Raw genomic sequence first — 44897 nt, 5'->3', positions numbered from 1 at the left:
CAGCTGGATAGAGTACCTGACTACGAATCAGGTGGTCGGAGGTTCGAATCCTCCCGGGCGCGCCAGATTGCGACCCGCCCTCGGCCGAGGGCGGGTTTTCTATTTCTGCTGGCCGAATCGGCACTCGCTCGCGTGTCGGTTCTGCGATCGTTTGAGGCGCCGTCGCGATGCGACGAGCGCCTCTTTTTTGTTTCCGTTTCAGAGTCGCTCCACCCGCGGCCCTCTTGCTCAAGCCGGCGACAGCGCTCGGGCGGCACCTTGGCGTGGCCACGCCGCCGGCGAGGCGTCGTCGGTGAGCCCGACCAGCAGGCTGTCGAGGGTAGTGCAGCGCTTGAGCGTGGCGAAGCGGCGCGCCGCCTCGGTGTCTCGCTGGCGCATGTGGTTGAGCCACTGCTTGACTAGCGCGCTGACGGTGCGCGCCGGAAGTGTGCTACGCTGCTCTGCAGCAAAATCGGCCAGGATGGCGGCCCGCGACGCCCAGGGCGTGGCGGGGAGCCGCGCCCCGGTGCGCTGCCAGTGGCGGATGCGAGCCGCCAGCCAGGGGTCGGCCAGGGCGCCGCGGCCGAGCATGACGTCGCGGCAGCCCGAGAGCGTGCGCGCTTTCCAGTAGTCTTCCAGCGTCCAGATATCGCCGTTGGCCACCACCGGGATGTGCAAGTGCTGGCGGATGCGCCCGATCCACTCCCAGTGGGCCGGCGGTCGGTAGCCCTCGTCGCGGGTGCGGGCGTGCACCACCAGCTGGGTGGCGCCGCCGCGCTCGGCAGCGCGGGCGCAGGCCAGCGCCAGGCGGCGGTCGGCGAAGCCCAGTCGCACCTTGGCAGTCACCGGGATGGTGTCTCCCACGGCCGCGGCGACCGCTGCCACGGCGGCCTCCACGCGGTGGGGATCGCGCAGCAGCGAGGCGCCACCGTCATGGCGATTGACGGTCTTGGCGGGGCAGCCAAAATTGAGATCGAGACTGGTGGCGCCTAGGCTCAGCGCCTGCTTGGCATTGGCCGCCAGTGCGGCCGGGTCGGCGCCCAGCAGCTGCAGGTGCACGGGCACGCCAGCGGGCGTGGTGACCCTGGGACGGTCGAGCTCGGGACAGTGGCGGTGAAAGACGCGCGCCGGCAGGCAAGCGTCGACGACGCGCACGAACTCGGTGACGGTCCAGTCGAACCCCGGCTCGCGGGTGAGCAGGTCACGGGTCACCGCGTCGATGACCCCCTCCATGGGGGCTAGGCCCACGCGACCGGCCTCTTGTAGTAAATTAACAACGGCGTCTTCCACCATGGCGCGCTTGCAATCTCTCGTCAGTGTGGCAGTTTATATGGCCGGATTTTTGGAACTGTCCGCCTGATGGCTTCTGATAGCCGCCATTTCGGGCAGATTGCTGGAGAAACCTTATGCAGGATACTCAGCTGCTGCAGGACGGTCTGGCCCTGATGGGGGTCGGCATGGGCTTCGTTTTTGTTTTTCTTACCATCCTGGTGCTGCTCACGACCCTGATGTCGCTGATCGTTCGCCGTGTGGGTCCCAAGCCTGCCGCCGTGCCGTCCGCCGACCGCCCCGCCGCCACGCCCGCCCGCAGCGACGATACCGAGCTGATGGCCGTGATCAGCACCGCCGTGCACCGCTATCGCCGCCATCGTCGCTGAGACACCCCGACTTCACAACATGCCACTGCAAAGGGTCATCATCATGAGTGAGACCAAACGCCCGCTCGGTATCACCGACGTGGTGCTGCGCGACGCCCACCAGTCGCTGTTCGCCACCCGCCTGCGCCTCGACGACATGCTGCCCATCGCCGAGAAGCTCGACCGTGTCGGCTTCTGGTCGCTGGAATCCTGGGGTGGGGCCACCTTCGACGCCTGTATCCGCTATCTCGGCGAGGATCCGTGGGAGCGGATACGGGCGTTGAAGGCGGCCATGCCCAACACCCCGCAGCAGATGCTGCTGCGGGGCCAGAATCTGCTCGGCTACCGCCACTACGCCGACGACGTGGTCGACCGGTTCGTCGAGCGCGCCAAGACCAACGGAGTCGACGTCTTTCGCGTGTTCGACGCCATGAACGACCCGCGCAACCTGGAGCGCGCCATCCGCGCGGTGCGTGAGGTCGAGAGCCACGCCCAGGGCACGCTCTCCTACACGGTGAGCCCGGTGCACACCCTGGACGGCTGGGTCGACCTGGGCAAGACGATCGCCGACATGGGCGCCGACTCGCTCGCCATCAAGGACATGGCCGGCCTGCTCACCCCCTATGACGCCTTCGAGCTGATCGGCCGCCTCAAGAAGGCGCTGGACATCCCCATCCACATGCAGTGCCACGCCACCACGGGGCTCTCCACCGCGACTTACCTCAAGGCCGTGGAGGCCGGCATCGACAACGTCGACACCGCCATCTCGTCGATGTCCATGACCTACGGCCACAGCCCCACCGAGTCGCTGGTGGCCATCCTCAAGGGCACCGAGCGCGACACCGGGCTCGACCTCGAGCTGCTCGAGGAGATCGCCGCCTACTTCCGCGAGGTGCGCAAGAAGTACGCCGCCTTCGAGGGCTCGCTCAAGGGCATTGACTCGCGCATCCTGGTCGCCCAGGTGCCGGGTGGCATGCTCACCAACATGGAGGGCCAGCTCAAGGAGCAGGGCGCCGGCGACAAGCTCGACGACGTTCTCACCGAGATCCCCAAGGTGCGCGAGGACCTGGGTTACATCCCGCTGGTCACCCCCACCTCGCAGATCGTCGGCACCCAGGCGGTGATGAACGTGATGATGGGCGAACGCTACGGCTCCATCTCCAAGGAAGTCCAGGCGCTGCTCAAGGGCGAGTACGGGGCGGCGCCGGCGCCCTTCAACAAGGAGCTCCAGCAGCGGGTGCTGGCGGGCGGCGAGCCGGTCACCGGCCGCCCGGCCGACCGCCTCGCGCCCGAGATGGACAAGCTGGCCGCGGAGCTCACGGAGAAGGCCAAGGCCGAGGGCATCCGCCTCGCCGAGGGCGAGCGCGAGATCGACGACGTCCTGACCTATGCGCTCTTCCCGCAGATCGGGCTCAAGTTCCTCAAGAACCGCGACAACCCCGATGCCTTCGAGCCCGCCCCCCAGGCGCCGGGCGAGGACGCGGCCGGTGCCAATCTGCCGGCGAAGGCCGACGACAAGGCCCCGGCAGCACCGGCCAGTGCGCCCGCCGGCCCCGAGACCTACACCGTCACCGTCAACGGCAAGCAGTACGTGGTGGAGGTCGCCGAGGGCGGCGAAATCGGCCAGGTCCAGCAGCAGGGCGATGCGGCGCCGGCGCCCAGCGGCGAAGCGTCGCCCGGCGAAACCATCACCGCGCCGCTCGCCGGCAACATCTTCAAGGTCAACGTACGCCCGGGCGACACGGTCCAGGCCGGCGACGTGGTGATCATCCTCGAGGCCATGAAGATGGAAACCGAGGTGCGCGCGGCCAGCGCCGGCACCGTCTCCGCCGTCAACGTCAGCGAAGGCGACAGCGTGTCCGTCGGCGACGTGCTGATCGCGCTCTAAGGGCCCGTCATGGAAAAGCTCTTGACCCTCTGGTACGGCTCGGGCCTCTACAACCTGACCCTGGGCCAGGCGGTGATGATCGCGGTGGGCTTGCTGCTGCTCTACCTCGCCATCGCCAAGAAGTTCGAACCGCTGCTGCTGGTGCCCATCGGCTTCGGCGGCATTCTCGCCAACATTCCCCAGGCAGGGCTTGCCCTCTCGGCGCTGGAGCAGGCCATCGAGGTGGCCAACCCGGCCGTGCTCTCCCAGATCGCGCCGACGCTGGGCGTGACACTGGATCCGCTGGCCAGCACCGACGCCTGGCGTGAAGCGCTCAAGGTGGTGGCCGGCGACGGGGCCTCACCGGACGAGCTGCGCGCCGCGCACGACGTCGCGGCCTCGGTCGGCTACGGCAACGGGCTGCTCTACAACTTCTACGCCGTGGCCATCGGCTCGGGCATCGCCCCGCTGCTGATCTTCATGGGCGTGGGGGCGATGACCGACTTCGGCCCGCTGCTTGCCAATCCGCGCACGCTCTTCCTGGGCGCGGCGGCGCAGTTCGGCATCTTCGCCACCCTGCTCGGGGCAGTGGGCCTGTCGGCCATGGGCTGGATGGACTTCACGCTCAACCAGGCGGCGGCCATCGGCATCATCGGCGGCGCCGACGGCCCCACCTCGATCTACGTGTCGAGCGTGCTGGCCCCGGAGCTGCTGGGGGCCATCGCCGTGGCGGCCTACGCCTACATGGCGCTGGTGCCGCTGATCCAGCCGCCGATCATGCGGGCGTTGACCTCCAAGCGCGAGCGCGAGATCGTCATGACCCAGCTGCGCCCGGTCTCCAAGCTGGAGAAGATCGTCTTCCCGATCCTCATCCTGATGCTGGTGGCCTTCTTCCTGCCCGATGCGGCGCCGCTGCTGGGGATGTTCTGCTTCGGCAATCTGATGCGCGAGTGCGGGGTGGTGGAGCGCCTCTCCGACACCGCCCAGAACGCTCTGATCAACATCGTCACCATCGTGCTCGGCCTGGCGGTGGGCTCCAAGCTGATGGCCGAGAACTTCCTGACCCTGGAAACGCTGGGCATCCTGGCACTGGGTATCGTCGCCTTCGGCATCGGCACCGCCGCCGGGGTGCTGATGGCCAAGCTGATGAATGCGGTGAGCAAGATGCCCATCAACCCGCTGATCGGGTCGGCCGGCGTCTCCGCGGTGCCCATGGCGGCGCGGGTCTCCAACAAGGTGGGGCTGGAGGCCAACCCCCACAACTTCCTGCTGATGCACGCCATGGGGCCCAACGTGGCCGGGGTGGTGGGCTCGGCGGTGGCCGCCGGGGTGATGATCAAGTACCTGGGCTGAACCGCCGCCGCAGCCACGCAGGACGGCGCCCCCACGGGGCGCCGTCCCGTGTTGGGCGATGGGTCGGCTACCAGGCCAGCACGGCGGCGTCGGTGCGCGGTTCGGTGCCGCCACACAGCACGCCGCTGGACGGGTCGCGCAAGATCACCTGGCCGCGGCCGAAGCTCAGCGAGTCGGCTCGCTTGACGACACGGTGGCCGCGGCGGGCGAGGGCCTGGGCCAGGTGGTCGGGAAAGTGCGGCTCCACCTCGAGGGTGCGCCCGGCGGTCCACTTCCAGCGCGGCCGGTCCAGCGCTGCCTGGGGGTTCAAGCGGTCGTCGAGCAGGCTGGTGACCACCTGGACATGTCCCTGGGGCTGCATGAAGCCACCCATCACCCCGAAGGAGCCTAGGGCCTCGCCGCCCCGGGTGAGAAAGCCCGGGATGATCGTATGGTAGGGGCGCTTGCCGGGCGACAGGGCATTGGCGTGCCTGGCGTCGAGCGAGAACGAGCGACCGCGGTTGTGCAGGGCGATGCCGGTGCCGGGGATCACGACGCCGGACCCGAAGCCCTCGAAGTTGCTCTGGATCAGCGACACCATGTTGCCCTCGCCATCGGCGGTGGCGAGGTAGACGGTGCCGCCGGTGACGGGATTGCCGGGCGCCGGGTCGAGGGCCCGCTCCCCGATCAACGCGGCGCGGGCCGCGAGGTAGTCGTCGGCCAACAGCTGTTCGACGCTCGGCCCCATCTCCTTCGGGTCGGTCAAGTAGTGCAGGCCGTCCACGTAGGCGAGCTTGGTGGCCTCGATGCGCCGGTGCAGCGTCGCCACCGGGTCGCGGCCCTCTTCGCCCAGCCGCTCGAGCAGGCCCAGAGCTTGCAGGGCGATCAGGCCGCTGCCGTTGGGCGGCAGTTCCCAGATATCGTGATCGCGGAAGCGCGTGCTGATGGGGGTGACCCACTCGGGCCGGAAGGCGGCCAGGTCCTCGCCGCGCAGCAGGCCGTCGTGGTCGCGGAAGAAGGCGTCGATGCGCTCGGCGAGCCGGCCGGCATAGAAGTCACGCGCGCCGCTCTCGGCAATGGCGGTGAGGCTGGCGGCATGGTCCGGCGCTACCCAGCGTTCGCCCGGCCGCGGCGCGCGCCCCTGGGGGGCGAAAGTCTGCAGCCAGGGGGCGAAGGCGGCGTCGTCGTAGGCGCCGAAGCGCTCCCAGGCCGCCTTCCACAGCTGGCTGACCACCGGCGACACCGGAAAGCCCTCCTCCGCCAGGGCGATGGCCGGTGCCAGCAGCTCGGCGAAGGGCAGGCGCCCGAAGCGCTCGCTGAGTGCCGCCCAGGCTGCCGGGGCGCCCGGCACGGTGACAGGCAGCAGGCCATGCGCCGGCATGCGCTCATGGCCCCGGGCACGCACGGCGTCGAGGGTGGCCGCCTGGGGTGCGGGCCCGCTGGCGTTGAGGCCGTGCAGCGCGCCGTCCAGCCAGACGATGGCGAAAAGGTCGCCGCCCAGGCCGTTGGCGGTCGGTTCCACCACCGTCAGCGCGGCCGCCGTGGCGATGGCGGCGTCCACGGCGTTGCCGCCGCGCTGCAGGACCTGCAGGCCGGCCTGGGCGCCGAGCGGCTGCGAGGTGGCGACCATGCCGCGCTGGCCGTAGGTCACCATGCGCCGCGACGGGAAGGGATAGTAGTGGGGGTCGAAAGCGTCGTGGGGGGCGAACATGGAGCCGCTCCGGTTCAGGGGATGTCCAGCCGCTGCACCCGCCCGCGCAGACGGGCCTCCAGGGTGGCCAGGTCGAGCTCGGCCCCGCGCGGCCAGCCGACGGTGAGGACCACGCCGTCGGCGCGGTAGTCGGCGGCCGTCACCGGGACGTCGTGCTGCGCGAGCCAGGCACGCGCTTCTGCCTCGCCGGCGAAGTCGACGCGCAGCGTCACGACCATGCGCTCGGTGACCTCGCGGCGGGGCAGGGTCGCCAGTGCCTGGGCGACGGCCTGGGCGTAGGCGCGGGCCAGACCGCCGGTGCCGAGCTTGGTGCCGCCGAAGTAGCGGGTCACCACGCAGCCTACCTGGCCGAGCCCGGCGCCCTCCAGTACCTGGAACATGGGACGCCCGGCGGTGCCGCCCGGCTCGCCGTCGTCGGCGAAGCCGATGGCCATCTGCTCGCCGGGCGGGCCGGCGATGTAGGCGCTGCAGTGGTGGCTGGCGTTGGGGTGGGCACGGCGTGCCTCAGCGAGCAGCGCCTCGAAGGCGGCCGCGTCCGGGGCATGGCACACCCAGGCAAGAAAGCGGCTCTTCTCGACCTCCAGCTCGTGCTCGTGCCATGCGCCGGGCGACAGGTCGGGCACCGGGTAGCGCATCAGTGGGTCGTCTCCGGGCGACGCACCACGCCCATCACCATGCCCAGCACCTGGATGTCGCTGTTCTTCAGGTAGATGGGCGGCATGGCGTCGTTGGCAGGCTGCAGGCGGACGCCCGAGCGCTCGATGTAGAGCGTCTTGAGGGTGACCTCCTGCTGGTTGATCAGCACCACCGCGGTCTCGCCGTTCTCGGCGCTTTCGCGACGCTCGATGATGATGACGTCGCCGTCGAAGATGTTGCAGTCGACCATGGAGTCGCCGCGCACGCGCAGGGCGTAGGTATTGTGGCGCACCATGCTGGCCGGTGCCGCGATGGTGTCGTGGGTGGCGCAGGCCTCGACCGGCAGGCCGGCAGCGACATCGCCGAGCAGCGGGATCTCGACCAGATCGGCCGGGGTGACCTCGAGTTCGGACCAGGCGTGGGCCAGCGGCAGGTTGGGACGGCGCTGCAGGTAGCGGGCAGTGACCTCGGGCATGTGACGCTCCCCCTTTCAGGCCTGTGGAAATGTACAGGGTATAGGCACTATATCAGCCGCGCCTCGGCTGGCAAGTTCCCCGCCATTCAACGCGCCTTGACCTGTGGCAAGAGAGGGTCGGCGAGGCGGCTGGGCGACTAGTCGTGCCGGGCCTTTCCGTGTAGAGTTGCCGGCGAATTTTGCCATTCCTGGAGAGTGCCTTGAGCCTGCGTCTGCAAGCGCGCAACCTGGCCTGTGAACGCGATGATCGCTGGCTGTTTCATGGCCTCGATCTGGACATCCGGGCCGGCGAGATCGTCCGCGTGGAGGGGCCCAACGGCAGCGGCAAGACGACGCTGCTCAAGATTCTCTCCGGGCAGCTTGCCGACTACGAGGGCGAGCTCTTCTGGGGCGATCAGCCCATGCGCCGGGCCCGCGAGGCCTTTCTCTCCAGCCTGCTCTACCTGGGGCACGCGCCCGGCGTCAAGGCGGCGTTGACCCCGCTGGAGAACCTCGCCTGGTACCAGGCGCTGGCCGGTCAGTCCCGCGACGAATCGTCGCGCCTGGCGGCCCTGGAGGCGGTCGGCCTGGCCGGCTTCGAGGATATCCCGGCCGGGCAGCTCTCCGCCGGCCAGCAGCGTCGGGTGGCGCTCGCCCGCCTGTCGCTGATCCCGCGACCGCTGTGGGTGCTCGACGAACCCTTCACCGCCATCGACCGCGACGGGGTGAGTGCCCTGGAGCAGCGCCTGGTGGCCCATGCCCGTCGGGGCGGCTGCGTGCTGGTGACCACTCACCATGAGCTGACCCCCTGCGATGAGCTGCGCCGCATTCGCCTGGGCGCGGGAGGCTGCGATGCAGGTCACTGAGCGTCTGGCGACAGAAGCGGCCATGAAGACCATGGGTACGGAACCTCAGGGCGGCCTCGGAGTCGCATTCTGGGCCACGCTGAAGCGCGATCTGGTCCTGCTGTTGCGGCGTCGCAGCGAGGTGATGAACCCGTTGGTCTTCTTCGCCATCGTCATCACCCTGTTTCCCATCGGCATCTCGCCGGACCCCGAGCTTCTGGCGGCCATCGCCCCGGGGCTTCTGTGGGTGGCGGCGCTGCTCGCCGCGCTGCTGTCGCTGGACAGCCTGTTCAGGGCCGACTATGACGACGGCTCCCTCGAGCAGCTGCTGCTCACGCCGCAGCCGCTGGCCCTGCTGGCCCTGGCCAAGGTAGCCGTCCACTGGCTGCTCACCGGGTTGCCGCTGGCACTCATGGCGCCGCTGCTGGGCATCATGCTGGCGCTGCCGGCGGGCAGCTATGCCGTGCTGGCGCTGTCGCTGGCACTGGGCTCGGCGAGCCTGAGCCTGATCGGCGCCATCGGCGCGGCCCTGACGGTGGGGCTGTCGCGCGGCGGGGTGCTGCTCTCGCTGCTGGTGCTGCCGCTCTACATTCCGGTGCTGATCTTCGGCGCCGGCGCCGTGCAGGCCGCCATCCTGGGTGACGGGATCACGGCGCATCTGGCAATCCTGGGTGCCCTGCTGGCAGTGGCACTGATCTTCGCGCCCTGGGCGATCGCCGCATCGCTGCGCATCAGTATCAACGGTTGAGGGGTGAACGAGGCATGTGGGCCTTCATTCATAAGCTGGGGTCTCCCAAGTGGTTCTACGGCATCAGCGCGCGGCTGCAACCCTGGTTCTGGGTGCTGGCGCTGGTATTGATCGCCGTCGGCACCGTCTGGGGGCTGGCCTTCGCGCCGGCCGACTATCAGCAGGGCAACAGTTTCCGCATCATCTACGTCCACGTGCCGGCGGCCTTCCTGGCCCAGTCGATCTTCGTCACCATGGCGGTGGCGGGGATGATCTTCATGGTGTGGAAGATCAAGATCGCCGACATGGCGGCGGCCATGATGGCCCCGCTGGGCGCCGCCATGACCTTCATCGCGCTCTTCTCCGGGGCGGTGTGGGGCGTGCCCACCTGGGGAACCTGGTGGATGTGGGATGCCCGCCTGACCTCGATGCTGATCCTGCTGTTCCTGTACCTCGGCGTCATCGCCCTGCGCGGCGCCTTCGCCAGCCGCGACAGCGCCTCCCGCGCCGCCTCGGTGCTGGCCATGGTGGGCGTGATCAACATCCCCATCATCAAGTACTCGGTGGACTGGTGGTACACCCTGCACCAGCCCGCCTCCTTCACCCTCACCGAGCGGCCGGCCATGCCCACGGAGATGTGGGTGCCGCTGCTGATCATGGTGGTGGGGTTCTACTGCTTCTTCATCGCCGTGACCCTGCTGCGCACGCGCAGCGAGATCCTGCGGCGCGAAGCCAACAAGCGCTGGGTCCGCGAACTCGCGGGGGAGACGAGCTGATGGCATTCGATACCTTCCAGGAGTTTCTCGCCATGGGCGGCCATGCGCCCTACGTGTGGGCCGCCTGGGCGGTCACCCTGGCGCTGCTGGTGGGCAGTGGGCTGCATGCCCGCGTCGAGCATCGCCGCACGCTACGCCACCTCGCACGCCGGGTGCGCCGCGAGCGTCGCCTGACCGGCAGCGCGGCAACGATTCAACATGACGGGGATGGGCACACCAATGACTCCCAAACGCAAGCGTAAACTGACCATCATCCTGGGGCTGATCTCCCTGGCCGCGGTCGCCGTGGGGCTGACACTCTACGCGCTGCGCGCCAACATCAACCTCTTCTTCAGTCCCATCGAGATCGCCGCCGGCGACGCCCCCTTCGAGCGCCAGATTCGCGCTGGCGGCATGGTCAAGGAGGGCACGGTGCACCGCAACCCCGACAGCCTGGACGTCGAATTCGTGGTCACCGACTACGTCGAGGACCTGGAAGTCCACTACAGCGGCATCCTGCCCGACCTGTTCCGCGAGGGGCAGGGCGTGGTGGTGGTCGGCGAGCTCCAGCCTAGCGGCGAACTGCGCGCCGATCAGGTGCTGGCGCGCCACGACGAGAACTACATGCCCCCCGAGGTGGCCGAGGCCCTGGAGGAAGCCGGCTATTCCCCGGCGGACTTCAAGGCGCACGGGTCGGGGAGTGATTCCGCCAAGGATGACAAGAGCTAATCCGCCGGAGCGTCCATGCTGATCCAGATGATTCCCGAAATCGGCCACTTTGCCCTGGTCATTGCCATGCTGATGGCGGCCGTGCAGGCAGTGATGCCGCTGGCCGGCGCCAGCCTGCGCCGGCCGCTGTGGATGGCCTACGCCCGGCCCATGGCGGCCGGGCAGTTACTGTTCGTGGTGATCGCCTACCTCTGCCTCACCGCCAGCTACCTGCTGGACGACTTCACCGTCGCCAACGTGGCCAACAACTCCAACTCCATGCTGCCCTGGTACTACAAGCTCAGCGCGGTGTGGGGCAACCACGAGGGCTCGGTACTGCTGTGGAGCCTGATGCTGGCCGGCTGGAGCTACATGGCGGCGCGCTTCTCCCGCGATCTGCCGCGCGACATGGTGGCGCGCGTCGTCGGCGTGCTGGGGCTGGTGGGCCTGGGCTTTCTGGCCTTCGTGCTGGTCACGTCCAACCCCTTCGACCGGCTGCTGCCCAATGCGCCGAGCGATGGCGCCGATCTCAATCCGCTGCTGCAGGATATCGGCCTGATCCTTCACCCACCGATGCTCTACATGGGCTACGTGGGCTTCTCGGTGGTGTTCGCCTTCGCCATCGCGGCGCTGCTGGGCGGACGTCTGGATGCCGCCTGGACGCGCTGGGCCCGCCCCTGGACCAACCTGGCCTGGGCCTTCCTGACCGTGGGCATCGCGCTGGGCAGCTGGTGGGCCTACTACGAGCTGGGCTGGGGCGGCTGGTGGTTCTGGGACCCGGTGGAGAACGCCTCGCTGCTGCCCTGGCTGACCGGCACGGCACTGATGCACTCCCTGGCGGTCACCGAGAAGCGCGGCGCCTTCAAGAGCTGGACGGTGCTACTGGCGATCTTTACCTTCTCGCTGTCGCTGCTGGGGACCTTCCTGGTGCGCTCCGGCGTGCTCACCTCGGTGCACGCCTTCGCCAACGACCCCGCACGCGGCTTCTTCATCCTGGTGCTGCTGGGTATCACCGTGGGCCTGTCGCTGCTGATCTTCGCCCTGCGGGCGCCGCGCGTCAGCCACAAGACCGGCTTCAACTGGCTCTCCCGTGACGCCCTGCTGCTGATCAATAACATCCTGCTGGTGATCATGACGATCACCGTGCTCATGGGCACCGTCTACCCGCTGCTGCTCGATGCCCTCGACCTGGGCAAGATCAGCGTGGGCCCGCCCTACTTCAACGCCCTGTTCGTGCCGCTGACCGTGATCATGAGCATTTTCATGGGGCTGGGGCCGATGTCGCGCTGGAAGCGCGCCTCGGGGCGCGAGCTGGTCAAGCGGCTGTGGCTGTCCGGCGCCGCGGCGATGGTGATTGCCGCTTTCATGCCCTTCATCATCGGCGGCGAGTGGAATGCCTGGGTGGCGCTGGGCCTGGTCACGGCGCTGTGGATCGTACTGCCGCTGGTGCGCGATCTGCTCGACAAGATGCGCCGCGCCTCCTCGCCCGTGGCAGGCCTCAAGCGAATCTCGCTGGCGCACTGGGGGATGGTGCTGGGCCATGTGGGCCTGGCAGTGACCATCGTCGGCGTCGCCGTGGTCTCCAATTTCGCCATCGAGCGCAACGTGCGCATGGCGCCCGGCGACAGCGTGAGCGTGGCGGGCTACACCTTCACCATGAAGGATCTGACCAGCCGACGCGGGCCGAACTACATCGGCGACGGTGCCGAGTTCGAGGTCCGTCGCGGCGACAGCCGGCGCAGCTTCACCATGAATCCCGAAAAGCGCACCTACATCGCCCGTGGCATGCCGATGAGCCAGGTCGCCCTGCGTCCGGGGCTCTTCCGTGACCTCTACTTGGCCATGGGCGAGGACCTGGGCGATGGCAGCTGGGCCATGCGCGTGCAGTACAAGCCCTTCGTTCGCTGGCTGTGGCTGGGGGCGCTGTTGATGGCCGCCGGCGGTGTGCTGGCGGTGGCGGATCGCCGCTACCGTCGCCTGGCCACTGCCCGCGACCCTGAAGCGGCGGCCGAGACGAGCTCGACACGGGAGGCGACGGCATGACACGACGTTTGCTGCTGATGCTGCCGTTGGTCGGCTTCCTGGTGCTGATGCTCTTCCTCTACTTGGGGCTCGGGCTCAACCCGTTTCACCGAGAGTCGAAGCTGGTGCAGGATGCGCGACAGTTTCCAGCCTTCGAGCTGTCAACCCTCGAGGATCCCGAGCGGCGCGTCGACGAGTCGGTGATGCGCGGTGAGGTGACGCTGGTCAACGTCTGGGGCGAGTGGTGCCCGGAGTGCAAGCGCGAGATGCCGCAGCTGCTCGACCTGGCGGACCGCGGCGTTCGCCTGGTGGGTGTCAACTGGAAGGACACCCGCGAGAAGGGCCGCGGCTTTCTTGCCGAGTTCGGCGACCCCTTCGCGGTCAACGTCTTCGACCCCGAGGGTGACCTGGCCTTCGAGCTGGGCGTCTACGGGGCGCCGGAGTCCTTTTTGGTCGATGCCGACGGGGTGATCCGCTACCACCACACGGGCTACATCTCGCCGAGCGACCTGCGTGACACCATTCTGCCGGAGGTGGAGAAATGGCAGTGATCCGTTTTCTGGGGGTTGCCCTGATACTGCTGCTTGCAGCGGGTCTCGTCCACGGGGCGGCGATCGAGGTACGCGAGTTCGACAGTCCAGTCCTCGAGGAGCGCTACAAGAGCCTCACCGCCTCGCTGCGCTGCCCGACCTGCCAGAACCAGGCCATCGACGACTCGGACGCACCAGTCTCGGGCGACATGCGCGACCGCGTCTACGCGATGCTCCAGGATGGCCGCTCCGACATGGAGATTCGCAGCCACCTGGTCGAGCGCTTCGGGGATTACGTGCTCTATAACCCGCGCCTCGAGGGGCGAACCTATCTGCTGTGGGGCCTGCCCGCCGGGCTGGTGGTGCTGGGCGGCGTGCTGGTGGCGCTGCTCGTGCGCGTGAGGCGCAACGCCTCGGCTCGCGCGCTTTCCGACGAGGAGCGCGCCCGTCTCGATGCCCTGATCAATCGCGGGAGAAAGTCATGATCCTGATGTGGCTCGCCTTTGCCATCCTGCTGCTGCCCGCCCTCTGGCTGCTGGTGGCGCCGTTGCGCCGCGCCGCGGGGGTGCACGACGCCCAGCGCGATTTCGAGGCCAATGACCGCACCGCCGAGCAGAACGTGGCCATCTATCGGCGCCGGCTGGAGTCGCTGGAGGCGGCACGGGAGCGCGGCGAGCTCGATCAGGCGCGCTTCGACGAGGATCGCCTGGAACTCGAGCGCAGCCTGCTCGATGACACCGCCGACCTCAAGCGTCGCCCCCTGCAGGCGCCCAGCGCCGGCCGTTTCGCCGTGCCGGTGGTGGCGCTGGCCCTGGTGGCCGTCAGCGTGGCCTGGTATCAGCAGAACGGCGCCGAGGGCGACCTGGCGCTCCATGTCGCCTACCAGGAGAGTGAGTCGCTGCCGGTGCTGGTGGAGCGCCTGGAAGCGCAGGCGGCGCGTCAGCCCGACAACCCCAACGTCTGGTCGTCGCTGTTCCCGCTCTACCGGGACACCGGGCAGAGCGAGGCGGCGCTGGAGGCCATCAACGAGTTGATCCGTCTGGAAGGGCGCCAGCCATCGCTGCTGGCCCAGAAGGCCCAGCTCAAGTTCTTCATGGCCGACCGCACCTTGACCGACGAGGTCCAGGCCCTGGTCGACGAGATCCTCGAGCGCGACTCCAGCGAGCCCACGACGCTCGGCATGCTGGGCGTGGTCGCCTTCGACCGCGGCAACTATCAGGAGGCCATCGACCAGTGGCGGCGTGCCATCGCCGGCATGAATGACCCCAACAGCGCCGAGGCGCTGCGCGAGGGGATCCGCATGGCGCAGCAGCGCCTCGGCGTGGCGCCCGAGGCGCAGGAGCCGGTGGCCGCCGGCCCGGGCATTCAGGTGCGGGTCAGCCTGGCGGATGACCTGCAGGGCAGCCTGGCCGACGACACGCTCGTCTACGTGGTGGCTCGCGACATGGCCGGCGAGCTGCCGCCGCTGGCCGTGACGCGGGTGCACCTGGGCGAGCTGCCCACCACCCTGGTGCTCGACGACCGGCACGCGATGTCCGAGCAGGCCAGCATCTCGCAGGTCGACGAGGTGCGGGTCATCGTGCGCGTCACCACCACCGGCGATGCCGAGCCGGTACCGGGCGACCTGTTCGGCCGGCACGAAGGCATTGCCGTGGGCGACACGGACGGCGATGCCACGGAGGTCGTGGTCGACCGCGTCGTCGAGTAGCCATGCGCCTGACATCGATCCGCCTCGTCGGCTTCAAGTCCTTCGTCGACCCGGTCACAGTGCCCTTCGACGGCAACATGACGGCCGTGGTGGGGCCCAACGGCTGCGGCAAGTCCAACATCATCGACGCCGTGCGCTGGGTCATGGGCGAGTCCTCGGCCAAGACCCTGCGCGGCGAGTCGATGAGCGACGTCATCTTCAACGGCTCTACCGCGCGCAAGCCGGTGGGGCAGGCCGCCATCGAGCTGCGCTTCGACAACAGCGACGGCAGCATGGGCGGGGTCTACGCCCAGTACGCCGAGATCGCCGTCAAGCGCCAGGTCACCCGCGACGGCCAGTCCAGCTACTTCTTCAACGGCCAGAAGTGCCGCCGCCGCGACATCGCCGACCTCTTCCTGGGCACCGGCCTGGGCCCACGCTCCTACTCGATCATTGGCCAGGGCATGATCTCGCGGCTCATCGAGGCGCGCCCCGAGGAGCTGCGCGCCACCCTCGAGGAGGCCGCCGGCATCTCTAAGTACAAGGAGCGTCGCCGCGAGACAGAGAACCGCATGCGCCGCACCCGCGAGAACCTCGAGCGCCTGGAGGACATTCGCGAGGAGCTCGACAAGCAGCTCGAGCGCCTGCGCCGCCAGGCGGAGGCAGCGCGCCGCTACCAGGACCTCAAGAACGAGGAGCACCGTCTCAAGGGCGAACTGGCGTTGCTGCGCGCCCGCGCCCTGCGCGCCAGCCAGGCCGAGGAGGAGCGCCGCGTCGGCGAGCGGGAGACAGCGGTGGAGCGCGAGGTGCTGGCCCTGCGCCAGTGCGAGACGCGTCTTGAGCAGGCCCGTGCCGAACACGATGAACTCGCCGAAACTCTGGAAGCGCGCCAGGCGCGCTTCTTCGAGACCACCACCGCCATCGCTCGCCTCGAGCAGAGCCTGGAGCATGCCCGCTCGCGCGAGACCCAGCTTGCCCGCGACCTGGAAGCGGCCCGTCGCGAGCTCATCGAACTGGACCGGCTGGGCGAGAGCGATGTGGCGCGCCTGGCCGGCCTCGACGAGCGCCTCGAGACCCTTGGCCCCGAGCAGGAGGAGGTTGCCAAGCAACTCGCCGAGCTCGACGCCATGCTGGAAGAGGCCGAGCCCGGCGCCGAGGACGCGGAGGCGGCCTGGGAGGCCTTCAGCGAGCAGTGGCGCGAGGCGAGTCGCGAGGCGGAGCGCACCCAGGACCGCCTGCGCGAGCAGGAGTCGCAGCTCGAGCGGCTCGAGGCCGAGGTGCAGCGGCGCCGCCAGCAGCAGCAGGAGTTTCCCGACCTCGCCGAACTCACCGCCCGGCGCGAGACACTCGGCGAACGGCTGGCCGACGTCCGTCTCGAGCAGGAACGCCTCGAACAGCAGCGCGAGACCCTGCTGGCACAGCGCGACGCCGCTCGTGACACGGCCGCGGCCCTGGAAGCGCAGCGCGAGACGCGCCGCGAGCGGCGCAGCACCCTGCAGGGGGAGCTCGCCTCGCTGGAGGCGCTGATCCAGGCGGCGCTCACCGATCCCGACGAGGCCCTCGCCGACCACCTGGCCACCCACGGCCTGGCGGCGGCTCCACGCCTCGGCGAGTCCCTCGAGGTCGAGCCCGGCTGGGAGGCGGCGGTCTCCTGGGTTCTGGCGCCCTGGCTCAAGGCGCGCCTGGCCGACCCCGCCACCTTCCAGGCCGCCAGCGTGGCGCCGCCCGCCGCGCTGGGCGCCCTGGCGCTGGAAGCCGCAGCGGTCGAAGCGGCGCCCGACAGCCTGGCGGCCCGAGTGCGCGGTGCCGGGGCCGCGGTGGCCTGGCTGGCCGCCATCCGCTGCGTGGCGGACGCGGATGCCGCCTGGGCTGCCCGGGGCGCCCTCGCTGCCGGCGAGAGCCTGATCACCCCCGACGGCCTGTGGCTGGGCCGCGACTGGGTGTGCCACCGCGGCCAGGGCGAAGGCCCGGATACCCTGCTGGTCAGTCGCCGGCGCCGCGACGGGGTGGCCGCCGAGCTCGATGCGGTGGCCACCGAGCTCGCCGACCTCGACGCCCGCCTGGGCGAAGAGCGCGAGCGGGCCGAGGCTGCCGAGGGCGAACGGGAGGGCGTGCGCGAAGCGGAGCGGCGGCAGGCCGCCGAGCAGCAGCAGCTGGCGGTTCAGGACAGCGGCCTGGCCAGCCGCCTCGAGCACCTGGAAGGGCGCGCTGCGGAACTTGACGAGGAGCTGGCCGGGCTGCGCGACAGCACCGAGGAGACGCGGCTGGCCATCGAGGCGACGCGCGAGCGTTGGCAGCAGGCCATGGCGCGCCTGGAGAGCGAGGCCGAGCGCCGCGAGCAGCTTGAGCGGGCCCGCGATCGCGCGCGCGAGCAGCTGGCCGCCCTGCGGGCCCGGCAGCGGCCGCTCAGCGAACGGGCTCAGCAGCTGGCGCTGGAGCACCAGCGGTTGACCACCGAGCGGGCCGGGCTGGCCGAGCAGCAGGGCCGTGCCGGCGAGACGCGCGCGCGACTCGAGACACGCTGCCAGGAGCTTCAGGAGAGCCTGGAAGCGCTACGCGAGCCCGATGAACTCCAGCGTGAACAGCTCGAGGAGCTGCTGGCCCGGCGCGAAGTGGACGAACGCCGCCTCAACGAGGCGCGGGCGCGTGCCGCCGAGTTGGCCGAGCGCCTGCGCGAGGACGAGCAGGCGCGCCAGGGGCACGAGCGCCGCCTCCAGGAGATCCGTGAGGGACTGCAGGAATCCCGCATGCAGGTCCAGGCGCTGGCGCTCAAGGCCGATGCTCAGGACGAGCAACTCGCCGAGCTGGGCCATGACGCCGCTGCCCTCGCCGCGGCGCTCGATCCCCACGCTACCGAGTCCGCCTGGCAGACCCGCCTCGAGGAGGTCGGCGAACGCATCCGCCGGCTCGGCGCCATCAACCTCGCAGCCATCGAGGAGTACGACCAGCAGGCCGAGCGCCGCGACTACCTGGAAGCGCAGCAGGTCGAGCTCGGCGAGGCGCTGGAGACCCTCGAGAAGGCGATCCGTCGCATCGACCAGGAGACGCGCACCCGCTTTCGCGACACCTTCGAGCGGGTCAATGCCGGCCTGCAGTCGCTTTTCCCGCGAGTCTTCGGCGGCGGAACCGCATGGTTGACGCTGACCGGCGAGGATTTGCTGGATACCGGGGTCGCCATCATGGCACGGCCCCCCGGCAAGAAGAACAGCACCATTCATCTCCTCTCCGGCGGGGAAAAGGCCCTCACTGCCCTGTCGCTGGTGTTCGCCATTTTCCAGCTTAATCCCGCCCCCTTCTGCATGCTCGACGAGGTCGATGCGCCGCTCGATGATGCCAACGTCGGGCGCTATGCCAAGCTGGTGAAGGAGATGTCCGAGAACGTGCAGTTCATCTATATTACCCACAACAAGATCGCCATGGAGGCGGCGGAAAGGTTGATGGGCGTAACCATGCAGGAGCCGGGGGTTTCCCGACTGGTGGCGGTGGGCGTCGAGGAGGCCGCCGCCCTTGCCGATGCCTGAGAGGACTTGCAAGCCCCCGGCAAACGCGATATCAGAATGAACGTTATGGTCGTATCGGACTCAGGATGTCCGATAGAGCAGGGAAAGGCGCAGGGTCGATCGGACTCTCAGGCGAGAATGCCGGGGCTTGACAAACAAAAAAAGTGGCCCTTTTTTCGGCAATCGCGCTATGCTGGTGTCGAACATCCATCCGGCATGGCGCCCTAGCGACAGGCAAGACGACCCATGGAACTAAGAGAATGGCTGATCATTCTGGGGCTGGCGCTGGTGACACTCATCGTGATTGATGGGGTACGTCGCCTGAAACGCCAGCGCCGAGTGCCCCGCCTGGATCAGGCGGGGGAGGAGACGGGCCTCGGTGGCGGTGCGGCGCCAGATACCGAGGAGGCGAACAACTGGGAGCTTCCCAACGGTGGGGCGCGGGTAGTCAGCCCGGCCAGTCAAACCCAGGTCAAGCCCAAGCCCAAGCTGCAGCGCCAGGAGCACCCCGGGCCCTCGCGCGTGCTGTCCGGGTGGCGTGCGGCCCATGCCGACGGGGCCGCGACCAGCGAGCGAGCCGATTCCCGATCCGACGCCAGCCAGTCTGCCGACGTCGCTCCCGCCAGCGAGCCTGCCGCCAGCACGCCCGAGATCAGCGTGCCCGAGACCAGCACGTCCAAGACGTCCAAGAAGAGTAGCGAGCCGGCCTCTGAGCGCGCCGCCCCGGCGGCCTCGCGCCCCGGCGACTCGGCGACCTCCTCTACTATGGCTACGCCCCCACCCGCTCGCGCGACAGCGTCCACTCCCACTGGCGAGGCGTCGAGCTCCCCGGAAGCCGACCCGGCGCCCGAGGCGCAGCCGCACCCTGTCCGGCCGGCCGAGGCCGTGTCCGGCGGGAGCGTCGAGTCGCCCGAGTCGTCGTCACCTGCCGAGCGCGAGACCGCCAGGATGGATGCACCGTCCGAGCGCCGTGAGCCCACGCTTTCTGCCCTCGACGAGGCGTTCGATGACCAGGCTGCGGCGTCGCAGCCGCTGAGTGCCGATCCCCAGGATCACGACGAGTTTCGGGACGACGAGGACGAACGTTACCGCCTCGTCGACCTGGATGGCGTTGGCGACTCGCTCAAGAGCGGTTCGCGGCGCATGGGCGAATCCGTTCAACGTTTCGGCGTCTCCGTTCAGGAGCGCCTGGCCAAGCGGCGCGAGCGCAAGCGTGAGGCGCGCGAGGAGAAGGCGCGTCGGGCGGAGCGCGAGCAGGCCGAGAAGGCAGCCGCACAGGCCGAACAGGAGGCGCAGCGTCGGCGTGACGCCGCCGCCCGGCAACAGCAGGCCGACGAGGCCGCGCTTGCCGCGGCCGAGGCGCATGACGAGGTCGAGGATCCGCTCTTCACCCCGGCGTACCGTTCCCAGCCCGCCGAAGACGCACCCGCCGCCAGCCGCGACGAGATGCCCGAGGATGACGTGGTGCGCGCCCACCCCACCCTGGAGAAGGCCCTGCGTCACGACGTCGGCGCCGAGCGCGCACGTACCACCCTGAGCCACGCCGAAGAGGTGATCGTCATCAGCGTCATGGCGCGCGACGAGGGTGGTTTCTCCGGTGCCGCGCTGCTCGATCTGATGCTCGCCTGTGGCCTGCGCTACAGCAGCGAGATGGGCATCTTCCACCGCTTCGAGACCGAGGATTCCGACAGCGAGCTGCAGTTCTCCATGGTCAATGTCATCAAGCCGGGGACCTTCCCCATCGAGGCCATGGACGACTTCACCACGCCGGGCGTCACTCTGCTGATGCCGCTGCCGGGCGCGACGGACACCGCTGCCGCCTTCGAGGCGATGGTGGAAACGGCCATGGTGATCGTTCGCCACCTGGGCGGCGAGCTGAAGGACGAAAACCACAGCGTCATGACCGCCCAGACCGTGGGCTTCGCGCGTCAGCGGGTCCAGGAGTTCGAGCGGCGTTATCGGCTCAGTCGCTGCCAGGCCAATTAGGACAACGCCGAGTTATTGCTGCGCACCATCCTCTGGCCGCCGGCGATAAGCCGGCATCACACAACCCTCGATGGGATGCCGTCGGGGGTTGTTGCTTTGGTAAGCTAGACATCCCTTGCGCCCGTCCTGGACCGAGAACCGAACCGCAATGACCCAGCCCGACCCGAATATCCGCGACGAGGCAGCGCGGCTGCGTGCCGAACTCGACGACGCCAATTACCGCTACTACGTGCTTGACGACCCGCGCCTTACCGACGCCGACTACGACCGTAAACTGCGCCACCTGCAGGAGCTCGAAACCGAGCACCCCGAGCTGGTGACGCCGGACTCGCCGACTCAGCGGGTGGGGGCCGCCCCCGCGGAGGGCTTTCCCGAGGTCGAGCACGCCGTGCCCATGCTGTCGCTGGACAACGCGTTCGACGAGGCGGAGATCGAGGCCTTCGTCAAACGCATCGGCGAGCGCCTCGAGACCGACGGCGAGCGCCTCGCCTTCTGCTGCGAGCCCAAGCTCGACGGCGCCGCGGTCTCCCTGGTCTATGAGCAGGGGGAACTGGTCAGCGGCGCGACCCGCGGTGACGGGCGCACCGGCGAGGGCATCACCGCCAACCTGCGCACCCTGCGCTCCATTCCCCTCAAGCTGCGCGGCGACGCTGCGCCCGACCTGCTCGAGGTGCGCGGCGAGGTGATCATGAGCCACGCCGGCTTCGAGGCGCTCAACGCCCGCGCTCGGGAAGAGGGCGGCAAGGTGTTCGCCAACCCCCGCAACGCCGCCGCCGGCAGCCTGCGCCAGCTTGATTCGCGCATCACCGCCACCCGTCCGCTGGAGTTCAACGCCTATCAGGTGGCGCGTCTCGAGCCAGCCTCGCGCGATGCCGCCCACAGCGCCCTGATGGCGCATCTGGGCGACTACGGCTTTCGCACCAGCAGCGCTCTCGAGGTGGTGACGGGCAGTGCCGGCTTGATCGACTACTGCCGCCGGTTGGGTGAGCGGCGCGACGGCCTCGGCTACGACATCGACGGCGTGGTGATCAAGGTCGACGACCTGCGCCTGCAGCGCGAGCTGGGCTTCGTCGCCCGCGCGCCGCGCTGGGCCATCGCTTACAAGTTCCCCGCTCAGGAGGAGACCACGCGTCTCAACGACGTGGAGTTCCAGGTCGGTCGCACCGGCGCCATCACCCCGGTGGCGCGCCTCGAGCCGGTTGCGGTGGCCGGGGTCACGGTGGCCAATGCCACCCTGCACAACGCCGACGAGATCGCCCGGCTAGGGGTGAAGATCGGTGACACCGTGGTCATCCGCCGCGCCGGCGAGGTCATTCCCCAGGTGGTGCGGGTACTGGAGGAGCAGCGTCCCGCCGATGCCCGCGACATCGTTTTCCCGGAGCGCTGCCCGGTGTGCGACTCGCAGATCGAGCGCCTGGAGGGCGAAGCCGTGGCGCGCTGCTCCGGCGGGCTCTACTGCGCCGCGCAGCGCAAGGAGGCGCTCAAGCACTTCGCCTCGCGCCGGGCGCTGGACATCGACGGCCTGGGCGAGAAGCTGATCGATCAGCTCGTCGAGCGCGACTGGGTACGTACGCCTGCGGACCTGTTCCGGCTCGAGGCCGAGCGTCTCGCCGAACTTCCGCGCATGGCGAAGAAGTCCTCCGAGAACCTGGTGGCGGCGCTGGAGACGGCTAAGCAGACGACACTGCCGCGCTTTATCTTCGCCCTGGGCATCCGCGAGGTGGGGGAGGCCACCGCCACCAACCTGGCGCGCCACTTCGGCACCCTGGAGGCACTGATGGCCGCCAAGGTCGAAGACCTCGAAGCGGTGGCGGACGTGGGGCCGGTGGTGGCCGCCCATGTGCATACCTTCTTCCGCCAGCCCCACAACCGCGAAACCATCGCTGACCTGCGCGCCCAGGGCGTGACTTGGGAGGAAACGGCGGTCGTCGAGCGCCCCCAGCCGCTGGTCGGCCAGACCTGGGTGCTCACCGGCACGCTGGAGAGCATGACCCGCGACGAGGGCAAGGCGCGTCTGCAGACGCTGGGGGCCAAGGTGTCCGGCAGCGTGTCGAAGAAGACCGCGGCAGTGGTCGCCGGCGAGGCTGCCGGCAGCAAGCTCGCCAAGGCCCAGGAGCTCGGCGTCGAGGTGATCGACGAGGCGACGTTCCTGTCGCGCCTGGAAACCTGGGAAAACGGCGAGGAGGTGCAATGAGCGACGGCCGCTTCATCGAAGTGCCCTACCGCATGCTGCCGGGCGAGACCCTGGACGCCCTGCTCGAGGCCTTCGTCACCCGCCAGGGCTACGACACCACCGACACCGGCGCGGGCATGCGTGGCTGGGTCGCCGAACTCAAGCGCCAGCTCGAGCGCGGCGAGTTGCTCATCGCCCACGACCTGCAGACCGAGACCACCGAGGTGATGACGCTCGCCCAGTGGCGGGCCTTCGGGCGCGACCTGGCCGATGACGAGGAGGAAGGGTAGGCGGCCGCGTCACCGAGTGCTGACTTGATCCATGTCAGCTTCTTGGCGGATTCAGCCGTCAAGTGACCTTTGGTCAATTCAGCTGGTGTGGGAGCTCCAGTAGGGTAGCGAATCAGCGGTTAATGATAGACCCGATTCCTGCAGCGGATGCTCCATGTCAACCTTCGTGCGCAAGCTCCTGGCCAGCCTCCGGACCCTCAGGGGGTTCGTGCTGGCCGCCATCCTGTCGGTGGCCGTGACCGTGTTCCTTGGCGTGACCCTCGCGGCTTCGCTGCTGTATGAGGACATCATTGCCCGCCAGGCCGAGCGCACCTCCGAGACCCTGGCGCGGCAGAGCTTCAACGCCATGCTGCAGGTGATGCGCCAGGGCTGGAGCCGCCAGGAGATGGAGCGGTTTGTCTCCGAGACGCGCGAGCTGCACGCCGAATCGTCCTTCGAGTTCGATATCTACCGCGGCGAGCGCGTCGCCGAACGCTACGGCGAGGTCGAGCAGCGTACCCCCGACATCGCCATTCGCGCCGCCCTCGACTCCGGCCGGGAGCGGGTCTATCGCGACAGGGGCGAGGTGCGCCGGGTGATGCCGCTGGTGACCACGCCGGAGTGCCTGAGCTGCCACAACAACGCGGCCACCGGCGACGTGCTCGGCGTCATCGATATCCGCCACGACATGTCGCCGATCAGCGGCGAGATGCGCCGCAACTACATTGCCCTGTTTGTCGTTGCGTCCTTGCTGGTGCTGCTTGCCGCGCTGGCCTTCTCGGGCCTGTTCGCACGGCGCATCCGCGGCTCCATGGAGGCCTTCGGCGAGCGCCTGGCCGCGGTGAATTCCGTTGCCGACTTCCGCCAGCTCGAGCTCAGGCCCCCCGATACCCACTTCCGCGAGCTCAACGAGGCCTACGACCAGGTCAACGCCCTGGCAGGGCGTCTCAAGAACGTGGCGGTGGACAAGGACGTGCTGGAGTTCGAGATCCGCCTGCTCAGCAAGTTCATCATCACCTCCGACGTGGTGCGCGACTGGCGCGAGTTCATCAAGGAGCTGCTGGGCGACATCAATACCATCATCACCGCCCATACCCTGGTGACGATCTTCCAGGTGGAGGAGGAGGGGTACGAGCTGGAGGTGTTCTGGCACCGTGAGGTGGCCCTGGAGATGCGCCATGCCTTCGAGCGCATGCTGATCGAGCTGCTCGAAGGCAAGGCGGAAGGGCACACCGATGTGCAGGTGCTCAAGGTGCTGCACCACGCCGTGCATCCGGCCGATGCCGACATCGAGGCGGCGATGGAGATCACTCCCGAGGACATTCGCCTGCAGACCAAGTCGCTGCTGCTCGAGGCGCCCAAGATCGGCGGCATCGTGGGCATCGGGGTGCAGTCCGAGCTTTCTCAGGACCCGCTGCGCCACATCGTCATCGACGGCATCCTCTCCACGCTGCTCAACCTGGTCGGCTCGGTGAAGGCGATCTACAAGTACACCCAGGATCTGGAGTTCTACGCCACCCGCGACCCCCTCACCGCCCTGCACAACCAGCGCGTCTTCAAGGACCTGCTGGGCTACGAGATCGGCCGTGCCCATCGTCACCGCTACTCGTTCAGCCTGCTGATGATGGACATGGACAACTTCAAGGCCGTCAACGACCGCCACGGGCACGCCTTCGGCGACCAGTTCCTGCAGGCTTTCGCCGAGACCCTCACCGAGTCGGTGCGCCCCGGGGATTTCCTGGCCCGCTACGGCGGCGACGAGTTCGCCATCATCCTGCCCGAGACCGGCGAGGAGCAAGCCTACTCGGTGGCCCTGCGCATCGCCCACAACCTCACCGAGCAGGTGTTGGTGGCGCCGGACGGCTCCACCGTGCGTGCTACCACCTCCATCGGCATCGCCGCCTACCCGCGCCACGCCAGCGACGCCCACGACCTCTTCCTGATGGCCGACAACATGATGTACAAGGCCAAGCGCAAGGGGAAGAACTGCATCGCCCTGCCCGATGACGACGAGGTGGCGGCGATCTTCCGCGAGGTGGGCGAGAAGAACCAGATGGTGCTCAGCGCCCTGGAGGAGGAGCGGATCGTGCCCTTCTTCCAGCCCATCGCCGACACCCGCACCGGCGAGGTGGCCATTCACGAGCTGCTGATGCGCATCGAGGTGGACGGGCGCATCGTCCCGGCGGGGGAGTTCATCGACATCGCCGAGAGCATCGGCGTGATCCACAAGATGGACTACCAGCTCATCGAGAAGGCCTTCGCCCAGGTACAGGCGCAGGGTTACAACGGCCTGCTGTTCATCAACCTCTCGCCCAAGTCGCTGATCATCGGCGAGTTCATCGGGCGTATCCACCAACTGGCGATCGACTACGACATCCGCCCCGAGCGCATCGTCTTCGAGCTCACCGAGCGCGAGACGGTGAGCAACCTCAAGCTGCTGGAGAAGTTCGTGCTCGACCTCAAGCTCGAGGGCTTCAACTTCGCCATCGACGACTTCGGTTCCGGCTTCTCCTCCTTCCGCTACCTCAAGCAGTTCCCCATCGACGTGATCAAGATCGAGGGCGAGTTCATCCGCAACATGACGACCGACGACAAGTACATGGCCTTCGTCAAGAGCATCGTCACCCTGGCGCGCAGCCTGGGCGTGAGCACCATCGCCGAGTTCATCGAGGACGAGATGGTGTTCGCGGCGGTGCGCGAGCTGGGCATCGACTACGGCCAGGGCTACTACCTGGGTCGCCCGGCCCCGCACTTCCAGCTCGACCGGCACGCCGCCGACCGCCCCCTGCCGTCCCTGTGAGGGAGGGCCGGGTCGCGGCTGTCAGTCATCGAGCTTTCCGCGGATCAGGTCGCGAATCACTCGCCGCCCGGGGTGCAGGTGATCCACCAGCGGCTGCTCCAGGGGCAGCGGCTCGTCGCAGATCATCGAGGCCAGCAGCTCGGCGCACAGCGGCGCGCTGGCCAGGCCGCGGGAGCCGTGGGCGGCGCTGATCCATAGCCCCTGGTGGTGCCGGCCGGGGGTGTCGGGCACGCGGGTGGCGTCCTTGGCCAGGGCGGCGTAGTCGGCCCGCCAGGCCGCGGCGTCGGGCACCGGTCCGCAGTAGGGCGATTTGTCGGGGCTCGCCGCGCGCACCCCCACGCGGGCGGTGAGCCGCTCGGGCGAAAGGTCGGTACCGGCGGCGCGCAGGCCGGCGACGAAGTCGGGCAGGCCGCGCTCCAGTTCCGCCAGGTTGGCGGCGTGCTCTCGCTCGCGCTCCGCCATGTCGGTCTCGCCCGGGGCGAAAGTGGCGCCCACATTGAGCACGCCATCCGCCGCCGGCGGCACGTAGCCGCCGGCGCAGACCACCCGGCCCAGTTGCGGGGCTCCCGCTGGCACCTTGAGCTGGCTGAGCTGGCCGCGCACCGGCTGCAGCGGCAGCGATTCGGTCTGGGCGAAGCCGGCCGCCTCGCTGGCGGCGGCGATCACCACCTGGTCGGCCTCGATGCGCTCGCCGTCGGCCATCTCCAGCGCCCAGCCCGCTTGGCTCTCGTGCAGCGCCACCACCTCGCCCCGCTGGAAGCGGACGCCCGGCGTGGCCGCCAGCTGCGCGCACAGCTCCATCGGCCTGACCCAGCCGGCATTCGGGTAGTCCAGCGCCGGCCCCTCGACCCTGACCCCGGCGGCGGCACTGGCCGCCTCGGCGTCGAGGCCGCGTACCACGCTCTCGGGCAGCGGATGGTTGGCGAGAAAGCGCGCCTGACGCGCCTGCTCCTTCTCGCTCAGCGCCAGCTGCAGCACCCCGCTGGGCTGCCACAGGCCCTGCTCGGGATCGAGCTGGGCCAGCCAGCGCCGGCTATGCAGCAACCCGGCCAAGTAGGTGCGGCTCTGCCGGTTGGTGTCGACGGCGAGCTTGACGTAGAGCGCCCCCTGCAGATGGGTGGTGCCCAGGTCGGCCCGGTGAAAGCGGTCGATCAGCGTGACCGCGATCCCGCGCCGCGCCAGGGCGGCGGCAGCGCTGGCGCCGGCGATGCCTGCCCCGATCACCGCCACCTGGCGGACAGGGCGAGGGGCGGGCGGCGTGAACCAGGGCGTGCCTTCCCGCCGGGTGTCGGCGGGGGGTGTGGGGATCTCGCCGACGAGCATCTCGCGCTTGCGCCCGTGCCCCGGCGCCTTTCGCCAGGCGAAGCCGGCATCAGCCAGGCCGCGCTTGACCACTCCGGCGCAGGTGAAGGTGGCGAAGGTGGCGCCGGGCCGCGAGCGCTCGGCCACGGCGCGAAACAGCGCGGGCTGCCACATTTCCGGGTTCTTGGCCGGGGCGAAGCCGTCCAGGAACCAGGCGTCGACCTTACCCTCGAGCAGCGCGAGGCGCTCGGCGGCCTCGCCGAAGTGCAGGTCGAGGGTGACGCGCGCGTCGAGCCACAGGCGGTGCACGCCGGCGACCGGTTCGGGCCACTGGGCGACGAGCCGCGCGGCACGCTCGGCGAGATCGGGCCAGGCGGCGAGCGCCTGGGCCAGGTCGTCGCGGCTGAGCGGATGGCGCTCCACCGACACCAGGTGCAGGCGCGCCGCCCGCGGCGCCTGGGCATCGAAGCGGGCCCAGGCGCACAGCATGTTGAGACCGGTGCCAAAGCCCGTCTCGCCGATCACGAAGGGGCGGGCGGCCGTCCAGGCAGCGAAGCGCTCGCCCAGGCGATTGCCGTCGATGAAGACGTGCTCGGTCTCGGCGCGGCCGTCCTGGGCCGAGAAGTAGACGTCGTCGAACTGCATCGAGTGCGGCGCCCGCGTGCCGTCAGTGGCGAGGGTCCAGGCGAGGCGGGCGGGGGTGAGGCCAGCCAGCGGCGGCAGCGGGTCGTGGGCAGCGGACACGGCAGTCTCCGGGGGCGGCTGGGCGCCGCGCAGGTGCTCAAGAAATGATCAGTGGCCGCCGGGCGGCCTGCCATGGGGGATGGCGACAGGCGTCCGCGGCGTTTCAACAGCGTTATCCACAGCGACTGTGGGCAAGACGTTGTGGACAGCGGGTGCCGGACCGCGACGCCAGGGAAGCGGGGCCGGCGTGGGCTCGCCTCAGGGCAAGACTTTCTTGAACGGCTTGACCGTCACCTTGGCGTAGACCCCGGCGATCACGAAGGGATCGGCGTCGGCCCAGGCGCGCGCCGCCTCGAGGCTCTCGAACTCCGCCACCACCAGGCTGCCGCTGAAGCCGGCCTCGCCAGGGTTCTCGGCGTCGATGGCCGGATGGGGGCCGGCGAGCACCAGGCGCCCCTCGTCACGTAGCTTCTCCAGGCGGGCGAGGTGGTCGGGGCGGGCCGCCAGGCGACGCTCCAGGCTGTTCTTGACGTCTTCGCTGATGATCGCGTATAGCATCGCGGACTCCTCGACAGGCGCGGCAGGGCCGCGGGACTCGAACGGGCGCGGGCGTTGACCGGTCGGGGCCGGGCGCGCACCATGGAGCCATTATTCTGACAAAGTCGCTCCCCGGCGTCATGCCTATGCCCCAACTGCCTGCCCGCTTCACGGGCGATCCCGCCCCCTTGGGGATCGACCTTCACATGCACTCCACCGCCTCCGATGGGGCCCTGGCGCCGGCGGCGCTGGTGGCACTCTGTGCCCAGCGTGGCCTGTCCCTGATGGCGCTCACCGACCATGACACCGTGGCAGGCGTCGCCGAGGCGCAGCGTGCCGCCCACGAGCATGGCGTCACGCTGCTAGCGGGCACCGAGCTCTCGACGCGCTGGTCGGGGATCAATATCCACGTAGTGGGTCTGTTGCCGAAGGGTGCCCGAGGAACGCTGGTGGCCGGCCTCGAGTCCCAGGCGGAGGCGCGCGAGCGGCGTGCCGAGGTGATCGCCGCGCGCCTGGAGAAGGTGGGGCTGGCCGATGCCTTGGCGCGGGCCCGCGAGCAGGCGGGGGCGGCGCGCCCCTTGGGCCGCCCCGACTTCGCCCGAGCACTGGTCGCGGCGGGGCTTGTCGCGGACATGGGGGAGGCCTTCCGCAAGCACCTCGGCAACGGCAAGGCGGGCGACGTCAAGGCGCACTGGCCGCCGCTGGCCGAGGCGGTGGGCTGGATCCTCGATGCTGGCGGCGTGGCGGTGCTCGCCCATCCGCTGCGTCACAGCCTGACCCGGCGCAAGCGCGGGCTGCTGCTCGACGACTTCGCGGCGGCGGGGGGGCAGGCCGCCGAGCTGGTCAGTGGCTTCCAGAATCCCGACGTGACCCGCGACCTGGCCCGCCAGCTCGACGAGCGCGGGCTGCTGGCCTCGCTGGGCAGCGATTTCCACTTTCCGGGCGGCTATCTGGCGCCGGGCAGTATGAGTCCGCTGCCGCGCACCGCGGTGCCGCCCGTGTGGAGCCACCCGTGGCTGGCGACAGGTCTCGAGGCCGAGCCGGCCGTCCTGTAGCGCTGGCCGTCCAGCAGCAGGCGTGGTGCGCGCGCTCCCGCGCCGGACACCGATCCACCATGAACGACAGGAAGCGATCATGAGCCAGTACTTCGAGATTCATCCCGACAACCCCCAGAAGCGCCTGATCGATCAGGCCGTCCAGATCATTCGCAACGGCGGCGTCATTGCCTATCCCACCGATTCCGGCTATGCGCTGGGTTGCCACTTGGGTGAGAAGAAGGCCATCGAGCGGATCAAGTGGCTGCGTTCCCTCGACGACCGGCACAACTTCACCCTGGTGTGTTCCGACCTCTCTGAGATCGGCACCTACGCCAAGGTCGACAACGCCGTCTTCCGCCTGCTCAAGGCACATACGCCGGGTGCCTACACCTTCATCCTCGACGCCACCTCCGAGGTGCCGCGGTTGCTGCTGCACCCCAAGCGCCGCTCCATCGGCGTGCGCGTGCCCGACCACCGCATCACCCACGACCTGCTCGCCGCGCTCGGCTCGCCGCTGATGAGCGTGACGCTGATCCCCGACGGCGACGCGCTGCCGATGACCGACCCGGAGGCGATCCGCGAGCGTTTCGGCGCCCATCTGGACCTGGTCATCGACGGCGGCGCCTGCCACCTCGAGCCGACCAGCGTCATCGACCTGCGCGAGCTGCCGCCCAAGGTGGTCCGCGAGGGCCGCGGCGACGTCTCCCTCTTCGTCGAATAGCGTCTTTTTCGAATAGCGTCTTCGTCGAGTCGTGCCGCCCTCGCTAGCGGCGCGACTCCTCCTCTCCGGCCTGCGCCCGGCGCGGGTCCGGCGTGGTCTCGTCGAGCCAGGTGCCGCACTTGAGGCAGTAGCGGGCCCGCTTCTCGTGGCGGTCGTGGCCGCAGCCGGGGCACGCCTCCTCGGAGTAGCGGTCGGCACGGATCGAGCGGATCACCTCCGCCGAGAAGACCCCGGTGGGCACCGCGATGATCGAGTAGCCGATCAGCATCACCAGCGTCGAGATCGCCTGGCCGAGCGGGGTGACCGGCACGATGTCGCCGTAACCCACCGTGGTGAGGGTGACGATGGCCCAGTAGACGGCAATGGGAATGCTGGTGAAGCCCGCCTCGGCCGGTTCGATCAGGTAGATCAGGGCGGCGAAGATGGTCACCAGCATGAAGACGGTGAACAGGAACAGGAAGATCTGGTGCGTGCTGCGCCTGAGTGCGCCGAGCAGTAGCCGTCCCTCGCCGACGAACTGCATGAGGCGCAGCACCCGGAAGATACGCAGCACGCGCAGCACGCGCACGATCACCAGCGACTGGGCACCGGGAATGAGCAGCGTCAGCCAGGTGGGCAGGATCGCCACCAGGTCGATCACCCCGTAGAAGCTGCGCAGGTACTGCAAGGGGCGCTCGAGGCAGTAGACCCGCACCGCCAGCTCCAGGGTGAAGGCCAGGGTGAAACCCCATTCGATCCAGTAGAAGAGGGGGCCGTACTGCGCGTGGTAGGCGGGCACGCTGTCGAGCATCACCACGCCGATACTGCTCAGGATGGCGACGATCAGGGCGATGTCGAAGCCCTTGGCGAGCGGCGTGTCCGACTCGAAGACGACCTGGAAGACCCGGGTGCGCAGGCCCTCGGCGGCGGGTTTCATGGGGTGCTTCATGAAGAGGGCTCCGGCGCGTCGGGGGCGGCGTCGTCGAGGCGTCGCGCCAGGTCCAGGGCGACCTGCCCGAAGGCGGGGGTGAGCCAGTCGGGGGCGGCGAGCCGGCCGGCCAGGTCGCGGGCCTCGCGGTCATCGAGGGTCGTCAGGGCCTCGGCGGCGAGCCGGCGCCAGCGATCGTCGCCGGTGTCGGTCAGGGCGTCCAGCGCGACCATGGCGCGCTTGAGCCAGGCCAGCGGCGGCCCCCCCGCAGGCAGCGACCAGCGGCCGGCGAGCAGCGCTGCACCGCGGGCGGCCTTGCTGGTCTCCGCCGGGCGCAGGGCCACGCTGTCGGCAAACTCGGTGGCGAGCTGCCAGAGGGCGCGGGTTGGCCCGGCCTGCAGCTCCAGTTCCAGCTCGCGGATCGGCGCCCGTTGCGTGCCGCCGCGGATCTCGCCTTCATCGAGCGCCACTTCGATGCGCGCCCCCTCGACCGCCAGCGTCCAGGCGTGGCGGGTGAAGTCGGTGGTGAAGCGGGGCGCCAGCTGCTCGAGGACGTGCCCGCCGAGGGCGGCCAGGGGCGGCAGCTCGGCAAGCCCGGACAGGTCGAGGCCGGGACCCGGCACGGCCCACTCCCATTCGCCGCGGCGGCTCAGTCCCCCGGCCCCCTTGCCCTCGGTCTTGAGCGTTTGGCGCAGGCTCGCGCCGCGGCGGCGCAGGCGCAGCGCCATGCGCGCCTCCTCCAGTGCGCCGTCGGGCGTGTCGTAGTAGGTGTTGGCCAGCCTCAGCACCTCGGAGGCGACCCCTGCCAGGCGCGGATGGCGGGCCAGCCGCGCGGGGCCGCTCGTGCCCAGTGCCAGTTTCAGTTCGATCTCTTGGCCCATGGCGGCTTCCTGTGGCTGATGAGTGTGACGGTTGGATGACAAACTGGGGTCACTAATTTTTCAATGACGTGACAGTAGGGAGTCACTATACTGTCGCCGCCATTTCCTAAGCGCATGATACGCCATGGTGACACCCAATCCGTTCTCGGCGATGTTCGGTCGCTCGCCCTTCCAGCCGCTGCTGGCCCACATCGTCAAGGCGCACGAGTGCGCCGACAAGCTGCTTCCGTTCTTCGAGGCGTCGCTCGGGGGCGACTGGGACGAGGCGGCCAGTATCCGCGAATCCATCACGCGCCTGGAGCACGAGGCCGACAGCCTGAAGACCGAGCTGCGCCTCAACCTGCCCAACACCCTCTTTCTGCCCGTCTCGCGCAGCGACCTGCTTGACCTGATCAGCGTACAGGACAAGATCGCCAACAAGGTGCGCGATATCACCGGCATCATGCTGGGCCGCAAGATGCAGGTGCCCGCTGAGCTGGCCGGCCCCATGCGCGACTACATGCAGACCGCCGTGGCCTGCGTGGCCCAGGCGCGCCAGGCCCTCGAGGAACTCGAGGACTTGCTGGAGTCCGGGTTCGGCCGCCACGTCTCCGACGTGATGCAGAACCTCATTCGCGAGCTGCACGTCCTCGAGCAGCAGGCCGACAACCAGCAGGTGGCCATCCGCCGCCAGCTGTTCGAGCTGGAAGACCGGCTCAAGCCGGTCGACGTCATCTTCCTCTACAAGATCATCGACTGGGTCGGCGAGCTCTCCGACCGCGCCGAGCGCGTGGGCAGCCGCCTGCAGATTCTCACCGCCCGCTGAGTTTCCGGCCCGCCATCGCGGGCCGTGTTCGTTAATCCGACAGCTACATAGGAATCCACCCTATGTCGATCATCGTGCAATACGGCGACACCTTCATCATCCTGGCCTGCCTGTTCGGCTTCTTCATGGCCTGGGGCGTAGGGGCCAACGACGTCGCCAACGCCATGGGCACCTCGGTGGGGTCCAAGGCGATCACCATCAAGCAAGCGATCATCGTCGCCGTGCTCTTCGAGTTCCTGGGTGCCTGGCTGGCCGGCGGCGAGGTCACCGACACCATCCGCAAGGGCATCATCGACCCCGCCATGCTCGAGGGCGATCCACAGCTGCTGGTCTACGGCATGCTCGCCTCGCTGCTCGCCGCGGCGACCTGGTTGCTGATCGCCTCCATGAAGGGCTGGCCGGTCTCCACCACCCACTCCATCGTCGGCGCCATCGTCGGCTTCGCCATGGCGGGGCTGGGGCTGGAAGCCATCGGCTGGGCCAAGGTGGGCCAGATCGCTGCCAGCTGGGTGGTCTCGCCGCTGCTCTCCGGCACCATCGCCTTCACGCTCTTCAAGTCGGTGCAGCACCTTATCTTCGAGGCCCGCGACCCTTTCGCCGCCGCCAAGCGCTACGTGCCGTTCTACATCCTGCTGGTGGGCTTCGCCGTGGCCATGGTGACGCTCACCAAGGGCCTCAAGCACGTGGGGCTCGATCTGGGCTTCGGCGCCAGCCTGCTGGTGTCGATCCTGTTCGGCCTCGCCGTGATGCTGCTGGGCATGCAGATGGAGAAGCGGGTCCAGGCCGGCAGCCGCCAGGTCGACCACTTCGGCTTTTCCGGCGTGGAGCGAGTGTTCGGCTCGCTGATGCTGTTCACCGCCTGCGCCATGGCCTTCGCCCACGGCTCCAACGACGTGGCCAACGCCGTGGGGCCGCTCGCGGCGGTGATCAGCGTGGTCTACAGCGAGGGCGCCATCGACGCCACGGCCCTGGTGCCCTGGTGGGTGCTGGTGCTGGGCGGTGGCGGCATCGTGGTGGGCCTGGTCACCTACGGTCACAAGGTGATCGCCACCGTGGGCACCGGCATCACCGAGCTGACGCCGAGCCGTGGCTTTGCCGCGACGCTTGCCGCCGCGGTCACCGTGGTGCTCGCCTCGGGCACCGGCCTGCCGATCTCCACCACCCACACCCTGGTGGGCGCGGTACTCGGCGTGGGCCTGGCGCGCGGCATGGCGGCGCTCAACCTGCGGGTGATCGGCACCATCGCCATGTCCTGGCTGATCACGCTACCGGCCGGCGCCGGCCTGGCGATACTGTTCTTCTTCATGTTCAAGGGCATGTTCGGCTAAGCGCGAGCCACGAGCCATGGGCTGCGGGTGGATGGAGCATCGTCAGCCCGAAGCCCGAAGCCCGAAGCCCGAAGCCCGAAGCGGCGGTACCATGCCAGTGGTGCCGCCGTTTTCGTGGCTCTGCTATAGTCGAGTTCTCATATAGCCTCCTTCACCTGCTGCCGGAGTGCGGCCTTGGATACTCGCTTCCCCTTCGTCGACTGGTTCCGCAATTCCTCGCCCTACATCAACGCCCACCGCGGGCGAACCTTCGTCATCCTCATCGAGGGCGAGGCGATGGCCAACGGGCGCGGCGAACAGCTGATCCAGGATCTGGCCCTGCTGCACACCCTGGGCGTGCATCTGGTGGTGGCCTTTGGCATCCGCCCCCAGGTGCAGCAGGCCCTCGCGGCGGCCGGCATCGCGCCGCGGCGCCATGAGGGGCGCTGGGTGGCCGATACGGCGATCATGGGTCACGTGGAGCGCATCGCCGCCGAGCAGCGCCTGTGGCTGGAGGCGCGCCTGTCGCTGGGACTGCCCAATACGCCGCTGCACGGGGTGGAGCTCACGGCGGTGTCCGGCAACCTGGTGATGGCCAAGCCGCTCGGCGTGCGCGAGGGGATCGACTTCCACCACAGCGGTGAGGTGCGCCGCGTGCGGGCGCCGGCCGTGCAGGGCCTACTCGAAAAGGGCTCGCTGGTGCTGCTGCCGCCGCTCGGCTTCTCCAGCACCGGCGAGGTGTTCGACCTCGACGCCGCCGAGGTGGCCCAGCAGGCCGCGGTGGCGCTTTCCGCCGACAAGCTGATCCTGCTCGGCGAGGCCCCGGGGCTCTATGACGAGAGCGGCGCCCTGCAGCGCCAGCTCACCCCGGCCGAGGCCGAGCCGCTGCTCGCCGGTGCGACCCCGGGCAGCGAGGCAGCGCGTCACCTCACCGCCGCCTGCATCGCCGCGCGTCACGGCGTGGCGCGCACCCACCTGCTGTCGTGGCACGACCACGACGCCCTGCTCGGCGAGCTCTTCACCCGCGACGGCGTGGGCACCATGATCACCCAGCACCGCTACGAGCAGCTTCGCCCCGCCGAACTGGGTGACGTCGGGGGCCTGCTGGAGCTGCTCGAGCCGCTGGAGCGGCGCGGCATGCTGGTGCCGCGCTCCCGCGAGCGCCTCGAACACGAGATCGACGATTACCTGGTCATCGAGCGTGACGGCATGGTGGTGGGTTGTGCGGCCCTGCACGCCTTCGGCGAGGCCGCCATGGGCGAGCTGGCCTGTGTGGCGATCCATCCCGATTACCGCGGCGGCGCCCGCGGTTCCGTGCTGCTCGCCGAGGTGGAGCGTCGCGCCCGGCGGCTGGGCCTCTCCGCGCTCTTCGTGCTCACCACCCATACCGCCCACTGGTTCGTCGAGCACGGCTTTGGCCCGGCGGACATCGCGGCCCTGCCGCCGCTCAAGCGCGACACCTACAACCACGCCCGCCAGTCCAAGATCCTCGTCAAGTCGCTGGCCTGAGCTGGCGAGGCTGTCGCCGAGCGGCAACGGCGACCGATCTGTTGTCGCCAAACGGTAACATTGCAAGCAGTTGATTTAAAAGAGAAAACAAGGAACGGTAGCCAGGGCGTCGCCGGGTGGCGACGTTTTGGGCACCCGATGACGCCGCAATCCCGCCGCCTGGCCGGCAAGGCCACGTTTCTTCAATTTCAACCCATTGATTTTACAGGTAATGTCCAGTTTCTGGCACGTCTGTCGCTATATACAGAGTGAGCAGAGACAGTGGTTCAACGGCTCGAACCATTGGGTCGCCGAATCACCCGGGTATCACCCCATGCCCTGTGCACCCGGGTCTCGATGACCGGCATCTGTTCCGCGATGTGTAACTCGTTTGCATAACCGGGTTGCGATGAGACGGGTACCGCCAAGCGGCAAGGAGGGGTACCAGCGGGCACGGATGCCCTGGCATGGACGCCTCATCCCCTGCGGGGGATCGAACATCGCGACAGCGCTCTCGGCCAGCCGAAGCGGTGTCGCTGCGAGACGAAGCAGGGCGGTTCGCCGCCCGGCTGTGACGACCAGCCCCTGGTGGCGTCGATACCGGCACAGCGCTTCGTGGGCCCCCGGGCCCATGGGAAAATGCGGGACATGGCTCGACCAGGCGAACGATGCCCCTGTTTTCCCGACCCTTCAGTTCCCTGCGTACTTGGGCCGGCCATGCCGGCCCTCTTTTTTTGGATCCCTGTCTTTTTTGAATCACTGTCGGACAGCGTGCGACACGTTGACCGCCCGTGAGAGACCCTCGAGACGCGACGAACTCTGATATCCTGCAGGCATGCCCATGGCGGTACCCTATCGACTCCTGAATAGAACGCTGGTCATGACCACACAGGTCTCGCGTCGTTGGCGCCCTCGCTCGCTGCTGCAGCTCGTGCTGCTGGCCTTCTTTATTGTGATGCTGCCCCTTGGCGTGCTGATGTTCCAAGCCAGCCAGGCGCTGACCGAGCTGTCGCGCCTGGCCGATGTCAGTGCCCGCCAGGCGGTGGAAGAGACCCGCCGCGCGCGCACCCTGAGCGCGCTCGCCCTGGAGATGGAGCGCAGCGCGCGCCAGTATGCCGTACTCGAGCAGGAAAGCCTGAGGGAGATCTTCGCCGAACGGCATGACGAGTTCTCCGAGTTGCTCGCCGCCCAGAGCGAACTGCTGCCCGACGAACCTTCGGTAGAGGCATTGGGCCGACAGCTGGTGCTGCTTGGTCAGTTGCCGGCGCTGGAGGGGGAGAACCTGCAGGCCTGGTTGGCGCTGTTCGGGCCCTTCGCGCAGCAGACCGAGGCGATGCGCCAGGCCACCAACCAGAAGATCGACGCCCGCATCGAGCGCATTCGCGCGCGCGCCGAGACCGTGCAGACGCGGCTTTGGGTGCAGACCGGCGCGATGGTCTCGGCGAGCCTGGTGCTGATGCTGCTGTTCAGCTGGCTGATCATTCGTCCCGTGCGTCAGCTCGAACGGCGTATCCTGGGCATCGGCAGCGGCGTGGAGGGCCCCGGGGCCCGCGACATCCAGGGGCCGGCGGAACTGGTGCGGCTTGGCGAGCGCCTCGACTGGCTCTCCTTGCGCCTCGGCGAGCTGGAGGCGCAGAAGCAGCAGTTCCTGCGCCACATGTCCCACGAGCTCAAGACCCCCCTGGCTAGCGTGCGCGAAGGCTCGGCGCTGCTCGCCGACGGCGTGGCCGGTGAGCTCTCGCCGCGCCAGCGCGAGATTCTCGAGCTGATCGACACCAGCGGCGGGGAACTGCAGCGACTGATCGAGCAGCTGCTCGACTACAATCTCCTGCAGCACCACCGGCCGGTGGATCTCGAGTGCCTCGACCTGGCCACCCTGGTCAAGTCGACGCTCTCCAAGCATCGCCTGGCGCTGGAGAACAAGGGCATGCGTGTCACCGCCTTCGATGGCCCGCTGGACTGGGTGGTCGATCGCACGGCCACCCGGCGCATTCTCGACAACCTGGTGTCCAATGCCATCGCCTATGGCGACGACGGCGGCGAGCTGGAGATTCGGGCACGCACGGCGCGCGACCATCTGATACTCGAGGTGGCCAACGAGGGCCCGCCGATTGCCGCGGAGGATCGCGACAACCTCTTCGAGCCCTTCTACCAGGGGCGGGCGCGGCGCAAGGGGCCGCTCAAGGGCTCCGGCATCGGCCTGTCGGTGGCGGCCGACTGCGCGCGGCTGCAGCAGGGCTCGCTGCAGCTGGTGGAAGACGCCCGCCTGCCGGTGTGCTTCCGCCTGGTGCTGCCGCGCCAGGCGCAACCGCAAGATATCATCGCCGATCATTCGCCGCTCGTCGCGACGGGCAACGACGCAAGGAACTGACCATGAGCCTCGATCCATGAGCCTGTTTCGCTCTCTCGGTGCTGGCGCGGTGACACTGTGGCTCGCCGGTTGCCAGTGGATTCCCGAGCAGCCCCTCGGCGGGGCCGAAACCCAAACGCCAGACGTTGCCGTCGCCTGTTATGCCGAGGTGCCGGACTTCGAGGACGAGGCCTGCCTGCTGCCCGACTGGATCGGCTTCGGCCTCGCCTCCCAGCGCGGTGATCGGGAGTGGCGCGACGCCATGCTCGCGCGTCTGGAGGGCGAGGCCAAGGCGCAGCGCCTGGCTCGCGCCGTGACGCTGGCGTGGGGCAGCGAGCGCGAGTGGGACCGCGCCTCCGAGCTCTACAAGGCCGACCTGCATGCCGCCCCCGCCGACCTGCAGCCGCTGCTGCGCTACTGGCTCAACGAGCTGGAAGGCCGTCGCGCCATGGCGCGACGGCTCGCCAGCACCCGCGAGGAGCTGGCGGCCCTCGAAGCCGCGAATGTCGAACTGGCCGAGAAGCTCGAGGCGCTGACCGATATCGAGCAGAACATCAACCTGAGACAGCAGTCGCCCTGAGCGACAGGGAGAGACGACGTGATGGAAGCGGCACGACCGCATGACAGTCGCCAACCGGGCTCCCGCACGAGCATGGCCCCCGCTGCCGGGGCGCAACCGACCGGACCGGCGCGACTCGCCCAGGCGCATATCCTGTTGGTCGACGACGACGTCAGCCTGCTGCGCCTGCTGGGCATGCGCCTGGAAAGCCGCGGCTTCCGGGTGACCACTGCCGAGAGCGGGGCGGAGGCGCTGCGCTGCCTGGAGGCCGAGCGCCCCGACTTGGTGCTCTCCGACCTGCGCATGGACGAGATGGACGGCCTGGCACTGTTCCAGGCAATCCAGCGCGAGGTGCCGGGCCTGCCGGTGATCATCCTCACCGCCCACGGCTCGATCCCCGATGCCGTGAGTGCCACCCAGCAGGGGGTGTTCGGCTTTCTGACCAAGCCGGTGGACCGCGACGAGCTGTTCGCCGCCATCGATGACGCCCTGGCCCATGCCCCGGGCAGTAGCGAGGGCGACATCGCCTGGCGCGCCGACATCATCACCCGCAGTCCCGAGATGGAGCGGGTGCTGGAGCAGGCGCGCATGGTGGCGGCCTCCGACGTCAGCGTGCTGGTCACCGGCCCCTCCGGGTCGGGCAAGGAGCTGCTGGCGCGTGCGATCCACCAGGCCAGCCCGCGCGCCGACAAGCCGTTCGTGGCCATCAACTGCGGGGCGCTGCCCGAGCAACTGCTCGAGAGCGAGCTGTTCGGCCACGCCAAGGGTGCCTTCACCGGCGCGGTGAGCGAGCACCGCGGCCTCTTCCAGGCCGCCGACGGCGGCACCCTCTTCCTCGACGAGATCGGCGACATGCCGCTGCCGCTGCAGGTGAAGCTGCTGCGCGCCCTACAGGAGCGCCAGATCCGCCCGCTCGGCTCCACGACCACGGTGCCGGTCAACGTGCGCATTCTCTCGGCGACTCACCGCGACCTCGGCCAGGCGATGCACCAGGGCGAGTTCCGCGAGGACCTCTTCTATCGCCTCAACGTGGTCAACCTCAAGCTGCCGCCGCTCAAGGAGCGTGCCGAGGACGTGCCGCTGCTCGCCCGCCACCTGGTGACCCAGGCGGCGAGCCGCCACAAGCCCTTCGTCAAGGGCTTCTCGCCGGAGGCGCTCAACCTGCTCGCCACCAGCGCCTGGCCGGGCAACGTGCGCCAGCTGGTCAACGTGGTGGAGCAGTGCGTGGCGCTGACCACCTCGCCGATGATCCCCGAGGCGCTGGTGGCCCAGGCGTTGGCCGCCGAGGAGAGCGCGCTGCCCACCTTCAGCGACGCCCGCGCCGGCTTCGAGCGCAGCTACCTGATCAAGGTGCTCAAGATCACCGAGGGCAACGTCACCCAGGCCGCGCGCATTGCCGGGCGCAACCGCACCGACTTCTACAAGCTGCTGGCCCGCCACGACCTCGAGCCCAGCGCCTTCAAGCCGGGTGGTCAGGCGAGCGGCTGAGCGTCGGCAGGGTTCGGGTTGTGGCTCAACGGCGCCACCGCCGCTTCACCGCCACCGTCAGCCGTCCCTCGCCGAGCCGCGCGGTGAGCGGCTGGCCGGGCCGGGTGTCGGTGGCGCGGCGGATCGCCTGGCCGCGCTCGTCGGTGAGGATCGCGTAGCCGCGGCCCAGCACGGCCAGGGGGCTGACCGCCTGCAGCTCGCGGGCCAGGGCGCCCAGGCGCTCGCGGCTGATCGCCAGGCGCTGCGTCATGGCCTGCTCGAGCCGAGTGCGGGCGCGTGCCAGGCGGGTGCTGGCCTCGGCCACCTCACGCTCGGGTGGGTGGGCAGCCAGGCGGCGGCGCAGGTGGTCGAGATGGCCGCGCTCGCTGTCCAGCCGGCGCGCCATGGCCCCGGCCAGGCGGGCTTCCAGGCTGGCCAGGGTGTGGCGCTGGCGCCTGAGCCCTTCGCCGGGGTGGCGCAGCCGGGCCCGCAGGTGGTCGAGGCGCTGCCCCTCGCGCTCCAGTCGGCCCTGGGCGGCGCGGGCGAGGCGCCCTTCCAGCACCGCCAGGCGGTGCGTCAGGTCGCGACGGTCGGGCACCAGCTGCTCGGCGGCGGCCGAAGGGGTGGGGGCGCGTGCGTCGGCGGCGAAGTCGGCCAGCGTCACGTCCACCTCGTGACCCACCGCCGACATCACCGGCAGCCGCGAGTGGAAGATCGCCCTGGCCAGGTGCTCGTCATTGAAGGCCCACAGGTCCTCCAGGCTGCCGCCGCCGCGGGTCACCAGGATGGCGTCGCGCTCCGGGTCGAGGGCCGACTGGCGATTCACCAGGCCCAGGGCGGCGATGATCGCCGGCGCCGCCTCTCGTCCCTGCACCGGCACCGGGATCAGCGTCACCTCGGTGAGCGGCCAGCGCGCGGCAAGCACCGCCAGGACATCGCGGATCGCCGCCCCGGTGGGCGAGCTGAGCACCAGCAGGCGGCGTGGCGGGTAGGGCAGGGGTCGCGCATTGGCGAACACGCCCTCACCGCCGAGCTTGGCCTTGAGCCGCTCGAAGGCAACCAGCAGCTCGCCTTCCCCGGCGGCCTGCACTGCCTCGGCGATGAGCTGGTAGTCGCCGCGCGGCTCGAAGATCGACAGCCGCCCGCGCACCCGCACCAGATCGCCGTCGCGCAGCGGCGCGGCGACGAAGCGCGCGCGGTTGCGAAACAGCGCGCAGCGCAGCTGGGCGCGGTCGTCCTTGAGGGTGAAGTAGACGTGCCCCGAACGCGGCCGCGACACGCCGGAGAGTTCGCCCTCCACCCACAGCTCGTCGAAGTCGCGCTCCAGCGCCTGACGGGCGCGGCGGTTGACGTCGCTGACGGAGAGGGTTTCGGGGGAAGCGGGCATGGGCTGGGCTCCTCGCAGGCGTCGCCACAGCCTACCATGCCGGGGCGCCCGTGACGCCGCCGCGCGAGGGGCGTGGCGGCGTCATGCGCTGGGGCGGGAATCAGTTGTTGCCGTCGGACAGCGTGTCGCGCGCCGCTTCCCAGGCGCGCTGGGCGTTCTCCTGGGTGGTCTCCCAGGCACGCTCGGCGCCCTCCTGGGTCTGCTGCCAGGCGCTCTGGGCGCCTTCCTGGGTCTGCTCCCAGGCATCGCGGGCCTGCAGCCGCGCCTGCTGCCACCAGGCGTCGCTGAAGACCGGGTAGTTCTCGAGCTCCGCGGCGGTGGCGTCGAGCATCACGCGGTGTTCGACGTCGTCGTCGTCCTGCGTCTCGGTGAGCAGACTGAACTGACCCGCCTCGACGATGATCTCGCGGCCGCCCAGGCCCAGCACGCTGCCGCTCTCGATCACCAGGGCGGTGACCTGCATGGCCTCGTTGAAGAGGATGTCTTCCACCTCGCCGACTTCCTGGTCGGGGTTCTCGCTGAGGTAGACCTCGGCGTCGAGGATGTCGTCGGCCGAGTAGATCCCCTGGGGCTGGTCGGTGGTCTGGGCAGCCGTGCCCAAGGCGAAGCCGCCGGCGAGGGCGGCAACGGTGAGGGTCAGAAGCTGACGTGGGCTACGGTTGTGCATGTCGGTACTCCTCCAGTGAGTGCGGGTCCGGAGAGTGTCATTCCGGCAAGTGTGAGTCCGGTGTGGGGCACGGAGCGCAATCGCCCCGGCACAGCATGCGACAGCGGGAATCCAGTCCAGTTTCCTGATGTAAGCGGCGTGACGCTTGACGACCCCTTCGGTCCGTGACGCAACGGCCGGCGGGGCGTTATAATGGTGGATTAATTTCACCTCCCCCTTCCCACCAGCTCACTGGGTGTTGCCGATTATGTTACGTATGGCCCAAGAAGCTCTTACGTTCGATGACGTATTACTCCTGCCCGGTTATTCCGATGTCCTGCCCAAGGACGTCAGCCTCAGGACCCGCCTGACCCGCGACCTCGCCCTCAACATCCCGCTCGTCTCCGCCGCCATGGATACCGTGACCGAAGCCCGCCTGGCCATCGCCATGGCCCAGGAAGGCGGGATCGGCATCATCCACAAGAACATGACCATCGCCCACCAGGCCGCCGAGGTGCGCAAGGTCAAGAAGCACGAGAGCGTGATCGTCAAGGATCCGGTCACCGTGGGGCCCAAGGCCAAGCTCGAGGATCTGCTGGCCATGGCCAAGGAGTACGGTTTCAGCGGCTTTCCGGTGGTGGAGGGCGAGACGCTCGTCGGCATCGTCACCGAGCGCGACATGCGCTTCCAGCCCAACCACGGCGACAGCGTGGCCGACATCATGACTCCGCGCGAACGCCTGGTGACCGTGCCCGAGGGCACCGGCCTCGAGGTGATCAAGGGCAAGATGCAGGAGCACCGCGTCGAGAAGATGCTGGTGGTGGACGACGCCTTCCACCTGCGCGGCCTGGTCACCTTCCAGGACATCGAAAAGGCGCGCACCTTCCCCCACGCCGCCAAGGACAGCGACGGCCGCCTGCTGGTGGGGGCTGCCGTGGGTACCGGCCCCGAGACGGCCGACCGCATCGGCGCCCTGGCCGAGGCGGGCGTGGACGTGGTGATCGTCGACACCGCCCACGGCCACTCCAAGGGCGTGATCGAGCGCGTGCGCTGGGTGAAGGAACACTTCCCGCAGATCCAGGTGGTGGGCGGCAACATCGCCACGGCGGAAGCGGCCAAGGCCCTGGCGGAAGCCGGCGCCGACGGCGTCAAGGTGGGTATCGGCCCCGGCTCCATCTGCACCACCCGCGTGGTGGCCGGCGTCGGCGTGCCGCAGATCACCGCCGTCTCCAACGTCGCCGCGGCCCTCGAGCCCTACGGCATCCCGCTGATCGCCGACGGCGGCGTGCGCTTTTCGGGCGATCTGGCCAAGGCCATCGCCGCCGGCGCCAGTGCGGTGATGGTGGGCGGCCTCTTGGCCGGCACCGAGGAGGCCCCGGGCGAAGTGGAGCTCTACCAGGGGCGCACCTACAAGGCGTACCGCGGCATGGGCTCGATGGGCGCCATGGCCCAGAACCAGGGCAGCGCCGACCGCTACTTCCAGGACAAGAGCGAGGGCGCCGAGAAGCTGGTGCCGGAGGGCATCGAAGGCCGCGTGCCCTACAAGGGCATGATGGGCGCCATCGTCCACCAGCTGATGGGCGGCCTGCGCGCCTCCATGGGCTACACCGGCTGCACCAGCATCCAGGAGATGCGCACCAAGCCGCAGTTCGTGCAGATCACCGGCGCCGGCTTCGCCGAGTCCCACGTGCACGACGTGCAGATCACCAAGGAAGCGCCCAACTACCGCGCGGGTTAACCCAAGCTTGAAGCCGGAAGCTTGAAGCTGGAAGTGGCCGCGCCGCTTCCAGCTTTCGCGTTTTCGGCCCGTTCGCCTCTCAAAGGAAAGGCCCGATGACCGATATTCACGCCCACAAGATCCTGATCCTCGACTTCGGCTCGCAGTACACCCAGCTGATCGCCCGCCGGGTGCGCGAGATCGGCGTCTACTCCGAGGTTCGCGCCTTCGACATCACCGAGGCCGAGATTAGCGAGTACAACCCCAACGGCATCATCCTCGCCGGCGGGCCGGAATCCGTCACCGAACTCGACTCGCCGCGTGCCCCGCAGAGCGTGTTCGAGATGGGCCTGCCGGTGCTGGGTATCTGCTACGGCATGCAGACCATGGCCGAGCAGCTCGGCGGCGCCGTGGAGGGCTCCCGGCAGCGCGAGTTCGGCTACGCCCAGGTGCGCGTGGACGCCGAGACGGCGCTGTTCCGCGACATCAAGGACCACGTCGACTTCGAGACCGACAAGGCGCTGCTCGACGTCTGGATGAGCCACGGCGACAAGGTCGCCCGGGTGCCGGCGGAGTTCACCGTCACCGCCTCCACCCCGAGCTGCCCAATCGCCGCCATGGCCTGGGAGGAGAAGCGCTTCTACGGGGTGCAGTTCCACCCCGAGGTGACCCACACCCGCCAGGGACAGCGCATTCTCGAGCACTTCGTACTCGGCATCTGCCAGGCCGAGCGCTGGTGGACCCCGGCGCAGATCATCGAGGACCAGATCGAGCGCGTGCGCGAGCAGGTGGGTGACCGTCACGTGCTGCTCGGCCTCTCCGGCGGCGTGGATTCCTCGGTGGTGGCGGCGCTGCTGCACAAGGCCATCGGCGACCAGCTCACCTGCGTGTTCGTCGACAACGGCTTGCTGCGCAAGGACGAAGGCAAGCAGGTGATGGAGACCTTCGCCCGCCACATGGGCGTGCGGGTGATCCGGGTCGACGCTGAGGAGCAGTTCCTGTCGCGCCTGGAAGGCATCGCCGACCCCGAGGAGAAGCGCAAGATCATCGGCAACACCTTCATCGACGTCTTCGACGACGAAGCCGCCAAGATCGAGGGCGTCGACTTCCTCGCCCAGGGCACCATCTACCCCGACGTGATCGAATCCGCCGCCAGCAAGACCGGCAAGGCCCACGTCATCAAGTCGCACCACAACGTCGGCGGCCTGCCCGAGACCATGAAGCTCAAGCTCGTCGAGCCGCTGCGCGAGCTGTTCAAGGACGAGGTGCGCAAGCTCGGCCTCGAGCTCGGCCTGCCCTACGACATGGTCTACCGGCACCCCTTCCCGGGGCCGGGCCTCGGCGTGCGCATCCTCGGCGAAGTCAAAAAGGAGTACGCCGACATCCTGCGCGAGGCCGACGCCATCTTCATCGAGGAGCTGCACAAGGCCGACTGGTACCACAAGACCAGCCAGGCCTTCGCCGTCTTCCTGCCGGTGAAATCG

At 69.2% G+C, this 44897-nt stretch carries 37 protein-coding genes (1 of these 37 only partly in view); 27 read left to right on the top strand and 10 right to left on the bottom strand.

The annotated features are described in order from the left end of the window. Positions 1 to 228: 228 nt before the first annotated feature. Positions 229 to 1212 (bottom strand): tRNA-dihydrouridine synthase, encoded by a 984-nt coding sequence (locus FEF15_RS04960; protein ID WP_163558177.1) that lies wholly within the window; start codon positions 1210 to 1212, stop codon positions 229 to 231. 173 nt (positions 1213 to 1385) lie between these two features. Here FEF15_RS04960 and FEF15_RS04955 point away from each other — a divergent pair, with 173 nt between their 5' ends. Genes FEF15_RS04955 through FEF15_RS04945 form a run of 3 tightly spaced genes read left to right on the top strand, consistent with a single transcriptional unit; the run spans position 1386 to position 4836 of the window. Next, complete coding sequence (locus FEF15_RS04955; protein ID WP_163558047.1) at positions 1386 to 1637, top strand: OadG family protein; 252 nt, start codon at positions 1386 to 1388, stop codon at positions 1635 to 1637. A gap of 43 nt (positions 1638 to 1680) precedes the next feature. Next, complete coding sequence (gene oadA, locus FEF15_RS04950; protein WP_163558046.1) at positions 1681 to 3504, top strand: sodium-extruding oxaloacetate decarboxylase subunit alpha; 1824 nt, start codon at positions 1681 to 1683, stop codon at positions 3502 to 3504. A 9-nt stretch (positions 3505 to 3513) separates the two neighbouring features. Then, complete coding sequence (locus tag FEF15_RS04945) at positions 3514 to 4836, top strand: sodium ion-translocating decarboxylase subunit beta (protein ID WP_163558045.1); 1323 nt, start codon at positions 3514 to 3516, stop codon at positions 4834 to 4836. 67 nt (positions 4837 to 4903) lie between these two features. Here the strand turns inward: FEF15_RS04945 and FEF15_RS04940 are convergent, their stop codons facing one another. From FEF15_RS04940 to FEF15_RS04930, 3 genes are read right to left on the bottom strand one after another with little or no spacing between them, the layout of a single operon-like run. Then, the gene (locus FEF15_RS04940) at positions 4904 to 6526 is read right to left on the bottom strand and encodes a gamma-glutamyltransferase family protein (protein ID WP_240454073.1); all 1623 of its coding nucleotides are present in this window, start codon (positions 6524 to 6526) and stop codon (positions 4904 to 4906) included. A 14-nt stretch (positions 6527 to 6540) separates the two neighbouring features. Then, on the bottom strand, positions 6541 to 7161 hold the full coding sequence (locus FEF15_RS04935; RefSeq protein WP_163558044.1) for a YigZ family protein: 621 nt from the start codon (positions 7159 to 7161) through the stop codon (positions 6541 to 6543). After that, positions 7161 to 7637: a S24 family peptidase gene (locus FEF15_RS04930; protein ID WP_163558043.1), complete on the bottom strand. Its 477-nt coding sequence runs from the start codon at positions 7635 to 7637 to the stop codon at positions 7161 to 7163. Before FEF15_RS04930 ends, FEF15_RS04935 begins: the two co-directional genes overlap by 1 nt. A 200-nt stretch (positions 7638 to 7837) precedes the next feature. On the opposite strand from FEF15_RS04930, the gene ccmA reads away from it, so the two are divergent. From ccmA to FEF15_RS04860, 14 genes are all read left to right on the top strand, one after another. Next, on the top strand, positions 7838 to 8482 hold the full coding sequence (gene ccmA / locus FEF15_RS04925; protein ID WP_163558042.1) for a cytochrome c biogenesis heme-transporting ATPase CcmA: 645 nt from the start codon (positions 7838 to 7840) through the stop codon (positions 8480 to 8482). Positions 8483 to 8504: 22 nt separating this feature from the next. Continuing rightward, positions 8505 to 9209, top strand: a complete 705-nt coding sequence (ccmB, locus tag FEF15_RS04920; RefSeq protein WP_163558175.1) for a heme exporter protein CcmB — start codon at positions 8505 to 8507, stop codon at positions 9207 to 9209. A 14-nt stretch (positions 9210 to 9223) separates the two neighbouring features. Next, positions 9224 to 9964, top strand: a complete 741-nt coding sequence (locus FEF15_RS04915; protein ID WP_163558041.1) for a heme ABC transporter permease — start codon at positions 9224 to 9226, stop codon at positions 9962 to 9964. Beyond that, a complete protein-coding gene (gene ccmD / locus FEF15_RS04910) occupies positions 9964 to 10206 on the top strand; it encodes a heme exporter protein CcmD (RefSeq protein ID WP_163558040.1) in 243 nt (80 codons plus the stop codon). The genes FEF15_RS04915 and ccmD overlap by 1 nt, the downstream gene beginning before the upstream one ends. Then, positions 10184 to 10672, top strand: coding sequence for a cytochrome c maturation protein CcmE (gene ccmE / locus FEF15_RS04905; protein ID WP_163558039.1), 489 nt, complete (start codon positions 10184 to 10186; stop codon positions 10670 to 10672). The genes ccmD and ccmE overlap by 23 nt, the downstream gene beginning before the upstream one ends. 15 nt (positions 10673 to 10687) lie before the next feature. Continuing rightward, complete coding sequence (locus FEF15_RS04900) at positions 10688 to 12694, top strand: heme lyase CcmF/NrfE family subunit (protein ID WP_276208191.1); 2007 nt, start codon at positions 10688 to 10690, stop codon at positions 12692 to 12694. Continuing rightward, the gene (locus FEF15_RS04895; RefSeq protein WP_163558038.1) at positions 12691 to 13224 is read left to right on the top strand and encodes a DsbE family thiol:disulfide interchange protein; all 534 of its coding nucleotides are present in this window, start codon (positions 12691 to 12693) and stop codon (positions 13222 to 13224) included. The genes FEF15_RS04900 and FEF15_RS04895 overlap by 4 nt, the downstream gene beginning before the upstream one ends. Beyond that, positions 13215 to 13688: a cytochrome c-type biogenesis protein gene (locus FEF15_RS04890; protein ID WP_163558037.1), complete on the top strand. Its 474-nt coding sequence runs from the start codon at positions 13215 to 13217 to the stop codon at positions 13686 to 13688. Before FEF15_RS04895 ends, FEF15_RS04890 begins: the two co-directional genes overlap by 10 nt. After that, positions 13685 to 14911, top strand: coding sequence for a c-type cytochrome biogenesis protein CcmI (gene ccmI / locus FEF15_RS04885; RefSeq protein ID WP_163558036.1), 1227 nt, complete (start codon positions 13685 to 13687; stop codon positions 14909 to 14911). Before FEF15_RS04890 ends, ccmI begins: the two co-directional genes overlap by 4 nt. Before the next feature lie 2 nt (positions 14912 to 14913). Next, on the top strand, positions 14914 to 18411 hold the full coding sequence (gene smc / locus FEF15_RS04880; protein WP_163558035.1) for a chromosome segregation protein SMC: 3498 nt from the start codon (positions 14914 to 14916) through the stop codon (positions 18409 to 18411). A gap of 225 nt (positions 18412 to 18636) precedes the next feature. After that, positions 18637 to 20376 carry a cell division protein ZipA gene (zipA, locus tag FEF15_RS04875; protein ID WP_163558034.1) on the top strand — a complete coding sequence of 580 codons (1740 nt, stop codon included), beginning with the start codon at positions 18637 to 18639 and terminating at the stop codon, positions 20374 to 20376. Between the two features lie 148 nt (positions 20377 to 20524). Continuing rightward, positions 20525 to 22570, top strand: coding sequence for an NAD-dependent DNA ligase LigA (gene ligA, locus FEF15_RS04870; protein ID WP_163558033.1), 2046 nt, complete (start codon positions 20525 to 20527; stop codon positions 22568 to 22570). Further along, positions 22567 to 22839 (top strand): YheU family protein, encoded by a 273-nt coding sequence (locus tag FEF15_RS04865; protein WP_163558032.1) that lies wholly within the window; start codon positions 22567 to 22569, stop codon positions 22837 to 22839. The genes ligA and FEF15_RS04865 overlap by 4 nt, the downstream gene beginning before the upstream one ends. Positions 22840 to 22993: 154 nt before the next feature. Further along, positions 22994 to 25618 (top strand): bifunctional diguanylate cyclase/phosphodiesterase, encoded by a 2625-nt coding sequence (locus FEF15_RS04860; protein WP_163558031.1) that lies wholly within the window; start codon positions 22994 to 22996, stop codon positions 25616 to 25618. A 21-nt stretch (positions 25619 to 25639) separates the two neighbouring features. Here FEF15_RS04860 and mnmC read toward each other — a convergent pair whose 3' ends face one another. Together mnmC and FEF15_RS04850 are read right to left on the bottom strand one after the other, a co-directional pair. Beyond that, on the bottom strand, positions 25640 to 27664 hold the full coding sequence (gene mnmC / locus FEF15_RS04855; RefSeq protein WP_163558030.1) for a bifunctional tRNA (5-methylaminomethyl-2-thiouridine)(34)-methyltransferase MnmD/FAD-dependent 5-carboxymethylaminomethyl-2-thiouridine(34) oxidoreductase MnmC: 2025 nt from the start codon (positions 27662 to 27664) through the stop codon (positions 25640 to 25642). A gap of 198 nt (positions 27665 to 27862) precedes the next feature. Beyond that, entirely contained in the window at positions 27863 to 28162 is a 300-nt protein-coding gene (locus FEF15_RS04850) for a YciI family protein (RefSeq protein WP_163558029.1), read from the bottom strand. 119 nt (positions 28163 to 28281) lie between these two features. Between FEF15_RS04850 and FEF15_RS04845 the strand changes: the two genes are divergently transcribed. Continuing rightward, positions 28282 to 29196: a PHP domain-containing protein gene (locus tag FEF15_RS04845; protein ID WP_163558028.1), complete on the top strand. Its 915-nt coding sequence runs from the start codon at positions 28282 to 28284 to the stop codon at positions 29194 to 29196. A 79-nt stretch (positions 29197 to 29275) separates the two neighbouring features. After that, positions 29276 to 29899 (top strand): L-threonylcarbamoyladenylate synthase, encoded by a 624-nt coding sequence (locus FEF15_RS04840; RefSeq protein ID WP_163558027.1) that lies wholly within the window; start codon positions 29276 to 29278, stop codon positions 29897 to 29899. A gap of 43 nt (positions 29900 to 29942) precedes the next feature. Here FEF15_RS04840 and FEF15_RS04835 read toward each other — a convergent pair whose 3' ends face one another. Beyond that, complete coding sequence (locus FEF15_RS04835) at positions 29943 to 30827, bottom strand: ion transporter (protein ID WP_163558026.1); 885 nt, start codon at positions 30825 to 30827, stop codon at positions 29943 to 29945. After that, complete coding sequence (locus FEF15_RS04830) at positions 30824 to 31687, bottom strand: CYTH domain-containing protein (protein WP_163558025.1); 864 nt, start codon at positions 31685 to 31687, stop codon at positions 30824 to 30826. Before FEF15_RS04830 ends, FEF15_RS04835 begins: the two co-directional genes overlap by 4 nt. A 124-nt stretch (positions 31688 to 31811) precedes the next feature. Here FEF15_RS04830 and FEF15_RS04825 point away from each other — a divergent pair, with 124 nt between their 5' ends. From FEF15_RS04825 to glrR, 6 genes are all read left to right on the top strand, one after another. Further along, positions 31812 to 32492 (top strand): TIGR00153 family protein, encoded by a 681-nt coding sequence (locus FEF15_RS04825; RefSeq protein WP_163558024.1) that lies wholly within the window; start codon positions 31812 to 31814, stop codon positions 32490 to 32492. Between the two features lie 62 nt (positions 32493 to 32554). Then, complete coding sequence (locus tag FEF15_RS04820) at positions 32555 to 33820, top strand: inorganic phosphate transporter (RefSeq protein ID WP_163558023.1); 1266 nt, start codon at positions 32555 to 32557, stop codon at positions 33818 to 33820. Positions 33821 to 33994: 174 nt separating this feature from the next. Next, on the top strand, positions 33995 to 35308 hold the full coding sequence (gene argA, locus FEF15_RS04815) for an amino-acid N-acetyltransferase (RefSeq protein ID WP_163558022.1): 1314 nt from the start codon (positions 33995 to 33997) through the stop codon (positions 35306 to 35308). 859 nt (positions 35309 to 36167) lie between these two features. Further along, the gene (locus FEF15_RS04810) at positions 36168 to 37658 is read left to right on the top strand and encodes an ATP-binding protein (protein ID WP_163558021.1); all 1491 of its coding nucleotides are present in this window, start codon (positions 36168 to 36170) and stop codon (positions 37656 to 37658) included. 16 nt (positions 37659 to 37674) lie between these two features. Further along, the gene (locus tag FEF15_RS04805) at positions 37675 to 38217 is read left to right on the top strand and encodes a hypothetical protein (RefSeq protein ID WP_163558020.1); all 543 of its coding nucleotides are present in this window, start codon (positions 37675 to 37677) and stop codon (positions 38215 to 38217) included. A gap of 72 nt (positions 38218 to 38289) precedes the next feature. After that, complete coding sequence (gene glrR, locus FEF15_RS04800) at positions 38290 to 39684, top strand: two-component system response regulator GlrR (protein WP_163558173.1); 1395 nt, start codon at positions 38290 to 38292, stop codon at positions 39682 to 39684. A 25-nt stretch (positions 39685 to 39709) separates the two neighbouring features. On the opposite strand, the gene xseA is transcribed toward glrR, so the two are convergent. Together xseA and FEF15_RS04790 are read right to left on the bottom strand one after the other, a co-directional pair. Continuing rightward, positions 39710 to 41050: an exodeoxyribonuclease VII large subunit gene (gene xseA, locus FEF15_RS04795; RefSeq protein ID WP_163558019.1), complete on the bottom strand. Its 1341-nt coding sequence runs from the start codon at positions 41048 to 41050 to the stop codon at positions 39710 to 39712. Between the two features lie 100 nt (positions 41051 to 41150). After that, complete coding sequence (locus FEF15_RS04790; protein ID WP_163558018.1) at positions 41151 to 41717, bottom strand: PRC-barrel domain-containing protein; 567 nt, start codon at positions 41715 to 41717, stop codon at positions 41151 to 41153. Positions 41718 to 41964: 247 nt separating this feature from the next. Here FEF15_RS04790 and guaB point away from each other — a divergent pair, with 247 nt between their 5' ends. Further along, a complete protein-coding gene (gene guaB / locus FEF15_RS04785) occupies positions 41965 to 43434 on the top strand; it encodes an IMP dehydrogenase (RefSeq protein WP_163558017.1) in 1470 nt (489 codons plus the stop codon). A 95-nt stretch (positions 43435 to 43529) separates the two neighbouring features. Then, a protein-coding gene (gene guaA, locus FEF15_RS04780; RefSeq protein WP_163558016.1) for a glutamine-hydrolyzing GMP synthase crosses the window boundary here: on the top strand, positions 43530 to 44897 show its 5' portion. 210 nt of this gene lie beyond the right edge of the window; the window shows 1368 of its 1578 coding nt (coding positions 1-1368); it begins with the start codon at positions 43530 to 43532; its stop codon lies off the right edge, out of view.

Source organism: Halomonas sp. NO4 (assembly GCF_010994375.1).
Classification (GTDB): Bacteria; Pseudomonadota; Gammaproteobacteria; order Pseudomonadales; family Halomonadaceae; genus Halomonas.
Note: the sequence above shows the minus strand (reverse complement) of the source record. Positions and strands in the feature narration are given on the sequence as shown.

Coding starts and splice junctions, on each gene's coding strand:
- FEF15_RS04820 (WP_163558023.1), top strand. CDS start 32,555: ATGTCGATCATCGTGCAATACGGCGACACCTTCATCATCCTGGCCTGC.
- oadA (WP_163558046.1), top strand. CDS start 1,681: ATGAGTGAGACCAAACGCCCGCTCGGTATCACCGACGTGGTGCTGCGC.
- FEF15_RS04895 (WP_163558038.1), top strand. CDS start 12,691: ATGACACGACGTTTGCTGCTGATGCTGCCGTTGGTCGGCTTCCTGGTG.
- FEF15_RS04860 (WP_163558031.1), top strand. CDS start 22,994: ATGTCAACCTTCGTGCGCAAGCTCCTGGCCAGCCTCCGGACCCTCAGG.
- FEF15_RS04940 (WP_240454073.1), bottom strand. CDS start 6,526: ATGTTCGCCCCCCACGACGCTTTCGACCCCCACTACTATCCCTTCCCG.
- FEF15_RS04825 (WP_163558024.1), top strand. CDS start 31,812: ATGGTGACACCCAATCCGTTCTCGGCGATGTTCGGTCGCTCGCCCTTC.
- ccmI (WP_163558036.1), top strand. CDS start 13,685: ATGATCCTGATGTGGCTCGCCTTTGCCATCCTGCTGCTGCCCGCCCTC.
- guaB (WP_163558017.1), top strand. CDS start 41,965: ATGTTACGTATGGCCCAAGAAGCTCTTACGTTCGATGACGTATTACTC.
- FEF15_RS04840 (WP_163558027.1), top strand. CDS start 29,276: ATGAGCCAGTACTTCGAGATTCATCCCGACAACCCCCAGAAGCGCCTG.
- smc (WP_163558035.1), top strand. CDS start 14,914: ATGCGCCTGACATCGATCCGCCTCGTCGGCTTCAAGTCCTTCGTCGAC.
- FEF15_RS04850 (WP_163558029.1), bottom strand. CDS start 28,162: ATGCTATACGCGATCATCAGCGAAGACGTCAAGAACAGCCTGGAGCGT.
- FEF15_RS04790 (WP_163558018.1), bottom strand. CDS start 41,717: ATGCACAACCGTAGCCCACGTCAGCTTCTGACCCTCACCGTTGCCGCC.
- FEF15_RS04890 (WP_163558037.1), top strand. CDS start 13,215: ATGGCAGTGATCCGTTTTCTGGGGGTTGCCCTGATACTGCTGCTTGCA.
- FEF15_RS04945 (WP_163558045.1), top strand. CDS start 3,514: ATGGAAAAGCTCTTGACCCTCTGGTACGGCTCGGGCCTCTACAACCTG.
- FEF15_RS04915 (WP_163558041.1), top strand. CDS start 9,224: ATGTGGGCCTTCATTCATAAGCTGGGGTCTCCCAAGTGGTTCTACGGC.
- FEF15_RS04810 (WP_163558021.1), top strand. CDS start 36,168: ATGACCACACAGGTCTCGCGTCGTTGGCGCCCTCGCTCGCTGCTGCAG.
- xseA (WP_163558019.1), bottom strand. CDS start 41,050: ATGCCCGCTTCCCCCGAAACCCTCTCCGTCAGCGACGTCAACCGCCGC.
- FEF15_RS04955 (WP_163558047.1), top strand. CDS start 1,386: ATGCAGGATACTCAGCTGCTGCAGGACGGTCTGGCCCTGATGGGGGTC.
- FEF15_RS04930 (WP_163558043.1), bottom strand. CDS start 7,637: ATGCCCGAGGTCACTGCCCGCTACCTGCAGCGCCGTCCCAACCTGCCG.
- glrR (WP_163558173.1), top strand. CDS start 38,290: ATGGCCCCCGCTGCCGGGGCGCAACCGACCGGACCGGCGCGACTCGCC.
- FEF15_RS04935 (WP_163558044.1), bottom strand. CDS start 7,161: ATGCGCTACCCGGTGCCCGACCTGTCGCCCGGCGCATGGCACGAGCAC.
- ccmD (WP_163558040.1), top strand. CDS start 9,964: ATGGCATTCGATACCTTCCAGGAGTTTCTCGCCATGGGCGGCCATGCG.
- FEF15_RS04835 (WP_163558026.1), bottom strand. CDS start 30,827: ATGAAGCACCCCATGAAACCCGCCGCCGAGGGCCTGCGCACCCGGGTC.
- FEF15_RS04960 (WP_163558177.1), bottom strand. CDS start 1,212: ATGGAGGGGGTCATCGACGCGGTGACCCGTGACCTGCTCACCCGCGAG.
- FEF15_RS04865 (WP_163558032.1), top strand. CDS start 22,567: ATGAGCGACGGCCGCTTCATCGAAGTGCCCTACCGCATGCTGCCGGGC.
- FEF15_RS04845 (WP_163558028.1), top strand. CDS start 28,282: ATGCCTATGCCCCAACTGCCTGCCCGCTTCACGGGCGATCCCGCCCCC.
- ccmB (WP_163558175.1), top strand. CDS start 8,505: ATGAAGACCATGGGTACGGAACCTCAGGGCGGCCTCGGAGTCGCATTC.
- FEF15_RS04805 (WP_163558020.1), top strand. CDS start 37,675: ATGAGCCTGTTTCGCTCTCTCGGTGCTGGCGCGGTGACACTGTGGCTC.
- ligA (WP_163558033.1), top strand. CDS start 20,525: ATGACCCAGCCCGACCCGAATATCCGCGACGAGGCAGCGCGGCTGCGT.
- FEF15_RS04830 (WP_163558025.1), bottom strand. CDS start 31,687: ATGGGCCAAGAGATCGAACTGAAACTGGCACTGGGCACGAGCGGCCCC.
- ccmE (WP_163558039.1), top strand. CDS start 10,184: ATGACTCCCAAACGCAAGCGTAAACTGACCATCATCCTGGGGCTGATC.
- zipA (WP_163558034.1), top strand. CDS start 18,637: ATGGAACTAAGAGAATGGCTGATCATTCTGGGGCTGGCGCTGGTGACA.
- FEF15_RS04900 (WP_276208191.1), top strand. CDS start 10,688: ATGCTGATCCAGATGATTCCCGAAATCGGCCACTTTGCCCTGGTCATT.